At 71.7% G+C, this 57,671-nt stretch carries 49 protein-coding genes, 1 tRNA gene, 2 pseudogenes and 1 riboswitch (1 of these 53 only partly in view); of the genes and pseudogenes, 31 read left to right on the forward strand and 21 right to left on the reverse strand.

Annotated elements, in window-relative coordinates; all coding sequences use genetic code 11:
• Positions 1 to 71: 71 nt before the first annotated feature.
• From AS188_RS11700 to AS188_RS11810, 23 genes and pseudogenes are all read left to right on the forward strand, one after another.
• Entirely contained in the window at positions 72 to 1,625 is a 1,554-nt protein-coding gene (locus AS188_RS11700; protein WP_058859004.1) for an MFS transporter, read from the forward strand.
• Between the two features lie 59 nt (positions 1,626 to 1,684).
• Positions 1,685 to 1,900 carry a heavy-metal-associated domain-containing protein gene (locus AS188_RS11705; protein WP_058859005.1) on the forward strand — a complete coding sequence of 72 codons (216 nt, stop codon included), beginning with the start codon at positions 1,685 to 1,687 and terminating at the stop codon, positions 1,898 to 1,900.
• Position 1,901: 1 nt separating this feature from the next.
• Positions 1,902 to 2,879 carry a hypothetical protein gene (locus AS188_RS11710; RefSeq protein WP_058859006.1) on the forward strand — a complete coding sequence of 326 codons (978 nt, stop codon included), beginning with the start codon at positions 1,902 to 1,904 and terminating at the stop codon, positions 2,877 to 2,879.
• A 55-nt stretch (positions 2,880 to 2,934) separates the two neighbouring features.
• Positions 2,935 to 5,202 carry a heavy metal translocating P-type ATPase gene (locus tag AS188_RS11715; protein ID WP_058859007.1) on the forward strand — a complete coding sequence of 756 codons (2,268 nt, stop codon included), beginning with the start codon at positions 2,935 to 2,937 and terminating at the stop codon, positions 5,200 to 5,202.
• A 39-nt stretch (positions 5,203 to 5,241) separates the two neighbouring features.
• Entirely contained in the window at positions 5,242 to 5,520 is a 279-nt protein-coding gene (locus tag AS188_RS11720; RefSeq protein WP_058859008.1) for a YHS domain-containing protein, read from the forward strand.
• 115 nt (positions 5,521 to 5,635) lie between these two features.
• Entirely contained in the window at positions 5,636 to 6,229 is a 594-nt protein-coding gene (locus tag AS188_RS11725) for a YdhK family protein (RefSeq protein ID WP_058859009.1), read from the forward strand.
• A gap of 42 nt (positions 6,230 to 6,271) precedes the next feature.
• Positions 6,272 to 8,497: a heavy metal translocating P-type ATPase gene (locus AS188_RS11730; RefSeq protein WP_067162156.1), complete on the forward strand. Its 2,226-nt coding sequence runs from the start codon at positions 6,272 to 6,274 to the stop codon at positions 8,495 to 8,497.
• 58 nt (positions 8,498 to 8,555) lie between these two features.
• Positions 8,556 to 8,879: a metal-sensitive transcriptional regulator gene (locus AS188_RS11735; RefSeq protein ID WP_058859011.1), complete on the forward strand. Its 324-nt coding sequence runs from the start codon at positions 8,556 to 8,558 to the stop codon at positions 8,877 to 8,879.
• Positions 8,880 to 9,133: 254 nt separating this feature from the next.
• Positions 9,134 to 10,030: a helix-turn-helix domain-containing protein gene (locus tag AS188_RS11740; protein WP_058859902.1), complete on the forward strand. Its 897-nt coding sequence runs from the start codon at positions 9,134 to 9,136 to the stop codon at positions 10,028 to 10,030.
• Positions 10,031 to 10,265: 235 nt separating this feature from the next.
• Positions 10,266 to 11,387 (forward strand): ArdC-like ssDNA-binding domain-containing protein, encoded by a 1,122-nt coding sequence (locus AS188_RS17245; protein WP_058859012.1) that lies wholly within the window; start codon positions 10,266 to 10,268, stop codon positions 11,385 to 11,387.
• The gene (locus tag AS188_RS11750; RefSeq protein WP_058859013.1) at positions 11,387 to 12,340 is read left to right on the forward strand and encodes a bifunctional DNA primase/polymerase; all 954 of its coding nucleotides are present in this window, start codon (positions 11,387 to 11,389) and stop codon (positions 12,338 to 12,340) included. Before AS188_RS17245 ends, AS188_RS11750 begins: the two co-directional genes overlap by 1 nt.
• 59 nt (positions 12,341 to 12,399) lie before the next feature.
• Positions 12,400 to 13,155 (forward strand): annotated as a pseudogene (locus AS188_RS11755) (DUF2637 domain-containing protein).
• Positions 13,152 to 13,604, forward strand: coding sequence for a hypothetical protein (locus tag AS188_RS11760; protein ID WP_058859014.1), 453 nt, complete (start codon positions 13,152 to 13,154; stop codon positions 13,602 to 13,604). The pseudogene AS188_RS11755 and the gene AS188_RS11760 overlap by 4 nt, the downstream one beginning before the upstream one ends.
• Positions 13,605 to 13,699: 95 nt before the next feature.
• The gene (locus tag AS188_RS11765) at positions 13,700 to 14,638 is read left to right on the forward strand and encodes a hypothetical protein (RefSeq protein ID WP_058859015.1); all 939 of its coding nucleotides are present in this window, start codon (positions 13,700 to 13,702) and stop codon (positions 14,636 to 14,638) included.
• Complete coding sequence (locus tag AS188_RS11770) at positions 14,635 to 15,648, forward strand: ParB N-terminal domain-containing protein (protein WP_058859016.1); 1,014 nt, start codon at positions 14,635 to 14,637, stop codon at positions 15,646 to 15,648. The genes AS188_RS11765 and AS188_RS11770 overlap by 4 nt, the downstream gene beginning before the upstream one ends.
• A 50-nt stretch (positions 15,649 to 15,698) precedes the next feature.
• A complete protein-coding gene (locus AS188_RS11775; RefSeq protein ID WP_058859903.1) occupies positions 15,699 to 16,382 on the forward strand; it encodes a hypothetical protein in 684 nt (227 codons plus the stop codon).
• Between the two features lie 14 nt (positions 16,383 to 16,396).
• On the forward strand, positions 16,397 to 18,049 hold the full coding sequence (locus AS188_RS11780) for a M23 family metallopeptidase (protein WP_058859017.1): 1,653 nt from the start codon (positions 16,397 to 16,399) through the stop codon (positions 18,047 to 18,049).
• 6 nt (positions 18,050 to 18,055) lie between these two features.
• The gene (locus AS188_RS11785; RefSeq protein ID WP_058859018.1) at positions 18,056 to 18,322 is read left to right on the forward strand and encodes a DUF6112 family protein; all 267 of its coding nucleotides are present in this window, start codon (positions 18,056 to 18,058) and stop codon (positions 18,320 to 18,322) included.
• Between the two features lie 110 nt (positions 18,323 to 18,432).
• Positions 18,433 to 18,765 carry a DUF6112 family protein gene (locus AS188_RS11790; protein ID WP_058859019.1) on the forward strand — a complete coding sequence of 111 codons (333 nt, stop codon included), beginning with the start codon at positions 18,433 to 18,435 and terminating at the stop codon, positions 18,763 to 18,765.
• 41 nt (positions 18,766 to 18,806) lie between these two features.
• The gene (locus tag AS188_RS17250) at positions 18,807 to 20,228 is read left to right on the forward strand and encodes a hypothetical protein (protein WP_058859020.1); all 1,422 of its coding nucleotides are present in this window, start codon (positions 18,807 to 18,809) and stop codon (positions 20,226 to 20,228) included.
• A 6-nt stretch (positions 20,229 to 20,234) separates the two neighbouring features.
• A complete protein-coding gene (locus tag AS188_RS11800) occupies positions 20,235 to 21,707 on the forward strand; it encodes an SCO6880 family protein (RefSeq protein ID WP_058859021.1) in 1,473 nt (490 codons plus the stop codon).
• Positions 21,708 to 21,826: 119 nt separating this feature from the next.
• The gene (locus tag AS188_RS17860) at positions 21,827 to 23,062 is read left to right on the forward strand and encodes a hypothetical protein (RefSeq protein ID WP_373865613.1); all 1,236 of its coding nucleotides are present in this window, start codon (positions 21,827 to 21,829) and stop codon (positions 23,060 to 23,062) included.
• Positions 23,059 to 24,570 carry a TraC family protein gene (locus tag AS188_RS11810; protein ID WP_058859022.1) on the forward strand — a complete coding sequence of 504 codons (1,512 nt, stop codon included), beginning with the start codon at positions 23,059 to 23,061 and terminating at the stop codon, positions 24,568 to 24,570. The genes AS188_RS17860 and AS188_RS11810 overlap by 4 nt, the downstream gene beginning before the upstream one ends.
• An 81-nt stretch (positions 24,571 to 24,651) precedes the next feature.
• Here the strand turns inward: AS188_RS11810 and AS188_RS11815 are convergent, their stop codons facing one another.
• Together AS188_RS11815 and AS188_RS11820 are read right to left on the reverse strand one after the other, a co-directional pair.
• Complete coding sequence (locus AS188_RS11815) at positions 24,652 to 25,905, reverse strand: MFS transporter (protein WP_058859023.1); 1,254 nt, start codon at positions 25,903 to 25,905, stop codon at positions 24,652 to 24,654.
• A 45-nt stretch (positions 25,906 to 25,950) separates the two neighbouring features.
• A complete protein-coding gene (locus AS188_RS11820) occupies positions 25,951 to 26,313 on the reverse strand; it encodes an ArsR/SmtB family transcription factor (RefSeq protein WP_197464291.1) in 363 nt (120 codons plus the stop codon).
• A 110-nt stretch (positions 26,314 to 26,423) separates the two neighbouring features.
• On the opposite strand from AS188_RS11820, the gene AS188_RS11825 reads away from it, so the two are divergent.
• The 6 genes and pseudogenes from AS188_RS11825 to AS188_RS16600 form a co-directional block, all read left to right on the forward strand.
• Complete coding sequence (locus AS188_RS11825; protein ID WP_231902676.1) at positions 26,424 to 26,996, forward strand: hypothetical protein; 573 nt, start codon at positions 26,424 to 26,426, stop codon at positions 26,994 to 26,996.
• Complete coding sequence (locus AS188_RS11830; RefSeq protein ID WP_058859024.1) at positions 26,993 to 28,780, forward strand: type IV secretory system conjugative DNA transfer family protein; 1,788 nt, start codon at positions 26,993 to 26,995, stop codon at positions 28,778 to 28,780. The genes AS188_RS11825 and AS188_RS11830 overlap by 4 nt, the downstream gene beginning before the upstream one ends.
• An 87-nt stretch (positions 28,781 to 28,867) precedes the next feature.
• A complete protein-coding gene (locus AS188_RS11835) occupies positions 28,868 to 29,314 on the forward strand; it encodes a single-stranded DNA-binding protein (RefSeq protein WP_058859025.1) in 447 nt (148 codons plus the stop codon).
• Positions 29,315 to 29,333: 19 nt separating this feature from the next.
• Positions 29,334 to 29,969: a hypothetical protein gene (locus AS188_RS11840; protein ID WP_058859026.1), complete on the forward strand. Its 636-nt coding sequence runs from the start codon at positions 29,334 to 29,336 to the stop codon at positions 29,967 to 29,969.
• Positions 29,969 to 30,211, forward strand: coding sequence for a hypothetical protein (locus AS188_RS11845; protein WP_058859027.1), 243 nt, complete (start codon positions 29,969 to 29,971; stop codon positions 30,209 to 30,211). Before AS188_RS11840 ends, AS188_RS11845 begins: the two co-directional genes overlap by 1 nt.
• A 184-nt stretch (positions 30,212 to 30,395) precedes the next feature.
• Positions 30,396 to 31,442, forward strand: a pseudogene (locus tag AS188_RS16600) (recombinase family protein); the annotation flags it as partial.
• 613 nt (positions 31,443 to 32,055) lie between these two features.
• Here the strand turns inward: AS188_RS16600 and AS188_RS11850 are convergent.
• The 14 genes from AS188_RS11850 to AS188_RS11915 all read right to left on the reverse strand — a co-directional run bounded on the left by AS188_RS11850 (position 32,056) and on the right by AS188_RS11915 (position 47,959).
• Positions 32,056 to 32,128 (reverse strand) — tRNA-Ala (locus AS188_RS11850).
• A gap of 84 nt (positions 32,129 to 32,212) precedes the next feature.
• Positions 32,213 to 32,671: a ribosome silencing factor gene (gene rsfS, locus AS188_RS11855; protein ID WP_058859028.1), complete on the reverse strand. Its 459-nt coding sequence runs from the start codon at positions 32,669 to 32,671 to the stop codon at positions 32,213 to 32,215.
• A gap of 95 nt (positions 32,672 to 32,766) precedes the next feature.
• A complete protein-coding gene (locus AS188_RS11860; RefSeq protein WP_058859029.1) occupies positions 32,767 to 34,137 on the reverse strand; it encodes a hypothetical protein in 1,371 nt (456 codons plus the stop codon).
• On the reverse strand, positions 34,134 to 34,775 hold the full coding sequence (gene nadD, locus AS188_RS11865; RefSeq protein WP_230660631.1) for a nicotinate-nucleotide adenylyltransferase: 642 nt from the start codon (positions 34,773 to 34,775) through the stop codon (positions 34,134 to 34,136). The genes AS188_RS11860 and nadD overlap by 4 nt, the downstream gene beginning before the upstream one ends.
• 118 nt (positions 34,776 to 34,893) lie before the next feature.
• On the reverse strand, positions 34,894 to 35,145 hold the full coding sequence (locus AS188_RS11870; RefSeq protein WP_058859031.1) for a hypothetical protein: 252 nt from the start codon (positions 35,143 to 35,145) through the stop codon (positions 34,894 to 34,896).
• A gap of 122 nt (positions 35,146 to 35,267) precedes the next feature.
• Positions 35,268 to 36,629, reverse strand: coding sequence for a glutamate-5-semialdehyde dehydrogenase (locus tag AS188_RS11875; RefSeq protein WP_083529427.1), 1,362 nt, complete (start codon positions 36,627 to 36,629; stop codon positions 35,268 to 35,270).
• On the reverse strand, positions 36,626 to 37,885 hold the full coding sequence (gene proB, locus AS188_RS11880; protein ID WP_083529428.1) for a glutamate 5-kinase: 1,260 nt from the start codon (positions 37,883 to 37,885) through the stop codon (positions 36,626 to 36,628). Before proB ends, AS188_RS11875 begins: the two co-directional genes overlap by 4 nt.
• 268 nt (positions 37,886 to 38,153) lie before the next feature.
• Complete coding sequence (gene obgE, locus AS188_RS11885; protein WP_058859032.1) at positions 38,154 to 39,725, reverse strand: GTPase ObgE; 1,572 nt, start codon at positions 39,723 to 39,725, stop codon at positions 38,154 to 38,156.
• Between the two features lie 144 nt (positions 39,726 to 39,869).
• The gene (rpmA, locus tag AS188_RS11890) at positions 39,870 to 40,127 is read right to left on the reverse strand and encodes a 50S ribosomal protein L27 (RefSeq protein ID WP_058859033.1); all 258 of its coding nucleotides are present in this window, start codon (positions 40,125 to 40,127) and stop codon (positions 39,870 to 39,872) included.
• 61 nt (positions 40,128 to 40,188) lie between these two features.
• Positions 40,189 to 40,500 (reverse strand): 50S ribosomal protein L21, encoded by a 312-nt coding sequence (gene rplU, locus AS188_RS11895; protein WP_058859034.1) that lies wholly within the window; start codon positions 40,498 to 40,500, stop codon positions 40,189 to 40,191.
• A gap of 224 nt (positions 40,501 to 40,724) precedes the next feature.
• On the reverse strand, positions 40,725 to 42,302 hold the full coding sequence (locus tag AS188_RS11900; protein ID WP_083529429.1) for a bifunctional hydroxymethylpyrimidine kinase/phosphomethylpyrimidine kinase: 1,578 nt from the start codon (positions 42,300 to 42,302) through the stop codon (positions 40,725 to 40,727).
• The gene (gene thiE, locus AS188_RS11905; RefSeq protein WP_083529430.1) at positions 42,299 to 43,039 is read right to left on the reverse strand and encodes a thiamine phosphate synthase; all 741 of its coding nucleotides are present in this window, start codon (positions 43,037 to 43,039) and stop codon (positions 42,299 to 42,301) included. Before thiE ends, AS188_RS11900 begins: the two co-directional genes overlap by 4 nt.
• Complete coding sequence (thiM, locus tag AS188_RS11910) at positions 43,036 to 43,905, reverse strand: hydroxyethylthiazole kinase (RefSeq protein ID WP_058859035.1); 870 nt, start codon at positions 43,903 to 43,905, stop codon at positions 43,036 to 43,038. The genes thiE and thiM overlap by 4 nt, the downstream gene beginning before the upstream one ends.
• A riboswitch (TPP riboswitch) is annotated at positions 43,896 to 43,990 on the reverse strand. (Overlaps the previous gene by 10 nt.)
• A gap of 237 nt (positions 43,991 to 44,227) precedes the next feature.
• Positions 44,228 to 47,959, reverse strand: a complete 3,732-nt coding sequence (locus AS188_RS11915) for a ribonuclease E/G (protein ID WP_058859036.1) — start codon at positions 47,957 to 47,959, stop codon at positions 44,228 to 44,230.
• A gap of 452 nt (positions 47,960 to 48,411) precedes the next feature.
• Between AS188_RS11915 and AS188_RS11920 the strand changes: the two genes are divergently transcribed.
• Positions 48,412 to 49,044, forward strand: a complete 633-nt coding sequence (locus AS188_RS11920; RefSeq protein WP_058859037.1) for a vitamin K epoxide reductase family protein — start codon at positions 48,412 to 48,414, stop codon at positions 49,042 to 49,044.
• A 74-nt stretch (positions 49,045 to 49,118) separates the two neighbouring features.
• Here the strand turns inward: AS188_RS11920 and ndk are convergent, their stop codons facing one another.
• The 5 genes from ndk to AS188_RS11945 form a co-directional block, all read right to left on the reverse strand.
• A complete protein-coding gene (gene ndk / locus AS188_RS11925; RefSeq protein WP_058859038.1) occupies positions 49,119 to 49,535 on the reverse strand; it encodes a nucleoside-diphosphate kinase in 417 nt (138 codons plus the stop codon).
• 41 nt (positions 49,536 to 49,576) lie between these two features.
• On the reverse strand, positions 49,577 to 50,020 hold the full coding sequence (locus AS188_RS11930; protein WP_058859039.1) for a DUF4233 domain-containing protein: 444 nt from the start codon (positions 50,018 to 50,020) through the stop codon (positions 49,577 to 49,579).
• A gap of 52 nt (positions 50,021 to 50,072) precedes the next feature.
• Positions 50,073 to 51,443 carry a bifunctional folylpolyglutamate synthase/dihydrofolate synthase gene (locus tag AS188_RS11935; RefSeq protein ID WP_058859040.1) on the reverse strand — a complete coding sequence of 457 codons (1,371 nt, stop codon included), beginning with the start codon at positions 51,441 to 51,443 and terminating at the stop codon, positions 50,073 to 50,075.
• The gene (ileS, locus tag AS188_RS11940; protein ID WP_058859041.1) at positions 51,440 to 54,790 is read right to left on the reverse strand and encodes an isoleucine--tRNA ligase; all 3,351 of its coding nucleotides are present in this window, start codon (positions 54,788 to 54,790) and stop codon (positions 51,440 to 51,442) included. Before ileS ends, AS188_RS11935 begins: the two co-directional genes overlap by 4 nt.
• Before the next feature lie 296 nt (positions 54,791 to 55,086).
• Positions 55,087 to 55,860: an SDR family oxidoreductase gene (locus AS188_RS11945; protein ID WP_058859042.1), complete on the reverse strand. Its 774-nt coding sequence runs from the start codon at positions 55,858 to 55,860 to the stop codon at positions 55,087 to 55,089.
• 153 nt (positions 55,861 to 56,013) lie between these two features.
• Between AS188_RS11945 and valS the strand changes: the two genes are divergently transcribed.
• Positions 56,014 to 57,671 carry the 5' portion of a valine--tRNA ligase gene (gene valS / locus AS188_RS11950; RefSeq protein ID WP_058859043.1) on the forward strand. Its footprint extends 979 nt past the window's final position, so the window shows 1,658 of its 2,637 coding nt (coding positions 1-1,658); it begins with the start codon at positions 56,014 to 56,016; the stop codon falls past the right edge of the window.

Below are 57,671 nucleotides of genomic sequence, written 5' to 3' on the forward strand. Positions count from 1 at the left end.
GGAGGGCGAGGCGGGGCCGACAGAGAGGAGATGACTACCATGTCCACGACACACATCCCTGGGGGTGCGCGATGAGCGACACCGCCGCGCCGCGTGCCGGCGCCAAGCAGTGGTGGGGGCTTGCCGTTCTGGTGATCCCCTCGACGCTGCTGTTCATGATGCTCACGATCCTGTTTCTCGCCGCCCCGAATCTGGCCGCGGACCTGAATCCGTCGAGCACGCAGCTGCTGTGGATTCTCGACATCTACGGCTTCGTGATGGCCGGGTTCCTCGTCGCGATGGGCGTGCTCGGCGATCGGATCGGCAAGCGCCTGCTCATGGTGATCGGCGCGATCCTGTTCGCCGCTGTCTCGATCGCCGCGGCGCTGACGACGATCCCGGAACTGATGATCGTCTGGCGGGCCGTCCTCGGGCTGGCTGCGGCGATGATGGTGCCGGCGACGATCGGGCTGATCTTCGTGCTTTTCGCCGATGCGAAGCAGCGCGGTGTCGCGATCGGCGTGTGGGCCGGCGGCATCTCCGCTGGTGTGGCGCTGGGCCCGCTGCTGTCCGGCTTGCTGCTGGAGGCCTTCGGCTGGCAGGCGACGTTCCTGGTCGCGGTGCCGATCATGGCGCTCGTCGCTATCGCCGCCCCCATCCTCGTGCCCGAGCATCGTGACCCGTCGGCGCGGATCGACCTGTTCAGCGCACTGCTGCTGGTCGCGGGTCTGTTGGCGATCATCTATGGCATCAAGCGGTTCGCCGCGCAGGAGCCGGCGGGACCCTCGATCGGGCTGCTGGTCGCGGGCGCGCTGATCGGCCTGTGGTTCGTGATCCGGCAGCTGCGCGCCAAGCAGCCGCTGCTGGATGTTCGACTGTTCGCCAACCGCACCGTGTCCGGGGCACTGGCAGTGTTCCTGCTCTCGGCCGCAGCGCTCGGCGGGGTGTACTCGCTGTTCACCCAGTACCTCCAGCAGGTCCAGGAGCTCTCGCCGTTGCAGGCGGGCCTGTCGATCCTGCCGGCCGCGGCGGTGCTGATCGTCGTCTCGACGCTCTCCCCGGTGCTCGCGCGCAGGTTCCGGCCCGGCAACGTGATCGCGGTCGGCCTGCTCACTCAGGTGGTCGGCTACATCTTGTTCACTCAACTGGATGCCGGCACGGGTCTGGCGCTGGTGATCGCGAGCTTCGTCATCACCTACCCCGGCGTGGCCCCATCGATGGCTCTGACCACCGATCTCGTCGTCGGCTCCGTGCCGCCGGAGAAGACCGGCGGGGCCTCCGGCCTCGCCACCACCGCTAACGACCTGGGGATCTCCCTCGGTGTCGCAGTGATCGGCAGTGTCGGAATCGCCGCTTACCGCGGCAACATCGAGTCCAGACTCCCCGAGGGGCTGCCACCCGAGGCGGCAGCCGCCGCCTCGGACAGCATCGACGGGGCGCTCGCCTCGGCTGCGGAACTGCCGGGAGCGCTCGGCGAGCAGGTCATCGCTGCCGCGCAAGCCGCATTCACGGGCGGACTCAACACTGCGGCCATCGTCTCGGCGGTCATCGCGGGTGTGGCGGCGATCATCGCCGCTACGCGACTGCGTCACATCCGCCCCACCGGGCAGTCGCAGGACAGTCCGGAGGAAGCATCCACTCATTGACCTATACCCCCTATGGGTATAGTCTCGAATAACTCGTACACAGATGAAGGAGTTCTGAGATGAGCGCAACCACCACCGAGTACCAGGTGACCGGGATGAGCTGCGGACACTGCGAGACCGCCATCCGGTCCGAGGTCTCCGAAATCGCCGGGGTGACCGGCATCGAGGTCAGTGCCCAGACCGGGCGCCTGGCCGTGACCAGTGAGCAGCCCCTCGACGACGCTGCGGTGATCGCGGCGGTCGACGAGGCCGGCTACGCCGCGGTCAGGAGCTGAGATGAAGGCGCCTGCGCGGCTCGGCCTGTACGGCGCGGGGCTGGTGGCCGTGTTCGCCGTGGCGTTCGCCACGGCGAGCGCGGTCGTCCCCGAGAGCGCCGTGCAGGCCTGGACAGAAGACAGCGGTGACCACGCCGCCCACAACAGCGAGGAGGGAGAGGACATGAACGGGCAGGGCGGACACGCCGGCCACGCCGCGGACGCGTCGTCGCTCGGGCTGGGCGTGGCACAGGACGGCTACCAACTGACCGACCTGGGCGCCCCGACCGAGACCGGCGCCGACGGTGAGTTGTCGCTGACGATCACCGGGCCTGACGGCCAGGCGGTGACCGACTTCGAGCTGGAACATGAGAAGGAGCTGCACCTGATCGTCGTGCGCGCCGACGGGCAGCAGTTCCGCCATGTGCACCCCGAGATGGACGCCGACGGCACGTGGTCCATCCCTTGGCGGTGGGACGCGGCCGGAACCTACCGGGTGTTCGCGGACTTCGTGCCCGGCCAGACCGGAGAGGGCATCACGCTCTCGACCACCGTGCAGGTGTCCGGCGGCTACGAGACCGTGGCGGCGGAGCCGACCGCGGAGACCACCGTAGACGGGTTCGACGTCGCGGTGACCGGTGACCTTGTCGCGGGCGAGTCCTCGACGCTGACCATGACCATTACCCGCGACGGGCAGCCGGTCACCGTACTGGAACCGTATCTGGGCGCGTTCGGGCATCTGGTCGCGCTGCGCGATGGGGACCTGGCCTACCTGCACGTCCACCCCCACGGCGAGGCGCCCGACGCGGGGCAGACCTCGGGCCCGGAGATCGTGTTCGAGGCCACTGCACCCACGCCCGGCCGCTACCTGCTGTTCCTGGACTTCCAGGTTGACGGGCAGGTGCACACCGCGTCGCTGGTCATCGACACCACCACTGGCGACGGCGGCGCCGACGCCGGAAGCGGCGGCGGGCACGAGGAGGAAGGAGAAGGCCATTAGCACTGATCAGTCCACCGGGACCAACCTGGCTGGGGTCGAACTGCAGATCGGCGGCATGACCTGTGCGTCGTGCGCGAACCGGATCGAGAAGAAGCTGAACAAGCTCGACGGCATCACCGCGAGCGTGAACTACGCGACCGAGAAGGCCAGCGTCACCGCCCCGGAGGGCTACGACCCGCAGCTGCTGATCGCGGAAGTGGAGAAGACGGGCTACACCGCCGAGCTCCCCGCTCCCAAGGACGCCGCCGCCCCCGGCGGCGAGGATGACGGCGAGTCTCGCGAGGACGCCGAGCTGCGCACCCTGCGTCAGCGGCTCATCGGTTCGGCCGTGCTCGCAGTCCCGGTGATCGCGATGGCGATGATCCCGGCGCTGCAGTTCGACTACTGGGGCTTCGCCTCCCTGGCTCTGGCCGCACCCGTGGTGGTCTGGGCCGGGTGGCCCTTCCACAAGGCCGCCTGGATGAATCTCAAGCACGGTGCCGCCACGATGGACACGCTCATCTCCGTAGGTACGAGTGCGGCGATGATCTGGTCGATCGTCGCGCTGTTCTTCGGCACCGCTGGTGATCGCGGCGTGGTGCACCCGTTCGAGCTCACCATTTCCCGCTCCGATGGCCTCGGGCACATCTACCTGGAGGTCGCCGCCGGGGTGATCACGTTCATCCTGCTGGGCCGCTACTTCGAGAAGCGCTCCAAGCGCCGCGCCGGTGCCGCCCTGCGTGCCCTGCTCGAACTCGGCGCGAAGGAGGTCTCCGTCCTGCGGAACGGCAAAGAAGAGCGGATCTCCATTGAGGAGCTGAGCGTCGGGGACGAGTTCGTGGTCCGGCCCGGCGAGAAGATCGCCACCGATGGCGTCATCGTCTCCGGCAGTTCCGCGATCGACGCGTCGATGCTCACCGGCGAGTCCGTGCCGGTCGAGGTCGGCGAGGGTGACACGGTGACCGGAGCGACCGTGAACGCCGGCGGACGTCTCGTCGTCAAGGCGACCCGGGTCGGTTCGGATACCCAGCTGGCGCAGATGGCCAGGCTTGTTGAGGACGCCCAGTCGGGCAAGGCTGAGATCCAACGCCTCGCCGACCGGGTCTCCGGGGTGTTCGTGCCGATCGCGATCGCCATCGCCGTCGCCACGCTCGGTGCGTGGATCGGCGCAGGATTCCCGCTCTCGGCCGGGTTCACCGCGGCGGTCGCGGTGCTGATCATCGCCTGCCCCTGCGCCCTAGGCCTGGCCACCCCGACGGCGCTGCTGGTCGGCACCGGACGCGGAGCCCAGATGGGCGTGCTCATCAAAGGCCCCGAGGTGCTGGAGTCCACCAAGCGCGTCGACACGATCGTGCTGGACAAGACCGGCACCGTCACCACCGGCAAGATGACCCTCACCGACGTGATCCCCGCCCCAGGCGTGAGCCGTGATGAGCTGCTGCGGATCGCCGGCGGGCTTGAGGACTACTCTGAGCACCCCATCGCCCAGGCCATCGCCGCAGGCGCCACCGCACAGGTCGGTGAACTGCCCACCCCGGAGTCCTTCGACAACATCGAGGGCAAGGGCGTCCAAGGCGTCGTCGACGGTCACGCCGTGGTCGCCGGCCGAGAGGCGCTGCTGGCTGATTGGTCGATGCACCTCGACGAGGAGCTCAAAGCCGCCAAGCAGGCCGCAGAGTCCGAGGGCAAGACAGCGATCGCCGTCGGCTGGGACGGGCAAGCGCGCGGTGTGCTGGTGGTCTCGGACCAGATCAAGCCCACCAGTGCGGAGGCGATCAGCCAGTTCAAGGACCTGGGTCTGACTCCGGTGCTGCTGACCGGGGACAACCAGACCGTGGCCGAGCAGGTCGCCGCCGAGGTCGGCATCACCGAGGTTATCGCCGAAGTGCTGCCGAAGGACAAGGTCGACGTCGTCGCCCGCCTCCAGGGCGAAGGCAAGGTCGTGGCCATGGTCGGCGACGGTGTCAACGACGCCCCCGCCCTGGCCCAGGCCGACCTCGGCCTGGCGATGGGCACCGGCACCGACGTGGCCATCGAAGCCGCTGATATCACCCTGGTCCGCGGTGACCTGCGGGCGGCCGCGGATGCGATCCGGCTCGCGAGGCGCACGCTGCGCACGATCAAGCAGAACCTGTTCTGGGCCTTCGGCTACAACAGCGCCGCCATCCCGATTGCGGCCTTCGGGCTGTTGAATCCGATGCTCGCCGGAGCGGCCATGGCCTTCTCGTCCGTCTCGGTGGTCTCCAACAGCCTGAGGCTGCGCAGGTTCAAGGCCAAGGCCGACAACCAGAACACCCCAGCAGACAGTGCCCCTGTCCCGGCACGCGAGCCGGCGCAGGTCTGAGAAGAACCCGTCATCAAATCAGAAAGGACACCATTCACGATGACTGCACACGATCACCACAACCACGGAAACGATCACGACCACGGCAGCGCCTCTGGCGGCTGCAGCGGCCACGCTCCCAACACCGAGGACCTCGCTAAGGCGAACAGCGACGATGTCACCGAGTGCCTGGTCATGGCCGGCACCCCGGTCATCAAGTCAGACGCTGAGGCCGCCGGGCTCTACCGCGACTACGAGGGTAAGCGGTACTGGTTCTGCTGCGCGGCCTGCGGCCCACTCTTCGACGCCGACCCCGACCGCTACGCGAACGCGGCCTGAGTCGGCTCCGTAACCCGCAGCCGGCTTCGTGCCCCCGAGAACCACTCAGGTGGGCACGAAGCCCGGCGTTCGGCCACGGAGGCTGGCGGGAAGCGATCATGAGGAGGGAAACATCATGAACGGACGCACGACCCGGCGCCGGAACCGACGCCTGGGTGCCGCCGTCGGGGCCGGACTGCTGAGTGCCGCGATCCTGCTCACCGGCTGCGCCGCCGACAACACCGATGAGGACCCGCCGGGAAACAGCCCGGAGGAGCACGGCGAACATGGCGGGATGGAGCACCCGGCCGACGGCGGGCCTGTGCCCGAGGGCATGACCGAGGCCACCGACCCCACCTACCCGGTCGGCACCGAGGTCACCCTGACCGCCGACCACATGGACGGCATGGACGGGGCGACGGCGACGATCGTGGGCGCCTACGACACCTACACCTACTCCGTGGACTACACCCCCACCACCGGCGGCGACCCCATCACCGACCACAAGTGGGTCGTCCAGGAAGAACTCGAAGGCGCCGGCGACGAACGCCTGCCCGACGGCACCGAGGTCACCCTCGCGGCCGCACACATGGACGGCATGGACGGAGCTGCGGCCACCATCGCCTCCTCCACCGAGGAGACCGTCTACGTCGTCGACTACGAAGCCGACGGCATGACCATGACCAACCACAAGTGGGTCGTCGAAAGCGAAATCGAACCCACCAGCTAACCCGCCACAGGACGGACGCGGACCAGGAGCAGTGAGACCGGCATGAACGACAAGCACAGCGAACATCATCACGATCACGGTGGCGGCAACGCGACGCGAGAGCACCACTCCGCGCCCGAGCATGGTCGCGCGCATCACGACCACCAGCACAAGAGCCACTCTGCTCACGGCCACGATGCTGGGCACCACGGTCACGCCGACCATCAGGATCACAGTGGACACGACGTGCACGCGGGTGATTCCGCTCACGAAGGGCACGGGGGTCATGGCGGGCATGGCGATCATGTCGGGCAGTTCCGGCGGCTGTTCTGGATCATGCTCGTCCTCGCCGTCCCTGTGGTCGGCTTCAACGAGATGTTCGCCCACCTGATCGGCTACCATCTGCCCGACGCCGAGTGGGTGTGGTGGGTCTCCCCGATCCTCGGCACGGTCATCTACTTCTGGGGCGGATGGCCGTTCCTGACCGGCGCGATCAGCGAGGTCCGCTCCCGTAAACCCGGCATGATGCTGCTGATCGGGCTGGCGATCACGGTGGCGTTCCTCGCCTCCTGGGGCGCGAGCCTGCACCTGCTGGACCATGAGCTGAACTTCTGGTGGGAGCTGGCGCTGCTGGTGGTCATCATGCTGCTCGGTCACTGGATCGAGATGCGCTCCCTGGCCCAGACCACTTCGGCCCTGGACTCCCTCGCCGCGCTCCTGCCCGACGAAGCCGAGAAGCTCGACGGCGACCAGGTCGTGAAGATCGCACCCGCCGACCTGACCGTCGGCGACGTGGTCATCGTCCGACCCGGCTCCGCGGTCCCCGCCGACGGCCGGATCGTCGACGGGTCGGCGTCGATGGACGAGTCGATGGTCACCGGCGAGTCCAAGACCGTCCGCCGCGAGGTGGGCGATGTCGTGGTCGCCGGGACTGTCGCGACCGACTCCGGGCTGCGGGTGGAGGTGACCGCGACCGGTGAGGACACCGCGCTGGCCGGGATTCAGAAGCTCGTCGCCGATGCTCAGGCGTCGTCGTCTCGCGCGCAGCGGATCGCCGATGTCGCCGCGGCCTGGTTGTTCTGGTTCGCCCTCGGCGCCGCCGCCGTCACCGCGATCGTATGGACACTCGTCGGGATGCCCGATGCCGCGGTGGTGCGCACCATCACGGTGCTGGTGATCGCCTGCCCGCACGCGCTCGGCCTGGCGATCCCGCTGGTGGTCTCCATCGCCACCGAACGCGCCGCCCGCGGCGGCGTGCTGATCAAAGACCGCCTCGCCTTGGAGTCCATGCGCACGGTCGACACGGTGCTGTTCGACAAGACCGGCACGCTCACCAAGGGCGAACCCACCGTCACCGGCATCCACCCGGTCGGCGACCGGACTGACGACGAGGTGCTGGCGTTGGCCGCCGCCGCGGAAGCCGACAGCGAGCACCCCCTGGCCCGGGCCATCACCGGCGCCGCGAAGGACCGCAACCTCGACGTCCCCCAGGCACGTGACTTCTCCTCCTCGCCGGCCGTGGGGGTCAAAGCCATCATCGGAGAGACCACCGTGGAAGTCGGCGGTCCCTACCTACTCGAACAGCACGGACTCACCGAGCTGCCGATAGCCGAGACCTGGCGGGATGAGGGGGCGATCATCCTGCACGTCCTTGCCGACGGGCAGGTCATCGGTGCCCTGCGGCTGGCTGATGAGATCCGCCCCGAGTCCAAGGACGCCGTCGATGCTCTCCATGCTGCCGGGGCGCAGGTCGTGATGATCACCGGCGATGCCCAGGCCGTGGCCGCCACCGTCGCAGGAGAGCTCGGCATCGATCGCGTCTTCGCAGGGGTGCGACCCGAGGACAAGGCCGCCAAGGTCAAAGAGCTGCAGGACGAGGGCAGGAAGGTCGCGATGGTCGGCGACGGCGTTAACGACGCTCCCGCGCTCGCCCAGGCCGATGTGGGCATCGCGATCGGCGCCGGCACCGATGTCGCTATCGGCTCGGCCGGGGTCATTCTGGCCTCCTCCGACCCGCGCTCGGTGCTCTCGGTCATCGATCTCTCTCGCGCGAGCTACCGCAAGATGAAGCAGAACCTGTGGTGGGCCGCCGGCTACAACCTCATCTCTGTGCCCTTGGCCGCGGGCGTGCTGGCGCCCATCGGGTTCGTCCTGCCAATGAGCATCGGCGCGATTCTGATGTCCGCCTCCACCGTCGTCGTGGCCCTCAATGCTCAGCTGTTGCGACGCCTCGATCTCACGCCGGCCGCCAGCACCGCCAAGTTCCTCGACCGCTCACCGACACCATGACCAGTCAGGCCATGGGCGCCGGGCACCGCCATGAGCAGACACGGGAAGGAGCAGCACGATGACGACCACCACCACGCCTCCGATGCGGCAGGGCCCTGCCGGGCACGGCTACATCAACGACAAGGACCGCTATCTGGCCCGCCTCAAGCGCATCGAGGGACAGGCTCGAGGCATCCACCGAATGATCGACGAGGACACCTACTGCATCGACATCCTCACCCAGATCAGCGCGGTCACCGCAGCACTGGAGAATGTCGCGCTCGGGCTGCTCGACGACCACCTCAAGCATTGCGTCACCGCAGCGATCCGCGACGGCGACCTCAGCGCCGAGGCCAAGATCAAAGAGGCCTCCGACGCCATCGCCCGCCTCGTGAAGTCATAGGGGTTCGCCATGCTCGCCCTTCTACGCACGCTCACGCCTTCCATCGTCGTCCGCGATGTCGAAGTGTCTGCCCATCGGTGCTGCCAGGCGATGCGCTGGCTCGTCACGATCCGGTTCGCTCGCGGGGTGGGTGATCGATGAGCGAGCTTCGCAGGAGCCACGCTGACCGATGGAGGGCACGAGGCGAGGAAGGACGCTGCGCGGTCGCGTGCCGCTGACCGTCGCGGAAGCTAGTGCGGCGCGACACGAAGAGGATGCGTGGGCCGATCCTTGCTCGTAGTCAGAGCATCTACGCTCCGGTCCCACCCCTGGCTTATGACTGTGTGAAGTTGATCTTCGTCCGTCACGGGTCGGCAGTCCTGCTCAGCGAGTTCGGCGAGAGACTCGTTGCCGTCGGCGACGTGGTGGTACTCGGCGCGAACACGCTGTGCGGGAGCGAGCCTGAAGGGTCAATCACGGTGACGACGATCTACCTAGACCGTGACTACGTCATCGACCAGGTCTTCTGGCAACACGCGGCCCTGCTGGCTGACCGGCTCGACGCGCAGGACTTCGCCGACGAGCTGTACTCCGAGCCGGCGCAGGTGCTCCGTCTCGGTGAGGACCGCGTGGGGCTGTTGATGCCGTGGCTGGACGAGCTGGTGGCTCTCAGTCTGGACGGCCCATCGCCGGAACGGTTCTACCGGATGCAAGCGTTGCTGTTCGCGGTCCTGGACGTAATCACGCCCTACGTGACGACCACACCGGTGCGCCGGTCGCTGACCCAACGCAGAGCGGCCTACCCCGGTTCGCCACTCCCGCGTCAGCTTGCGCCGCTGCGGGCTGAGGCGCGCGCAGTGGTTGAACTCTTGCGCGGGGCGCCGGCGCAACGGTGGACGCTCGGTGCACTCGCCGACGCGGTGCACCTGTCCCCATCGCAACTCGGAAGGGTGTTCGTCGATGCCTACGGCAAGTCGCCGATGGCGTACCTGATGACCGTGCGCGCCGAACACCTCGCCCGGTTGCTGCGGGAGACCGACCTGCCGATCGAGGCCGCGATGCGCGAGGTCGGTTGGAACAGCCGCGGCCACGCCGCCCGATTGTTCCGCCAGGCGGTCGGAGTCACCCCGGCTCGTTACCGCGAGCTGGTGCGGGAACGCGCTGTGGCCTGATCAGCGGACGATACCGATCGCCGCATCTGAGATACCCACATCCGCATCATCGCCCGCCTCGGCGCCCGGGACCGCTGAGGGGCTGATAGTCCGGTACGGACTCGTCGGGTTCACCACACGCCTGACGGTCACATCGTCCGTTGTCCGTCTCGTCATTGCTGGTGATCCCGGCGCACCTGATGGTCACCGGGGCCCAGTTCGGCCCCGGTGCTCAGGGTATCGGGAGGACACGACGATGGCGACAACACGGGAGCAGACCCAAGCCAGGCGGGAGGCCAAGCTCAACGAGCTGCACGAGCGCCTCAGCGGCGCTGTGGAACGGCTCGTCTCCGGTGAGGATTGGGCGCGGGCGCTCGCGTTCGCGGCACAGTTCAGGACTCGATCGTTCTCCAACACCCTGCTGATCTGGGAGCAGCACCAGGCCGCGTTCGAGGCCGGTCTGGTGCCCGAGCCGTTCCCGTCGTATGTGGCCGGGTATCGGCAGTGGCAGGGCCTGGGCCGGCAGGTGCAGAAGGGCCAGCCGGGGTTTCAGATTCTCGCTCCGGTGACCGGTCGCTTCGCTACCGCTACCCCGGCGGATGCGGAGTCGTGGCGCCGTCTCGGCAAGGGCGAGAAGCCCCGTGCCGGCGAGGTCGTGCGCACGCGGATGGTCGGCGTCCGCCCCGCCTACGTGTGGGACGCCTCCCAGACCGCCGGCGACCCGATCCCCGAACCACCCGCACCGAAGCTGCTGGAAGGCCGGGCCCCGGCCGGGCTGTGGGACGGGCTCACGGCGCAGGTTGAGGCGGCCGGGTTCACGGTGCTGCGGGTGCCGCACGAGGGCATGATCCACGGCGCCAACGGGATGACCGACTACACCGCGAACACCGTCGCGGTCCGGGAGAACATGGACCCGGCCGCGCAGGTCAAGACCCTCGCCCACGAACTCGGCCACGTCCTCCTGCACGGCCCCGACCAGGATGAGGCCCGGCAGCATCGCGGCATCGGAGAGGTCGAAGCCGAGTCCGTCGCGCTGATGATCGGCGCCGCCCACGGGATGGACACGTCCGGTTACACGGTCCCGTACGTCTCGACCTGGGCGGCCCGCGTCGACGGGAAAGAGCCGGTGGAAGTGGTCAGGGCCACCGGGGAGCGGGTCCGCAAGACCGCGCTGACGATCCTGGACCAGCTCGACACCGCGCAGGTCGGTGACGGCACCCCGCCAGGTCTGGACCGGGACGCCGCCCAGCGCGAGGCACCCGCACAAGCGCAAGCGTCGCCGACAGCGGAGCCGGCATCGCCGCGGCAGGCGACTCCATCGCTTGAACCGGCCACCAGACCCGCACCGGTGTCGCCGTTCGAGGGGCGGGGACTGTGATGACCAAGCACGGCGCCGTCTCCTCGGTGCTGCTGCGGATGAACGCGGCGTGGCCGCTCTCGGCCGCCTCGCGTGAGTTCGCATCCGCGGGGGTGCCGGTCTTCCCCTGCGCACCGTGGGGGAAGCGGCCGGCCACCGGACACGGCTTCCATGACGCCACCACGGACTTGGACCAGGTCGAGGAGTGGTGGCGGCAGTCGCCCGGCGCGAACATCGGTGTCCCGACCGGCACCGCCTCGGGCGCGGTCGTGGTGGACGTGGACGTGCACGGCCCGGTAGATGGCCGGACCAGTTTCGACCGCGCCGCTCGCGCCGGGCTGGTGGAGGGGTGGGAGCTGCTGGTGCGCACACCCACCGGCGGGATGCACGCCTACTACCCGGCCACACCCGGCACAGAGCAGCGGTCGTGGCAGGCGGCGCGTGCGGGGATCGACTTCCGCGGTGATGGCGGCTACATCATCGTCCCGCCCTCGGCCCGCTCCATCGACGGCACCACGGTCAGCTACCAGGTCGAGGAGGTCAATACAGGCCCCGCCAGCACGCTGGCCGCGGGACGGCTGCGGGACTTCCTCGACCCCCGCCCCACACCCCGAGCCACGCCCGCGGGTCTGGACCGAGGTGTCGATGTGTCGCGGCTGGCGGCGTGGGTCGCTGCCCGTGGCGAGGGTGAGCGGAACCGTGGCCTGTTCTGGGCAGCGTGCCGGCTCGCGGAGAACGGGCTCCCGGCCTCGGATGCCCTCGATGTGCTCACCGTGGCCGCCGGGGACGCCGGGCTCGCTGAGCGCGAGATCACCGCCACGGTCCGCTCCGCCTACCGGACCGTCCGTCCCGCGCCTGCCGGGCGCGGCACCTCGTCGCCGGGGCGGGGTGCCTCGCCGGTGGCCGCGGACGGCTGGTTCGACCGCAACACCAGCACCCGCCCGCCGATGTCGTCGAGGGTGCGGGGGCTGTGATGACCACCCCAATCATCAGCAGCAGGGTCGTGAGCAGGACCGCCGGGCGCCGGTGGGCGGTGGTGACGGCGGTATCCGGGACGGTGTTCATCGCCGCCGGCGCCTTCTGGCTGTCTTTCACCGCGCTGGCAGACCTCGCGGCCCGAAGCGGTGTCGGTGCCGGGCAGGCGTGGGCGTGGCCGCTGATCGTGGACGGCATCATCGTCGTGGCCACCGTCGCCGTCGTCGCCCTCGCAGGCCAAAGGTCGGCGTAGTATCCGTGGGCGCTGCTGATCGGCGGCGCCGCGGTCTCGGTGACCGCCAACGCCCTCCATGCCGTGGTCGCCGCCGATGCCGATGTGCCTGGGGTGCTGGCCGCCGCCGTGGCGGCGGTGCCGCCGGTGGTGCTGCTGGCGATCACCCACCTGACCGTCATCCTCACCCGACCACTCCCACCAGCCACCGACCCCCTGACTGACACGTGCATGGTCGCCCGTGACCGGGTCGCGCCGGTGGAGCATCAGATGCAGTCGTCCGTGCCCGTCGAAGCGCCTGAACCGAGTCTGCTCCCGGCGACGCCAGCGCCGGTGGAGGACGCCGCTGATGGGGACAGCGCGCCAGATGCCCCACCGCCGGTGGTCGAAACTACCCGGCACACGCGGGCCGGCGGCACGCGCTCGGACCGGCGTGAGCGCGCCGCGAGGTTGCGTGAGCAGGGGTGGTCGAACAAGCGCATCGCCCGCGAACTCGGTGTGCACCCGTCCACGGTCGGCCGCTGGTTCACGCCCGCGCACCTTCCCGACAAGCAGACCGTCGAGGAGGCGAAGACACCATGACCACCCCCACCGACCACTCCCGTCACCGGTACGAGCGCCGGCAGAACCCACCCGAGCCGACCAAGGACCACTCGGTCCGGGAGGAGCCGGAGAAGGCGGGGACGCCGGAGGCGGTGCAGGCCGCAAAGGTCGCCGCGTGCAACCGCGGGATGAACACGAAGAGCGTGGACGATGCGCGGCGGGCGCGGGGTGTGGAGTGGGTGCGCCCCACCGATCTGCTCGCCCGGCAATCCGCGATAGCCGCGGGGCGGGGTATCGACTTCGAGGTCGAACTCGCTCGCCGCACCCGCAACCTCACCGGCCACATCACGCAGACCAGCGGCCGCGGTCTCGGTAAGGCCGCGCAGGCGATCAGTGAGCGGGCGCGGCGGCTGTCGGATGTCTCGGAGTTCGGCCGCGGCAGCCGGCACCAGTCGTGGGTGAGCCGTTCGGGGATCGGGTTGGGGTGACCTGACATGCGCACCCCCATCATCACGTCGCCGTCGCCGTCCCTGACGGTGGTGTGGTGACGCGCGTGCACCTACCTGTCAGGAGGTGCCAGACCATGACCACGACAACACCCACCCACTCGCACATCGCTGACGGCGAGGGTGCTGAGGACTTCACTACCAGCGACGGGTTGCGGACGCTGCTGCACCGGCTCCACGCCGCGGGAGCGGGCTCGTGGAGCCATGATCCGGTGGCCGCGGAGCTGATGGCCCACACCGCGGCCAAGTACGAACCCCTCGCCCGCAAGCACGGCCTGGACCCGTGGGAGGCCGCGTCGGCGGCGTTCAAGGTGATGATCACCCGCGCCGCCCGTGAGGCACGCGACCCGTGGGCGGTGATCACGCACGCGGTGCGGATCACCTGCATTTTCGAAGAACGCGCCCAAGGACTGCTCTGCTCGGTCCACCAAGCGAGGCGCCCGCACGTCTCGGCGTTTCATGACCCGGAGCGGTTCTCCGACCGGGAGAACGCGCTGACCGACTATCACCCGGCTTTCCACATCACCGACACCCACAACCACGACGACGGCGCCGACGCGGAGACGGACGCTGCCGGATCAGGCTCCGATGGTGGTGGGCGCGGGTCGGATCGGGCATGCATGTCCGCGGGGTCGGCGGCCGAGGACGCCATCGCGCTGTTCACGCTGTTGGGCTGGGACCCGGCCACCGCCCGGGCCGGGGTGGAGCATGTCTGCGGGGCGCTGACAAAGACCGGCACCCGCCAGGCCGCCTACGAGGCGCTGCGGCGGGACAAGCACGCCCGCGCGCTGCTGGGCATCCCACGTTCTTCGTGGACCGCGCTGCTGCGCGCCTTGTTGGGCAACCCGCACCCCGCCTACGCCGCCACGACCGCGGGGCGGGGTGTGCTGCTGCGACTGCTGATCGGCGAGACCCTGCCGGTGCTGCTGCGCGATGACGACCTCATCCTGACCATCTCCCTGGCCGCACCCGGCACCCATGAGGACCGCGACGATTCTGGTGGTGATCGGTCGTGACCGCACCGGCCCGGTACATCGAGCTGGAGCGCACCGTCGACTCCATCCGGGTCGGGCGCCGGCACCGGACCGCGTTCGGCAACATCGACGAACTCGCCGCCTCGATCGAGCGGGACGGGCTGTTGCAGCCCATCACCATCACCCCCGACGGGGCGCTGGTGTGCGGGGCCAGGAGGTTGGCGGCGATCAAGAAGCTCGGCTGGCGCAAGGTCAACGTCTGGGTCCGCTCCGGCATATCGGACCGCCTTGGCCACCTGTTGGCCGAGCAGGACGACAACGTGCTCCACAAGCCGCTGACCCAGACCGAGGCCGCCGCCCTCTACCGCGAGCTGAAGACCCTCATGCACGAGGACGCAGCCCGGCGGAAAGCCGCGACGCAGTTCAGCGCCGACAACCAGCCTGGATCGGACGGTCCTGCAAAATTTGCAGGACCGTCGCCCGGCCCCTCGGGTATCGCCCGCGAGCAGGCGGCAGCGATGATCCCCGGTGGTGCCTCGCACACGACGCTGGAGAAGATCGGCTACCTCCAGAAGATCGCCGAAGACCCCGCCCAACCCGCCGAACTCCGAGCACAAGCAAGTGCTGCGCTGGAGCGCATCGACGCCGGCGCCCCGGTGCATCCGATCTTTGAGGCGATCCGCGCCGCCGCCCAGAGCGCGCAGGCAGAACGTGAGACCGACCTGCATCAGCTCGCCGCCGACGCCCTCGCACGCGCCAAGGACGCCAAGAAGACCCGCACGCCCCGTCCCCGGCCGGTCACCGACAATGACGGTGAGCCCGCCCAGTACCCGGTGCGGGCATTCGTGCTCACCTGGGGCGAGCTGGACCAGTGGTGGACCCACTATGACGCCCAGCACCTCGCCGCCGAGCTGAGCGATGAACAGATCGACCTGTTCTTCGCCACGGTCGAGGGCACCAGCCGCTTCGCCGAGGAACTGCGCACCCTGCGCGACCGCGACACCGCCGGCGATGAGCCGGTGCCGGCTCGCGCGCATCTGCGCGCCCTCTGACAACCAGCCTCCCTCTGGCCCGGTGGGTGGCGGGCGTGCACCTGGTGGGTATGAAGACTCCCGACCTCTCCGAACCCCGGACCCGCCGCCGACTTATCGCTGCCCTGATCGCGGCGGTCGTAGTCGTGTTGGCCGGTGTGGGCGTCTACGGCCTGATCACCGGCCCACCCAGCCACGACAACGACGAAGGCGAGACTCCTGGCCCAGTGGTGACCGCACCGTCCGATCCGGCCCCCACCACGACACCGCGGCTGCCGGTCGTGCGGACCTCGGATGATCCGCAGACCTTCGCCCGCAACGTCGCCACCGTGCTGTTCGAGTGGGACACCGCGAGCGGGTTCATGCCCCTGGACTACACCAGCGTGGTCCTCGACGTCGGCGACCCCACCGGCCAAGAGCAAGCGGGGCTCGCCTCGGACATCGCCGCCTACCTCCCATCCCGGGACGCCTGGCTGGAGCTGAGGCAGTACGCCACCGCCCAGCACCTCACCATCGACAACACCTTCATCCCCGACTCGTGGACGACCGCGGTCGAGCAGGCCCAGCCCGGTCAGCTCGCCGAGGGCACGGTCGCGGTCACGATCGAGGGCACCCGCCACCGCAAGGGACTCTGGAACGACGAACCGGTGACCTCCGAACATGCGGTGGCGTTCACGGTGTTCGTGGTCTGCGGCCCGACCTACGAGACCTGTCATCTGCTGCGGCTGTCCCAACTCGACAACCCCCTCCAGTAGGACGGTGACATGTCGTGTTGAAGAAGCTCGTCGTCGCCGCCCTCGCCCTGGCCTTCCTCGCACCCTCGCTGGTGCTGATCGGGATCGGCGTGGTGATGAACCCCGCCCTGAGCGCCACCGGCTCCTGCACCATCCCCGGCGGCTCGACCGTCACGATCGGCGACGTCCCCGACGAACTGACCGTGACGACCGCGAACGGTGAGACGTTCACGCTAAACCGGACCCAGCTCACCCACGCGGCGACGATCATCGAGACCGGCAACAGCATCGACGGCATCACCCGCGACGGCCTGGTCATCGCGCTCATGGCGGCGCTCACCGAGAGCACACTGCGGATGCTCTCTAACACCAGCGCCTACCCGGAATCCGGTGACTATCCGAACGACGGCGACGGCTTCGACCACGACTCCCTGGGCCTGTTTCAGATGCGGCCGCAGTCAGGTTGGGGCACAGTCGCCGAGCTGATGGACCCCGTCTATCAGGCGCAGGCGTTCTTCGGCGGACCCACCGGACCCAACCACCCCTCACCACGGGGACTCTTGGACATTCCCGGATGGGAACAGATGGACAAGGGCGAAGCCGCCCAAGCCGTTGAGGTCAGCGCGTATCCGGACCGGTACCGGAACTACGAGCCCGTCGCCGAATCCATCCTGACCACCCTCACCACTACAACAACGGCCGGCACGGACGCGTCTGGCGGCGATGCTGTGGTCCCGGCTGCGCAGACGACAACGGCGGGCACGTCGCGGGTGGTGTTCCCGATGCCCGAAGGCACCTGGGTGCTCACCAGCGAGTACGGGCCGCGGGTGCATCCGATCACTGGTGAGGACTCCTTCCACACCGGCACCGACTTCGCCGCCCCCGACGGCACACCCCTCCTCGCCGCAGCGGACGGCACGGTGACGGTGGCGGAGTTCTCCGGCGGCTACGGGGGCCTCATCGTCATCGAGCACACCATCAACGGGCAGACGGTCGCGACGGCGTATGCGCACATGTGGGAGCACGGCGTCCACGTCCAGGTCGGCGACCAGGTGACGGCCGGGCAGCACATCGGCGACACCGGCTCCTCGGGCAACTCGACCGGGCCGCATCTGCATTTCGAGGTCCGCCTCGGCGGCACGAACGGTGAGCACACCGACCCCGCTGTCTGGCTGAATGCCCACAACGCCGCCGACCTACCCGAGCCCGAGACCGGCGCACCCGGCGGCGACTGCGACCCCGATTCCGGGACTCCTGGTGGTGAGCCGGACCCCGTCGATGGCGACCCCGACCGCATGGTCGATGACCCGACCTCGGATGGGCAGATCACCGCACGGATGCTGCACCTCTACACCCAGACGATCGCCGCTTTCCCCGACACCTCCTGGGCCTGCTACTCACCCCGCCCCGGCACCGTCTCCGAACACCCGCTCGGGCGAGCCTGTGACGGGACGTTCGGCAACGCCATCGGCGGGGCGGCGACCGGACCAGCACTGGACCTCGGCTGGCAGGTCACGAACTGGATGCGGGAGCACGCTGACACCCTCGGCATCGACTACCTCATCTGGCAGAACCAGATCTGGTCGACTGCCCGAGCAGATGAGGGCTGGCGGCCTTACGAACGTGGCACCGACGTCACCACCCGGCACGACGACCACCTGCACGTTACCGTCCGGGCTGGGAGTTGATCGGGCATGGACGTGTTCCCCGACTTCGACGGCCTCGAAGGGATCGGTGACCTGCGCGAGGTCATCGGTGCCCTGCTGACCTTCGTGCTCATCATCGCCGTGCTGATGCTGATCGTCTGCGCCATCGTGTGGGCGCTGTCGACCGCGAACGGTCACCACGCCGCCGCCACCAGGGCAAGGATCGGCGCCTGGACCGCCCTGGGTGCCGCGGTCCTGGCCGGTAGCGGGGTGGCGTGGCTGAACTGGCTGATCGACCTCGGCCAACAACTCTGAACGCACCCCACCAGCCGACCCCTCATCGGCTCCGCCCGTGTGGGGCGGGCGGTGCACCTGATCGACGAGAACCCCCTGTCTCGCCGACGCCCCGAAGGAGCACCCCCGTCATGACCATCCTGAGCCTGATCACCGAAACCACCACCGCCGCGCTGCCGGTGGTGTTGCCGGCCAACATCGACATCAACCCGAATGATTCCGGCCTGCCGGGCATCGCCCAGCTGCGCACCATCGTCGGCGCCGTCATGACGATCGGCCTCATCCTCTCCGTCCTCGCGCTGATCGTCAGCGCGATCGTGTGGGGCTTCGGCGCCAACTCCTCCAACCCCAACCTGGCCGGCCGGGGGAAGATCGGCGTCCTCGTGAGCTGCGGCGCCGCCGTGATCTGCGGGGCGTCGGTGACGCTCATCAACTTCTTCTGGGACGTCGGCCAGCAGGTCTGACCCCACCCACTCGACTCTGCTTCCTGAAGGAGTGATCCGCGGTGGGTGTGTGCGATATCCCCCTCGTCTCGACCGTCTGCGACACCGCCGGCGAAGCCGCCGCCAGCCTGGTCTCCGCCCCGTTCGACTGGCTCGCCGGAGCGATGGGCGCCGCCGCCGGCTGGCTGTTCGAGGCCGTCTGGTCAGTCTTCGACACCACCACCCTCGTCGACGTCACCAGCGACGAGTACGTGGCGGTCTACAACATTCTCTTCGGCATCGCGATCTTCGTGATGCTGCTGTTCTTCTGCCTCCAACTCATCACCGGACTCATCCGCCGCGACCCCACCGCACTCAGCCGTGCCGCCCTCGGGCTCGCCAAGAGCGTCCTCGGCAGCTTCGTCGTGATCACGTTGACGGCGTTGTTGTTGGAGATCGTCGATCAACTCTGCATTGGCATCATCCAAGCCGCAGGCGAGACCACCGAGTCGATGGGCGACAAGATCACCCTGCTCGCCGCCGGGCTGGTCGGGATCAACATCGCCGCCCCCGGCGTCGGCGCGATCATCACCATCTTCCTCGCCGGGCTCGCGATCAGCGCAGCCGCCATCGTCTGGCTCAGCCTCCTGGTCAGGAAGGCGCTGCTGCTGGTCGCGATCGTCCTCGCACCGCTCGCGTTCTCCGGCGCCTCATGGGATGCCACCAAGGGGTGGATCAGCAAGTGGGCGATGTTCGTCATCGCCCTCATCGTCTCCAAACTCGTCCTGGTCGTCATGTTCCTCGTCGCCATCACCCAAGTCTCCGCGCCCATTGATGGTGACCTGGCATCGGTGGCCGACCCGATCGCCGGGATCGTCCTCATGGCGATGGCCGCCTTCGCCCCCTACATGACCTACAAGTTCCTGAACTTCGTGGGCTTCGACATGTACCACGCCATCGGCTCCGAACAGGACGCCAAGAACGCCCTCAACCGGCCCGTCCCCACCCCCTCGAAGCCGCAAGGCGGCGCGGAGCCGAAGAAGATCCTCGACGACAGCGGCGGAAGCAAGAGTGACAACGGCGGTGGTGGTGGAAAGAAGCCGCCGGAGCCGAAGAACCCGAAGCCGCAGGCATCCAGCGGCACTGCTGGCTCGACGGGGGCCGGTGGTGGGAAGGCGGCCGCGAGCAGCGGCGCCGGGGCAAGCGGTGGAGCAGGCGCCGGCGCTGGTGCCGCGGCGGCTGGTCCCGCAGCCGCGGCCGTGGTCGCGGCGAAGGTCGCCAAGGACGCCGCGACCGCTGGACCCAAGGCCGGCACGGCCCTGGGCAACCAGGGCGAGGCCGCCGCCGACTCCGCCGGCCAGACCGGCAGCACCCCACCGGCCGCGCAGGCGCCACCGCCATCAACGCCGGCACCGAAGACACCCACCGGCGGGTCGTCGGGTGTGGAGGTGCGTCCTCCGAAGCAGCCTCCGCCGCCTGCACCGAAGCCGACCGGGAAGGAGTGAACCCTCGTGCCTACCAAGCAGAACGAGAGTGCTGTGGCCTCGGCGGAGTTGGTGCCGGTGAAGTTCTCCCGTCTCACCCGCCGCGGGGTGTTGTTGGGGTTGTCCCTGTCGCAGCTCATCACCCTCGCCACCGGCGTCCTGTCCATCGTCGGAGCCCTCTACGCCGGGGGTGGCATCCTGCTCGCCTACACCGCACCCATCTGGGTGATCGCCGCCGCGCTGACGTGGGCCCCGATCGCCGGACGTCCGGCGGTGGAGTGGTTGCCGGTGGCGTTCTGGTGGCTCTGGCGTTCGACCGGCGGTCAGTTCCTCTATCGCCGGCGGGTCGTCACACCCCGCCCTGTGGGCACCCTCGCCCTGCCCGGTGACCAGGCGCGGCTGCGCGAGTACACCGACCCCGAGACGCAGGCGGGGATGATCCATGACCCCCATCAGCAGACGTTGACCGTGGTCTGCGAAGTGACCCATCCGGCGTTCGTGCTCCTCGATCCCGGCGAGCAGGAACGGCGCGTGACCTCCTGGGGCCGCGTCCTGGCCACCGTCTGCCGCTCCGGACGTATCGCCACGCTGCAGGTTCTCGAACGGACGCTGCCGGACTCGGGCACCGGGCTGGCCGAATGGTGGAAAGCCCACGGCACCGACGACGACACCTGGGCCGCGACCACCTACGCGGAGCTGATCGACCGCGCCGGACCCGCCGGCGAACGCCACGCCACCACCCTGTCGCTGTCGCTGGACATGAGAACCGCGGCACGGCATATCAGAACGGCTGGTGGTGGTATCCGGGGTGCGGCCGCTGTCCTGCGCCAAGAGATGTCCACTCTGGTCGCCGCGCTCCGGTCCGCTGACCTCACCCCGTCGGGATGGCTGAGCCCGGGTGAGATCGCTGTCATCCTCCGCTCGGCCTATGACCCGGCGATCGCGGCGACTTTGGAACGTCATGGCGAACTCGGCCAGTCCCTCGCCACCGCCGGCCCGGTCGCGGTCAACGAGTCCTGGACTCGGCTGCGGACCGACTCTGCCCATCACGCCGTGCTGTGGGTCTCCGAGTGGCCGCGGTCGCTGGTGTATCCGGGGTTCTTGTCGCCGGTGCTGTTGTCGACCGGGATCCAGCGGTCGTTCTCGCTGATCTGCACGCCGATCCGCTCCGATCAGGCTGCCAGGGATATTCGCAAGAAGAAGGTCGAGCACATCTCCGACGCCGCGCAGCGGGCGAAGATCGGGCAGATCGAAGACGCCGCCCAGACCGCGGAGTACCAGGACGTGCTCCAGCAGGAAGCCGACCTGACCGCCGGCCACGGCATTCTGCGCTACACCGGCCTCATCTCGGTGTCCGCGCCCACGGTCGAGGAACTCGAGGCCGGGGTCGCGGCGATCGAGCAGGCTGCCATCCAAGCCTCCTGTGAGACCCGGCTCCTGGTGGGCCAGCAGGCTGCGGCGTTCACCGCCGCCGCGCTGCCGCTGTGTCGCCGCGTCTGATCGCGCACAGTCGCCGGCCCCCAGCCCAGTGATGGCGGTGGCGTGGTGCGTGCACCTGAGGGGTGAGCCCGAACCACGGGCTCGCCCCTCTCTGTTCGCCCACCGTCTTGGAGGCTGTGATGCCTACGTTCCACGACCCGCTCGCCGATGCGGCCGAAGCCTCCGAGGCGCTGCGCGGCCTGGCCCACGCCTCCCGCGTGTTCGAGGACCCGGCCGATACCTACCGAGTGTTCGGTGACCTCGTCGCGGGGGTGCGGTCGCTGCGCCAAGTCCTCGACCAGCTCGCCACCACCCACCTGGACGCGCGGGATCGGGCGTTCGACGATGACGGCAGCGCCGCCGCGGGTGCGGCGTCCGCGCTGGCAGCGGCCGATGAGCTGCACCAGGCCGGCACGCTGCTGGATCAGGCCTACGGCCGGCTCGACGCCGCGTTCTCGCACTCCGGGCGGATCGCCTGGCACTCCGAACCGGTCGTCGACCGAGACGCCCAGCGGGAACGCCTGGCCGCACGGCTCGACGGCGACCCCACCAGTAGGACCGTGCGGGCCGGTTCGCTCGCGTTGGCGGTGTGGCCCGATGCCCCGGTGGGTGAGCATCAGCGCTACGCCTACCGGATCACCGACACCACCACCGGCCAGGCGGTGGAGGGCCGGGACCTGTTCGCCGGCGCCGGCGCCCCCGTCGACCCCGACCGCGCGCTCCGTGACCTCGCGAGCTTTCTGAGCGCGGCGGGTGAGGCTCGCCAGTACGCGCTCGACCAGCCCGGCAGCAGCCCGGAGCACGAGGGCCTGTTCCCGGTGTGGGTGTCCGAGGCCGCCCGCACCAACACCGACGCCCTGGCCGAGCTGAGCGAGCGCGAGTCCACCGAGCGCGTCGCCGGACCCGCGCAGGTGGGGCGGCGGTGGTTCAACGTGGCCTTCCTCCAGGGCGAGGAGGCCGATGCGGTACTCGATCTGATCGACCGCGACGGCACCGAAGCCGCCATCGCGCATCTGAGCGGGTACGACTATAGCGAGGAGACCACCCAGGCGGCCTTGGAGAACGGGTACGTCTACGACGACCAGCCACCCACCGGCAGCACCGACCGAACCGTCCAAGACGGCGGGTACGCGCTGACCTACAACCACGCGCTCGGGCATGTGGGGCTGTACCGGGAGTTCGACACCCCACCCGACCCCGCACTGCACGAGGCCGAGCAGCCGCCCTCGGCGGTCGTCAACGAGCAGTCACACCACGCGCCCGCACCGGATCGGGATGCGTCGGTTGCCCGGCGCGCTGCCCTCGGCGCGGACCGCGACTGGTACGCCCACCCTGCTGGCACCGCCGGCCAGTCCGGGCGAGGGCTGTCACTGTGAGCGGCGAGGGAGGCGAGCGGGAGCGGCTGCACACCTCGGTTCTCGTCGCCCCCGCCAAAGAGCGCCGCCGGCTGCGCAAGCAGCGCCGGAAGGCCGCGGCGAGGCTCCAAGCCGAACAGCACGCCGCCGAGAAGACCGCCGCCCGCGCGAAGGCCGAGACTGAGCGCGCCGAACGCCGCGCCACCACCTACCTGCCCGCCGCCGGTGAACCCGGCCCTGCCGCGCTACGCACACCGGGCCGGTTCCGCCTCCCGCGCCACCAGGACACCTCAGCGACCCTCGCCGGGGCGTATCCGTTCGTCGCCGAAGGCGGACTCGGCTCCGACGGAGTGTTCGTCGGCCAAGACCTCTACTCCGGCGGCAGCTTCGTCTACGACCCCTGGGTGCTCTACGCCCGCGGCATCATTACCGCACCCAACGTGGTGCTCGCGGGGATCGTCGGCTCCGGAAAGTCCTCCCTCGCCAAGTCCCTCTACACCCGGTCCCTGCCGTTCGGGCGCCGCGTCTACGTCCCCGGCGACCCCAAAGGCGAACACACCGCCGTCGCGAACGCGGTCGGCGGACGCGCGATCGTCCTCGGCCACGGGCTGAACACTCGCCTCAACCCCCTCGACGAAGGCCACCGTCCCGGTGGGCTGACCGATGAGCAGTGGAAGACGACCGTGGCTTCGCGGCGTCGGGACCTGATCGGCGCTCTGGCCGAGACCGTCCTGGCGCGAGGGTTGACGCCGTTGGAGCACACCGCCATCGACCTTGCCCTCACTACCACGGTGCGGGAGAACGACGTGCCGATCCTGCCCACGGTTGTCGACCACATCCTCACCCCGAGCAGCTCAGAGACGGACGCCGACGGCCGGCTGGCCGAGGACGGTCGTCTCGTCGGCCACGCCCTGCGCCGCCTGGTCGCCGGTGACCTTGAAGGCCTCTTCGACGGTCCCTCGACGGTGGCGTTCGACCCGTCACTGCCGATGATCAGCCTCGACCTGTCGCGGGTCACCGAGAACAGCACGCTCATCTCGGTGCTGATGACGTGCTCGTCGGCGTGGATGGAGTCGGCCCTGCTCGACCCCAACGGCGGGCAGCGATGGGTCATCTACGACGAGGCATGGCGACTCATGTCCCACCCCGCCCTGTTGAAGCGGATGGATGCGCACTGGCGGCTGGCCAGGCATTACGGGATCGCGAACATGCTGATCTTCCACAAGCTCTCCGACCTGGACAACGTCGGCGACGTCGGCTCAGCCATGCGCTCCCTCGCCAACTCCCTGTTGGCGAACGCAGAAACCAGGATCGTGTACCGGCAGGAATCCGACCAGCTCGGCCCCACCGCAACCGCGCTCGGACTCACCGGCACCGAACAGAAACTCCTCCCGTCGCTGGGCGTGGGTCAGGGGCTGTGGCGGATCAAGGCCAGGAGCTTCGTGACTCAGCACCAGTTGCACCCGGCCGAGCTGGAACTCTTCCGGACCGACCAGCGCTACACCGCCTCACAGGTTCAGAAATCCTGAAGCCTGATTCGTGGGAACCTGCGGATGGGGGGCCGCTTTTCAGGGTTGTGAGGGTGCGTGCTCGTGGAACATGCGCCCTCATCATTGGGCCGCAGGCTGCCGACGGCCGCTGTGGTTAGACGGCGTCGACGGGCGCGGAACTCTACGCCAGGTGAGAGCGGTGAAGAGCGCACCGAGGATACCGATTGCGACGAGCACAAGCGCGATGGCGTCGAGACCGATCGTGGCACCGAGAACACCGGCGAGAGGGTAGGTGATGAGGAAACAGGCGTGGGAGAGGGAGAACTGGGCGGCGAAGACGGCGGGTCGGGTCTGCTCAGTGCTGCCTCGACGCAGGAGCCTGGCCGATGGGGTGAGGATCGTGGAGGTCGCAGATCCCAGCAGCGCCCAGATGGCCAGCAGCGCGATCCACTGGGATGGGCCCTCCATCCAGGCGATACTCCCGGCCGTGGCGAGGAGCAAAGTGGGGAGCGCGATCCCTCCGGTGAGCATGACCGGTCTGTCTGGCAGTGTCTCCAACAGTTTCGGCATGAGGAGAGCGACGACCATCGAGCCGCCTCCGTAGGCAGCGAGTAAGAGAGCGGCGTCTGATTGAGGTCGCCCTAGCTCGCCGAGAACGAGCACGGTGGAGTTGACGATGACCATAGCGGTGGTGGTCGCGACGACGAGGTTCAGGCCCATCAGCCCGCGCAGCTCTCTATCGACCCAGAAGGCCTGTGCGCCGCGGGTAAGGCGGTTGAGGAACGGTGTCGGTGGCGGCGTCTCGATTCGCGGAAAACGAGAAGCGATGACGAGCGCTGCGGAGATGAGGAATCCGATCACAGTGCCGACAAAGAGGTTGTGGTAGCTGATCACGGTCAGCAAGGCGGCGGCGAGCGTCGGGCTCAGCAGCGATTCGAGGTCGTAGGCCAGCCGTGACAGTGACAATGCCCGGGTGTAGTCGTTCTCGTCAGGCAAGACCGAGGGGATGACGGCTTGGAATGTGGGGGTGAAGGTCGCCGAGGCGGACTGGAGCAGGAAGATCAGAAGGTAGATCTGCCACTCCTCGGTCACAAACGGCAACGAGACGGCGACTCCAGCGCGGATCAGATCGGCGCCGATGAGTACCGGCTTGCGGGGCAGACGTGCGAGTAGGGCGGTGGTCACCGGAGCGACGGCGACGTAGGCGACCATCTTGATGCTCATCGCGACGCCCATGACGATCCCGGCATTTCCGCCAGCGATGTCGAAGGCGAGCAGGCCGAGTGCGACCGTGAGCAGTCCGGTACCCAGCAGTGCGATGGCCTGCGCGGTGAACAGCTTCGCGTAGGTCGGATTCCTAAGGACGGTGAGCATGAGGTCGGGCCGATCAGATCGAGAACAAAAGGGGGGCGGCAGGCGCTACTGAGGTGTGTGGTGGTGCGGTGGTGTCTGCCCGTTGGCGATTGCGTGCTCTGCCTGCTTGATCGCCTCGACGACGACAGCGAGGGCGTGTTCGTCAGTGAGCTTGTAGAGCACGCTTGTGCCCTCCTGCCTCGTTGTGACCATCCGCGCCATCCGCAGCCGGGCGAGATGCTGGGAGACCCCGGGAGGTTTCTTGTCGACGATCTCTGCCAGTGCCTTGACCGGCAGTTCTTCGGCGCGCCGCAGTGCGAGCACGATCCTGATCCGAGTCGGATCGGACAGGATGCCCAGCACCTCCGCAGCCAGGTCGACGTATTCCGATGCCGGGTCCATCCCGCATAACTGCTTATCTGCGTTCATACGCATATACTAACACTCCTGTGAAGGCCGAGCACCGGTGAAGTGTGTTGCGCCCTGACCGCAGACGGTTCCCGGTCCTCTCTGCGGGCGTACTGGTGCACCTGGCCGGTATGGGTTCCAACGCCGATCTTCCTTCTCGCCGTAGCCGCCGCAACACGCCGCCCGATGGGCCGCCGGTGGTGTTGCCGCACGTGATCATCACCGCCGCCGAGACCGGTGCCCTGGATGTCACCATCGATGGTGCCGCCTTCCCGCCACCGGCTGAGGGGCAGGCGTGGACGCGGGGCACCTTCGGCGCCCTGCTGGACGCCATCACCGAGGACCGCACGGTCGCGGTGCGGATCGAGGTCCGCGAGAGCGACGGGACCGTGTTCACCGACCTCATCCACGTCCGCAAACCCACACCGCCACGACCCGCAGAGACCGAGCCGAGTCAACCGCGCAGCAAGCACACCAAGGCGAAGCCGGCACCGGAGCTGGTGGAGGTCACTGGTGAGGGGTTTGTGCCCGGTGAGGACATCGCCGTCGCCCTGATTGTCGCGCACACGGACGCCGCCGGCACCGGTCACGCCCGCGCCCTGCTCGATGCCAGTCGCCTCGCTGGGCTGCTCGACGATGGCGTCGGAGAGGTCGTGCTGCTGGGCCGGGTCTCGGGCACGGTCCGGGTGCGGCGGCTGCCATGACCGGCCCGGCGCCGGGCCGGCAGACCGGGAGCCTGGGCGACGAGCTGACCAACGCCGCCATCATCGCCCTGATCGGCGCGTTCGGTGTCGCACTCGTCCTGCGCGCCGCCGGCAGTGTGGCGGCGTTCCTGACCGGCACACCCCAACCCGCCGCCGGACCTGCATCCGGGCTCGGGGTGCTGTTCAACCCCACCGACCCCGCCACCGCGCTCGATGCCGAAGGGCTGAGCCCGGTCGCCTACTGGATCGTCACCGCGATCTTGCTCGGTGGCCTCGTGACGGCTGGTGGGTGGGTGTGGGTGAGGCTGCGTCGCCACTCGCGCAGGGTCGAGACCGACCCGCGACGCCTGGCCGGCACGGCCACGGCACATGAGGTCACCCAGACCGCCTCTTCGAAGGCATTGCTACGCCGAGCCACGACACTGCGCCCGTCACTCGATGAGCCGACGCCCTCCGATGTGGGATACCTGCTGGGCCGTTCACGAGGGAAGCAGGTGTGGGCCTCGGTGGAGGACTCGATCCTGCTCATCGGTCCACCCCGCTCCGGCAAAGGCCTGCATGTGGTCATCAACGCCATCCTCGACGCACCCGGAGCCGTCGTCACCACCTCCACGCGTCCGGACAACCTCACCGCGACCCTCCGCGCCCGCCAACGCGAGGGACGGCCGGTGGCGGTGTTCGACCCCCAGCACCTGGCCGAAGGCATCCCTGCCGGGATGCGCTGGTCACCGATTCGCGGCTGCCACGACCCACTCACGGCGATGATCCGCGCCACCGGCCTCGCCTCCGCCACCGGCCTGTCTGCGGGCGGGGTGGAGTCCGGCGGGTTCTGGGAAGGCAAGACCCGCACCGCCCTCCAAGCCTTGCTGCACGCCGCCGCCCTCGACGGACGGCCACCCTCAGAGTTGTTCCGCTGGACCCTCGACCCCACGGCCGCCGCCGAAGCCGTCGCCATCCTCACCAACAGCACCCAGGCGGCGACGGGGTGGGCGGACTCGCTTGGGGCGATGATCGATTCGGACCCCAAGACCCGCGACTCCATCTGGCAGGGCGTGGCGCTGGCCCTCGGTGCCCTGGCTGACCCGCGGGTGCTCGACGCGGTGTCGCCGGGGCCGGGTGAGGACTTCGACCCCGAGACCTTCATCCAAGCCCGCGGCACCCTCTATCTGCTGGCCACCGGGGCGGGGGCCGGCGCATCCGCCGCTCTGGTGGCGGCGTTCGTGGAAGACCTCATCGAAACCGCGCGCCGGATCGCGGCCCGCTCACCCGGCGCCCGTCTCGACCCACCACTGCTGCTGGCACTCGATGAGATCGGCAACCTCGCCCCATTGCCGAGCCTCCCGACGCTGATGGCCGAGGGCGGTGGCACCGGCATCACGACGCTGCCCGTGTTGCAGTCGCTCGCTCAGGCGCGGGAGAAGTGGTCCGACAATGCCGCCGGGGCGATCTGGGACGCCTCCATTGTCAAGGTGATTCTCGGTGGTGCCTCCAACTCCCGCGACCTCCAAGACCTCTCCACCCTCATCGGCGAACGTGACGAGTACACCGACTCGGTGACCCTGGGTGACCACGGCAGCCGATCCAACCAACGCTCGGTCCGCCGAGTCCCGATCCTGCCGCCAGACCGGATCAGGACGCTCCCGTTCGGCACCGGCGTCACGCTCCTACGCAGTGCCCCGCCGATCGTCACCGACCTACGACCCTGGCCCTCTCGTCCTGACGCGGCCGAGTTGACGGCCGACCGGGCAGAGGTCGAGGCACTGCTGCGTGGACCCGGCTCGTAACCGGGGCGGGCGTGGTGCGGCCTGTGCACCTGCCTGACATCAGCGGCTCCGATCGGCGGGGTCGCGTGAGTGTCAGAGGAGAGTCAAATGGCTATCCGCACCCAGGAATCGTTCTCGGGGTTCATCGCCTCAGACCCCCAGCTCAGCCAGACCTCGAAGGGTGATCCTCGGTTCTACGCCCGGGTCGGCAAGGAGCACTTCCGTCGCGAGGACGATGGGTCTTTCACCCAGACCGAGACGACCTATCACCACATGGTGATGTTCGGCCGGTCGGCCGAGCACGCGCATGACCGGTTCGCCAAGGGCGACAACTTCATCGCCGAGGGCTACACCCGCGAGGTCAACTACGAACGCGACGGCCAGGCGGTCGAGAGCGAGGAGTTCGTGGCCAAGAAGATCGGTCACGACACCGCCCGCACCCGCTACGAGGTCGACCGCACCCCACGCCGCGCAGCAGCGGAGCGGGACGCGGCCGCGTTCGAGCCACCGTCCCGGCCCGCCCAGGCACCGCAATCCACGGCCATCGGCCTGTGAACGCCGGGAGCCGAGCATCATGACTGACACCCCCGAGGCCGATCCACCCGGCGCCGACCCAACCAACGGTGAGGGGCCGGAGTTGGATGAGCCGGATGTGTTCGACGGTCCGCCGCGCGTCAGCGACGCCGATGTGCCCGAGACGCCGCACCCGGTGAACTGGAACCTGCTGTCCGCGCATGACCTGGAAACCGAATGGCTCGCGCTGAACCGGTGGGTGGACTGGTTGCGCCACACCTACGGACTTCCCGCCAGCGTGCTGCCGCCGTTCTGGCACCACCACCCCGAACTGGTCTGGGAACTCTCCGCGCTGCACCTGCACTGGCTGGGCGCCTACGACCCCGAGCAGAACGCCTCCGCGGCGATCGGCTGGCACCGCGACTTCGCCGACACCCGCGCCCGCCTCCGGGACTGGGTGGCCGCCTCGGGCACCCGGATCGATCGTGACCGGCCCACCCGGCAGACCACCTGGCCCGGCGAAGAACCCGGACCGCCGGTGGAGGATGTGGTGATCGCCGACCGCGACGCCGAGTTCGTGGAGTTCGTCCAAGCCCAGGTCCGCAGACGCCAGGAGGCCGAGGACGAGTTCTTCGCCAGCCTCGACGACGACCTCGACCTCGATGTTTACCCGACCACCGGGCAGGTGCGGGACTGATGGGCGGCTACGTGAAGAAGACCGACCGGCGCCGCTACGAAGACCGCTCCTTCTCCGTCCGGGCCGTGCACCGGGACCAAGCCGACCTGCACAAGCTCGCCGAGGTGCTGATCCGGCTGACCTTGCAGGAGACCGGCCGCAGCCGCGCCGACCGCCGCGCCGCCGAACCACCGGAGACCTACCGCGACCCAGCCGCAGCCCTCCGCTCAGCGGCGAGTGTCGCAGGCCCGTTGGTAGAATGACACCAGCAAGCCTCGCGTACGCGGGGTGTTGTGGTCCCAAACCTCACCCGCACGGGTGGGCAACACGCACCGTGACCCGGTCGGGTCTCGTCCTACAGCCACACCGATGGCTGCTCTCACGATCAACATCTCCTCCCAGGCGTCTGGGGCGCGAGGGTCGAATCGCGTGAGAGGCAAGGACCCGATGACCACCACTACGACTGCTACCGATCCAGCCGCCAGCCTGATCGACCCGCCCATCAGCACCGCTGTCGCGATCTCCTACCTGCGGGTCTCCACCCGTGAACAGGCTTCCAAGGGCGGCACCGACGAAGGCTTCTCCATCCCCGCGCAACGCGACGCGGTGCGCCGCAAAGCCGACCAGCTCGGCGCGGCGATCGTGGAGGAGTTCGTCGACGCCGGAGCCTCGGCCAAGTCCGCCGACCGGCCCGACCTGATGCGGATGATCCAGTACGTCAAGACCAACAAGGTCGCCTACTGCATCGTCCACAAGGTCGACCGGCTCGCCCGCAACCGCGCCGACGACGTGACCATCCACCTCGCCCTCCAACAGGCCGGGGTCATGCTCGTCTCGGCCACGGAGAACATCGACGAGACCCCGAGCGGGATGCTGCTGCACGGCATCATGTCCACCATCGCGGAGTTCTACTCCCGCAACCTCGCCACCGAGGTCACCAAGGGCATGACCCAGAAGGCCATCAGCGGTGGCACCCTCGGCAAGGCCCCCATCGGCTACCTCAACGTCCGCACCCGCGACGACCAAGGCCGCGAGGTCCGCACCGTCGAACTCGACCCCGAGCGAGCGCCCCTGATCGAGTGGGCGTTCAAGGCCTACGCCTCGGGGAACTGGACCGTCAGCCAGCTCCACGACGAACTCACTTCCCGCGGACTGGTCAGCCTGCCCACCCCGAAGCGGCCATCGAAGCCGCTGGCGGTCTCCTCGGTACATCGCCTGCTGACCAACCCCTACTACAAGGGCGATGTCGTCTACCGCGGCACCCGCTACAAGGGCACCCACCGTGCCCTCGTCCCACCCGAGGTCTGGTACCAGGTCCAGTCCGTGCTCACCGCTCACAAGACCGCCGCCGAAGCCACCCAGGTCCACGACCACTACCTCAAAGGCACCATCCACTGCGGACAATGCGGGTCCCGGCTGATCGTCTCCAACGCCAAGAACCGACACGGCAACGTCTACTGCTACTTCGTGTGCTCCGGCCGGCACTCCAAACGCACCGACTGCACCCGCGGAGCGATCCTGATCGAAGACGTCGAGAAGCTGATCGAGGACTACTACACCCGCGTACAGATCAGCCCCGCCCAGCGCGACGCCCTCTCCGGGATGCTCCACCACGAGTTCGACCGACTCATGGCCGCCGAGACCGACGAACTCGAACGCCTCACCACTCACCGAGACCGGCTCGAACACGAACAAGACCGGCTCATGCAAGCCCACTACGCCGACGCCATCCCGCTGCCCGTCCTCAAACGAGAACAAGACCGCATCCTCGGCGAACTCGACCGCCTCAACCGGCGTATCGACGCCCACCACGGCGACTACGCCGACGCCCGCGCCCACCTCGACGACGCCCTCGGACTCCTGGCTAACTGCGCCGACATCTACCAACGGTGCGACGACGCCAACCGGCGCCTGTGCAACCAAGCCTTCTTCACCAAGGTCTACATCGACGAAGACAACGAACTCCGCGTCGAGAACAACCGGCCCTTCGAGATGCTCCTTGACCCCGAGGTCAACGCCAACGCACTCAACTGGACCCAGAACGGCGACAAGGCCCGAACCCCAGCCAACGATTCCATTGGCAAGGGTTCGAGCCTTGTGCGCGGGGTGGAGCTGAGGGGACTCGAACCCCTGACCCTTTGCATGCCATGCAAATGCGCTACCAGCTGCGCCACAGCCCCAGGCCGTTGCCTTCCGGAACACTATCACAGGCTCGGGATCTCCTCCCTCGCCGCTCCCGTGCTCCCCGGGGCAACGCATTCATCTTAGGCAGGCGTTCCGGGTCCGTGCAAATCGGCCGGACCCGTCGCACCGGGGGCTCCCGCACCCGTCCCGTCCGGGCCCGCGGCGGTTCCGCCGCGGGACGCCGGCCCGAGGTCGACGACGGGGCTGTCGCGCCACAGCCGCTCGAGCGCGTAGAAGGCCCGGTCCTCGTCGTGCTGGACGTGGATGACGACGTCCCCGTAGTCGAGCAGCACCCACCGTCCCTCGGAGCGGCCCTCGCGGCGCAGGGGCCGCAGGTCGAGCTGCTCGATGAGCTTCTCCTCGATCTCGTCCACGACGGCGTTGACGAGCCGCTCGTTGGAGGCCGAGGCCACGAGGAAGGCGTCGGTGATCCCGAGCGCGTCGCTGACGTCGAGGGCCACGATGTCGTGGGCCTGCTTCGCGTCGGCCGCCGAGGCGGCGACGCGCAGGATGGACAGGGACAGGTCGTTGACAGTCAAAGGGGTTCCTTTCCCGGCGGACCGGAGGTGCGGACCCGCGGCGCGGGTCGGTGGGGAGGGTGCGCGGCGCGGGCGGGCCGCGCGGACGGGCGGTGTCAGAGCACGAGGAGCACGAGGACGACGACGAGGGCCGCGACGAGCGCCAGCAGCAGTGCCACGAGCAGGCCCGTGCCGCCGCGGCGGCGGTACTCCCGGACCTCGAGCAGCTCGAGGCCGCCCGCGGTCGAGGCGGGCACGGGCGCCGCGGGCGGCTCCGGCTCCTCCTCGGGCCCGCCGAGCGGATCCGGTCCGGGGGACGCCCCGGGACCGGCTCCCGCGGGGCCGGCGAGCGGCTGGGAGCCGGGGCCCGGCCCGGGGAACCCCTCCGGGCCGGCGGGCTGCTCGGGGCCGGCTGCGGGAGCGTGCGTCCCGGGCGCGGCGGGACCCCCCGTCGGCGGGGCGTCCGCGGAGGGAGCAGACGACGGTGCGGCGACGGCTCCGCCGTCCGTCCCGGCGTCCGCCGGGCGGGTCGGCGCGGGCCGGTCCCCCGCCACCGGGCTGCCGGCGGCGGGGACGTCCTCGGCCGGTCCGGTCGGCAGGATCTCCACGTGCGTCAGCGCGGCGAGCTCCTCGGGGGCGAGCCGGGAGGTGAACAGCCCGGGGTCCACGCGCACGGGGTCGTGGGCCCCGGGATCGGCCGGGCCGCCCGGGGCGCCGGGGAAGACCACGGTGATCCGGTCCCGCTCCTCCCCCGGCTCCTCCGCCGTCGGGGCCGCCGGGCCGGTGGGAGGGGCCTCCGGCCCGTCGACGCCCTCGAGCAGCGGGCCGCGGCCCGATCCACCGGCCGGAGCCCCGGGCGCGTCGACGCCCTCGAGCAGGGGTCCGGTCCCGCCCGCACCGCCCTGGGCGGGGCCCTCGTCGGTGCCGCGGTCGTCCGGGTCCGTGCCCTGGACGGGGGTGTTCGCCGCGGCCGCCGCGGCGGCGAGGGCCGTGAAGCGCTGCTGCTTCTCCAGCATGCGGCGCTGCTCGGGGTCCGCGCCGTGCTCGTCGAGCTCGCGGGCACGCTCGGCCAGCTCGCGCTGGAGGCGTGCGAGCCGGCGCGGGCCCAGGGGCTTGGCCGGGCGCACCGGCACGGCGTCCTCGCCCAGGTCGATGACGGGGGCCGGACCGGCCACGGGGGTGGTGTCCTCCGGGGCCGGGGCGGCGGGCACGTCGCGCGCGGCGGTCGTCGTCCCGGCCGCGACGTCCGGCTCCGGCGCCGCCGGCGATCCGGCGCCGGGCGCGTCCGGGGCGGGGGCCGCAGGAACGCCGGGGTCCTCGGCGGGCACCGCCGCGGCGGCGCCGCCGGGCCCGGGCCCCGTTGATGCGGGGACCGTGCCTCCCGGCGCGGGGACGGGGGTGTCCCCGGCCGTGCCGGGCTCCGGGGGGCCGGCGGCGTCCGGGCCGCGGCGGGCGTCGTCGTCGGGCGCTCCCCGTGCGGGCCTCACGCCGTGCTCCCGCGGGCCGGGAGGGGTGCGCCCACCGGGCGCGCCCCGGAGCCGTCCGTGCTCGCGGACCCGTCCTCGTCGTCGAGGTAGAGCCCGTACTTGCCGATGTACTGCACCACGCCGTCGGGCACGAGGTACCAGACGGGCTGGTGACGGGCCACGCGGGTGCGGCAGTCGGTCGAGGAGATCGCCATTGCCGGGACCTCGAGCAGCGTCACCCCGCTCGAGCCCACCGGTGCCGCCAGCTCGTGGCCGGGGCGGGTGACCCCCACGAAGTGGGCGAGCTCCCACAGCTCCTCGGCACCCTTCCACGTGATGATCTCCGCCATCGCGTCCGCGCCCGTGATGAAGAACAGGTCCGCCTCGGGCCGCAGCCGGCGCAGGTCCCGCAGGGTGTCGATCGTGAAGGTCGGGCCCTCGCGCTCGATGTCCACGCGGCTGACGGTGAAGCGGGGGTTCGACGCGGTCGCGATGACCGTCATGAGGTAGCGGTGCTCCGCGGGGCTGACCCGCTTGTGGGACTTCTGCCACGGGTGACCGGTGGGGACGAAGACGACCTCGTCGAGGTCGAACTCCCCCGCGACCTCGGAGGCCGCCACCAGGTGACCGTGGTGGATGGGGTCGAAGGTCCCGCCCATGACCCCCAGCCGGGTCCGGCCGGGGGTGCGGGGCGGGATCGAGGTCCCCGTCGCGGGCAGCTCGCGGCTGGGTGCGGCGTCCTGGGAGGCGGTCGTCACGGGGCGGGCGTCTCCGGGCTCAGGCGTGGCGCTTGGCGTGGTACTCGTCGAGCATGGCCTGCTCCTCGGCGGGCAGCGCCGCGGGGTCCGCGTGCTGGCCGGCCTCGGGGCTCAGCGACCGGTTGCTGTAGGAGAGGGTCACCACGAACAGCGTCAGGAGGAGCGCGAAGGTGCCGAGCCCCCAGACCTCCGGGGGGATGCCGGCCTCGGCGGCTCCGTGGCCGGCCTCCTCGGTGGCGGCCAGGACGGTGGTGGCGATCTGCTGCAGCATGGGTTTCCCTTCTGGTGCCGCCGGGACGGCAGGTGGTCGGTGGGCGGGCCGCGCCCACCGCGGTCGGCGGGCCCGGACGGTTCACATCGTACTGAATCCGCCGCGGGCCCGCGCCGACCGGGTCAGGGGCGGACGTGCCCGTCGCCCTGGACGATCCACTTGGTGGTCGTCAGCTCCTCGAGGCCCATCGGGCCGCGGGCGTGCATCTTCTGCGTGGAGATCCCGACCTCCGCGCCCAGGCCGAGCTGCTGGCCGTCGGTGAAGCGGGTCGAGGCGTTGACCATGACCGCCGCGGCGTCGATCTCGGCCACGAAGCGCTCGGCGTGGGCGAGGTCGTTGGTCACGATCGCCTCGGTGTGCCGGGTGGACCACCGGTCGATGTGGGCGAGGGCCTCGTCGAGGTCGTCGACGACCTTCACGGCGAGGTCCATGGACAGGTACTCCGTGCCCCAGTCCTCCTCCGTGGCGCGCACGTGGCGGTCGCTGCCCGGGGGCAGCAGCTGCTCGGCGCGCTCGTCGACGTGCAGGGTGACCCCGGCGCGGTCCAGGGCGGAGAGCACGGCCGCGCCGTGCTCGAATCCGCTGTGCAGCAGCAGGGTCTCGGTCGTGTTGCAGGTGCTGGTGCGGTGCGTCTTGGCGTTGACGACCACGTCCACGGCCATCTGCTTCGGGGCGGTGGCGTCGACGAACAGGTGCACGTTGCCCTCGCCCGTCTCGATCACGGGGACCTTGGCGTTCTGGACGACGGACTGGATCAGCCCGTGCCCGCCGCGCGGGATGAGGACGTCCACCTTGCCGCGGGCGCCCATGAGGGCGTTGGCGCCCTCGCGGCCGTACTCGTCGACGCTCTGCACGAGGTCCACGGGCAGCTTCACGTCGGCGAGGGCGTCGCGGATGACGCCCACGAGCGCGCGGTTGCTCTCCTCGGCGGCCGAGCCGCCGCGCAGGAGCACCGCGTTGCCGGACTTCAGGGCGATCCCGGCGATGTCGACGGTCACGTTCGGGCGGGCCTCGTAGATGGCCCCGACCACGCCCAGGGGCACCCGCACCTGGCGCATGCGCAGCCCGTTGGGCAGGGTGCGCCCGCGCACGACCCCGCCCACGGGGTCGGGCAGTGCGGCGAGCTCGCGCAGGCTGTCGGCGAGGGCGCTCACCCGGCCGGCGTCGAGCTTGAGGCGGTCGAGCAGGGCCTCGGAGACGCCGTTGACGCGGCCGCGCTCGAGGTCCTTGGCGTTGGCGGCCAGCACGATCTCCTGCTTGCGCTCGATCCGGTCCGCCATGGCGTGCAGGGCACGGTCCTTCCAGGCCCGCGTGGCGCGGGCGAGGACCTTGGCGGAGGTCCGGGAGTCGTCGGCCATGGCCGAGACCCCGGCGACGGGGTCCTCCCCGAAGGTCGCGACGACCCCGGTGTCCGAGACGATCGCCTTGCCGCTGCGCTCGTCCCGCTCGTTGGTGGCTTCGGTCTGCTGTGCGGCGGAAGTCATTTCTTCAGCTTAGTCCGTGCGCCGCGCGGGCGCAGGACCACGAGGTTGTTCACGTGGACGAGCTCGCGGCTGTAGTCCTCGCCCAGCTCCTCGGCCAGCACGGAGGTCTTCTTCCCGAGCATGGGCGGGATCTCCTCCGAGGAGTAGTTGCACAGCCCGTGGGCGATGTCCCGGCCCTTCTGGTCGCGCATCACCACGGGGTCGCCCGCCTCGAAGCTGCCGGTGACGTCGGTGACGCCGGCGGCCAGCAGGGAGTTGCGGTGGCGGATGGCCTTCACGGCGCCGTCGTCGAGGGTCAGGGAGCCCTGGATGTCGGCGAGGTGGGCCAGCCACAGCAGCCGGACGTTGCGCCGCCCGCCGGTGGTGGCGAACCACGTGCCGACGTCCTCCCCGGCCAGGGCCGCGTCGATCTTCTGCGCGGAGGTCACCAGGGCGGGGATGCCGGAGGCCGCGGCGATGCGGGCGGCCTGCACCTTGGTGACCATGCCGCCGGAGCCCACCCCGGCCCGGCCCACGGAGCCGATCTGCACGCCCTCGAGGTCCTTGAGCGGGTCCTCGACCACGGGGATCCGCTCGCCGCCCTTGCGCGGGTCCTTCGTGTAGAGGGCGTCGACGTCGGAGAGCAGCAGCAGGACGTCGGCCTTGATGAGGTGGGCGATCAGCGCCGCGATGCGGTCGTTGTCGCCGAACTTGATCTCGGCGCTGGAGACCGCGTCGTTCTCGTTGACGATGGGCAGCACCCCGAAGTCGAGCAGCTGCTCGATCTGGCGGTGGGTGTTCTGGTAGTGCGTGCGGCGCATCAGGTCCTCGGCGGTGACCAGCACCTGCCCCACGGTCACGCCGTAGCGGGCGAAGGACTCGATGTAGCGGCCCATCAGCAGCCCCTGGCCCACGGCGGCCGCCGCCTGCTTGCCCGCCAGGTTCTTCGGCCGCCGGGACAGGCCCAGGGGCGCCAGGCCCGCGGTGATCGCGCCGGAGGAGACGAAGACCAGCTCGATCCCCCGCGACTTCGCCCCGCCGAGGGCGTCGACGATCGTGCGGACCGCCTGCTCGTCGATGGAGCTCTCGATCGAGGTCAACGACGACGAGCCGACCTTCACGACCACCCGGTGGGCCCGTGGGATGTCCTCCCGGCGGTGCACGGGGCTGCGGCGGTTCTTCCCCCGGTTCTCGGCGCTGAGCTGGATCGCGGACTTCTCCGCGACCTCCTCCAGCTGCTCGACGTCGATCGCGTGCTCCTGCGTGTTCTCGCTCATCCTCTGGGTCGTCCTTCGGTCTCGGGGCGCCGTTCGGTGCTCGGGCTGGTCGGTGGATCGGGTGGGTTCGGGCGGAGGGTGCGGGCCGCGGGCCGTGCCGCTGATCCGGAAGTGTACGGGGCGTGCGCCCGCCGCGGGGCCCGGCGCGACGGGCCCCCGGCCCGCCGCGGGACGGGCGGCGGCGGACAGAGGTCGCACCGGCGTGCGGGGGCCGCCCGCGGCGCCGCACCGCGCGACGGGTCCTCCGGCCGGAGGGCCCGGGCCGGGGTCAGGCGCCGGGCTCCTCGTCCGGGGCCTGCGGGGCGGCGCCGCGGCGGGCCTGCACGGACTCCGTCCAGACCCCGGCGAGGCGCTCCTCCTCGAGCTCGGCGCGCGCGGCCGCCTTGGCGTCCCTGCGCTCCTGGTGCTCGCGGCGCTTCTGCTCGCGGGTGGGCCGGTCGAACTCGGCCAGGCGCAGGTCGGTGCCGCGCGGCCCGCCGAGCAGCTCCGCGCCGCCGACCATGGTGGGCTCCCAGTCGAAGACCACGCCGTTGTCCTCGGGGCCGATCAGCACGGCGTCGCCCGGGCGGGCGCCCTGGCGGAACAGCTCGTCCTCGACGCCGAGCTTGGCCAGCCGGTCGGCGAGGTAGCCCACGGCCTCCTCGTTGTTGAAGTCGGTCTGCTGGATCCAGCGCTCGGGCTTGTCCCCGCGCACGTGCCACAGCGGCTCGAGGTTGCGCTCCTCGCGGGTGATGGTGAAACCGGGCCCGCGCACCCCCTTGGGCCGCAGGACCACGCGGGGGGCCTCCTGGACGGCCGGCCGGGCGGCGCGCGCCTCGGCGACGACCTCGGCCATGGCGAAGGTCAGCGCGCGCAGGCCCTCGTGGGAGGCGGTGGAGATCTCGAAGACCCGGTAGCCGCGGGACTCGAGCTCGGGGCGGACGAACTCGGCCAGCTCGCGGGCCTCGGGCACGTCCACCTTGTTCAGCGCGACGAGCCGCGGGCGCTCGGTGAGCGGGACGGCTCCCCCGCCGTCGAGGGCGTCGTCCACGGCGTAGGCGGCCAGCTCCGCCTCGATCGTCTCGAGGTCGGTGACCGGGTCGCGGCCGGGCTCGAGGGTCGCGCAGTCGAGCACGTGCACGAGGGCCGCGCAGCGCTCGACGTGGCGGAGGAACTCCAGCCCGAGGCCCCGCCCCTCCGAGGCGCCGGGGATCAGCCCGGGGACGTCGGCGACCGTGTAGCGCACGTCCCCGGCCTGGACGACGCCGAGGTTGGGCACGAGGGTGGTGAAGGGGTAGTCGGCGATCTTGGGGCGGGCGGCGCTGACGGCCGCCACGAGGCTGGACTTGCCCGCGGAGGGGTAGCCGACGAGGGCGACGTCCGCGATGGACTTCAGCTCGAGCACGATGTCCCGGGAGGACCCGGGGATGCCCAGGAGGGCGAAGCCGGGGGCCTTGCGCTTGACGGAGGCCAGCGCGGCGTTGCCCAGCCCGCCCTGCCCCCCGGCCGCGGCCACGAACTCGGCGCCCTCGCCGACCAGGTCGGCCAGGACGTTGCCCTCGGAGTCCTTCACGACCGTGCCGTCGGGCACCGAGAGCACGAGGTCCTCGCCGCGGTGGCCGTGGCGCAGGTCGCCCTTGCCGGGGCCGCCGTTCTGCGCGGCGCGGTGCGGGGCGTGGTGGTAGTTGAGCAGGGTGGTGGTCTGCCCGTCGACGCGCAGCACCACGTCCCCGCCGTCGCCCCCGTTGCCCCCGTCGGGGCCGCCGAGCGGCTTGAACTTCTCGCGGCGCACGGACACGCAGCCGTGCCCGCCGTTGCCGCCGGAGACGTGCAGGACGACGCGGTCGACGAAACTGGCCACGGGAACTCCTCGGTGTCGTGGGCCCGCGGGAGGGGCCGCTTAAAACTGTAGAGGGCGGGCGCTGGAAGCACCCACCCTCTACGGCATCAGGCATGGGTGGTGCGGACGGTGCCCGCACCGGGGCCGGCGGGGCCGGCCCGGGGACTACTCGGCGGCAGCCTGGATGTTGACGACCTTCCGGCCCCGGCGGGTGCCGAACTCGACCTGGCCGGCGGCCAGGGCGAACAGGGTGTCGTCCCCGCCGCGGCCGACGTTCTGGCCGGGGTGGAAGTGGGTGCCGCGCTGGCGGACGAGGATCTCGCCGGCGTTGACGGTCTGGCCGCCGAAGCGCTTCACGCCGAGGTACTGCGCGTTGGAGTCGCGGCCGTTGCGGGTGGAGCTCGCGCCCTTCTTGTGTGCCATGGGGTGTGCCTACCTTCGTGTCAGGACTGGCGTCTGCTGTCGGATGAGGGGACCGGGACGGTCAGGCGTCGATGCCGGTCACCTTGACGGTGGTCAGCTCGGCGCGGAAGCCCTGGCGCTTCTTGTAGCCGGTCTTGTTCTTGAACTTCTGGATGGAGATCTTGGGACCGCGCAGGTCCTCGACGATCTCGGCCGTGACCTTGACGTTGGCCAGGGTCCCGGCGTCGGAGGTCACCTTGTCCCCGTCGACCAGCAGCAGGGCAGGAAGCTGGATGGTGCTGCCTGCACCGCCGGCGACGCGGTCAAGGGTAACGAGGTCTCCGACGGAGACCTTTTCCTGGCGGCCGCCAGCGCGGACAATCGCGTACACCACTTGGGAACTCACTTCTCTCGACGTCTTTGATGGAACAGTTCGGGTCGAGCGCACACCTGACAGGACCAACGACGTTGAGACGAGCCGCCGGTGACCGGGCCGTGGGACCGAGCCGTGGTCAGCGCAGGGTCGCCGCAATTTCAGGAACTGCACCCGCATGTGCCGCCGGGCGGGGCGTCCGGAGTCGAACGCGCGCGCACCAGGCATGGCACCGAGGGTCAAGACTACTCGATCGCGCCAACCCGCGGCAAACGACCCGCCGCCCCGGCCCCGGCACGCCCCTGTCCGCCCGGCCCGGCGGCGGTGCCGGCGAGCGGCGGTTCGAGGGGTGCCGCGAAGAAGTCCCGCTCGAGCGCGCACGCCTCCAGGAACGCCTCCCGCATCCGCTCGCGCAGCGCCGGGGAGGCCTCCCGGGCCGCCTCGTCGAGCAGCCGGCGGGCCGTGCGGGTGGCCTCCTGGAAGCCCTCGTCGGCGTAGGTGGCCAGCCAGTCCGCGTACGGGTGCTCGGCGTGCCCGGCGGCCTCGGCCAGCCCCTGGAGGTGGCGTCCGACCTCCGCGTAGACCCAGTAGCACGGCAGCACCGCGGCCAGGCCCACCGGGTACGGCTCGGCGGCCGTGGCCGCCAGCAGGAACGCGGTGTACCGGCGGGTGGTCGGCCCGGCGGCGGCGGGGCGCTCCCGCCCGGCCTGGCGCAGCCGGGCCCGGTGCAGCTGCGCCTCCGTCTCGGTGCAGCTCAGCGAGCCCGCGGCGAAGAACCGCCGGGAGGCCTCGTCCGGGGCGCGCGCCGCCAGCTGGGCCAGCGCCCGGCCGTAGTGCTCCAGGTACTGCAGGTCCTGGTCGAGGTAGGCCAGGAACGGCTCCGGCGCGAGCCGGCCGTCGCCGAGCCGGCGCACGAACTCCAGCTCCTCGATCTGCCGGCGCACCCCGGCGGAGTCGGCCCACAGCTCCTCGCTGAACCGCTCCGGTGCCGTGCCCCAGGACGCGAGGGCGTCCTGGACGTGGTGGAAGTGGTGGACCGGTCCGCTGCCGCCGCCCACCTCGAGCCCGTCGGCCTCCGCCAGCGCGCCGCGCAGCCACTCGCGGGCGATCCGCAGGCTCGTCGGCCAGTCCCCGTGCCGCACCTGGAGGGTGGCCAGGGCCGAGGAGAGGGAGCAGCCGGTGCCGTGGGAGTTGGCCGTGGGCACGCGGGCGCCGTCGAGGGCCACGAGGGGCTCCGGCGAGCCGGGCCCCACGAGGGCGTCCGGGGTCCGGTCCCCGGCGAGGTGCCCGCCCTTGACGAGTACGAGCACGTCGTGGGTCCGGGCCACGCGGTGGCCCTGCGCGAGCGCGGCGGTCCACGACGGGGCCGGGTCCTCCCCCGCCAGCACGGCCAGCTCCTGCAGGTTGGGGGTGACGAGGTCGGCGAGCCCGAGCACGGCGCGCAGGGCGTCCTCGGCGTCGGGCTCGAGCAGGCGCCCGCCGCTGGTGGCGACCATGACCGGGTCGAGCACCACGACCGGCAGACGGTGCTGCGCCAGCCACCGGGCGACGGCCTCGATCACGGGCACCGAGCCGAGCATGCCGATCTTCACGGCGTCGACCACGACGTCGTCGCTGACCGCCTCCAGCTGGGCGGTGAGGACCTCGGCGGGCGGGACGTGCACCGAGCGCACGCCGAGGGTGTTCTGCACGACGACGGCGGTCACGGCGCTCATCCCGTAGCCGCCCATCGCGGCGATCGACTTCAGGTCCGCGTGCTGGCCCGCCCCGCCGGTGGGGTCGGTGCCGGCCACGGCCAGGACGCGGGGCACGCGCGCGCTCACCGGGCCCCCTCCCCCGCGGCGGGGCCGGCGGCGGCCGGTTCCGGCGGCCCGTCCGGCCCGGCGCCCGGCGCGCGGCCGGACGCGGTGAAGGCCCGCACGTAGCGGGCGGCCGCGGCGGCGGGGTCCGGGGCGGCGCAGATCCCCGAGACCACCGCGAGCCCGGCGGCCCCGGCGGTGCGCAGCGGGGCGGCGTCCTCGACGCGCACCCCGCCGATGGCCAGGCACGGCAGGCCCGTGCGGGCGGCGGCGCGGGCGAAGCCTTCGACCCCGAGCGGCGCGGGGTGGTCGGGCTTGGTGCGCGTGGCGTGCACGGCGCCCACGCCGAGGTAGTCCACGGTGCCCGGGGGCAGCGCCGAGGCGGCGGCCAGCTCCCCGGCCGAGGCCGCGCTCAGGCCCAGGACCGCGTCCGGGCCCACGACGCGGCGGGCGAGTTCGACGGGCAGGTCGGCCTGCCCCACGTGCACCCCCGCCACGGGGGCCCCCGCGGCCCGGGCCGCGAGGTAGACGTCGGCGCGGTCGTCGACGAGCACGGGCACCGCACGGCCCACGCGCTCGGCCACGGCCACGAGCAGGGCCGTGAGCTCGCGGGCGGAGGCGTGCTTGTCCCGGACCTGGACCATGCCGGCGCCACCGGCCACGGCGGCCGCGACGACGTCGGGGACCTGGCGCGGGGCGCTGAGGGCGGTGTCGGTCACGAGGTGCAGGACGAGGGCCGCGGGGTCGAGGCGGGCGCTCACCGGTCGTCCTCCTCGCGCACGAGCCGGGCCCGGGCGGCGACCTGCTCCGGGGTGATCCCGTGCAGCCGGTCCAGCAGGGCCACGGCGAAGGAGCCCGGCCCCCCGGCGGCGCCCGCGGCGTCCTCGGCGGCCAGGGTGTAGACGGTGGTGGCCGCGACGGCCGCGGCCGCCGGATCCTCCGCCACGGCGGTGAACGCGGCCGTCAGGGCCCCGAGGGCGCAGCCGCCGCCGGTGATGCGGGTCAGCAGCGCGCTCCCGTGGGGGACGCGCACGACCGTCCCGCCGGCGGAGCGCACCAGGTCCACGGGTCCGGACACGGCGACCGCGCACCCGGCCCGTGCGGCCAGCTCGGCGGCGGCACCGCGCGCCGCGTCGACGTCGTCGGTGGCGTCCGTGCCGCGGCCGCCGGCGCCGCCGGCGAGGCCGATCACCTCGGACGCGTTGCCGCGCACCACCGCCGGGCGGAAGGCGAGCAGGTCGCGGGCGAGGGCGGTGCGCACGGGCAGCGCGCCGACGGCCACCGGGTCCAGCACCCAGGGCCGGCCCGCGCGGGAGCGGGCGCCGACGGCCTCGTAGGCCGCCCCGCGCTGCTCGGCGGAGGGCGTGCCGGTGTTCACGAGCAGCCCGTCGGCGAGCTCGGCGAACACCCCGCCCTCTCCCTGGATGTCGGTCATCGCCGGGGACGCGCCCACGGCGAGCAGGACGTTGGCGGTGACGTTGGCGACCACCGTGTTGGTGATGCACTGCACGAGCGGGGCGGCCGTGCGCAGCCGCTCGAGGGCCGCGGCGGCGGCCTCGGCGAGGGCGGGGTCCGGGGGCGCGGCGCTCCCGGGCCGCGGCGGGGAGGTGGAGACGGCATCGCGCATTGCGACATCCCTTCGCTAGTACTGACTAGATCAGGTTCGACGGGTGTGATCTCAGCCGCTGCTCGCGGCACCCCGTGTCACGTGGTCCTGCCAGTCTAGCCATCCGTGCGGCGCGGGGCCCGGCGGGTCCGGACCGGTGCGGCGTGCCCGGCGCGGGGCCCGGCGGTTCGGCGGTCGGGGCGGGGACGGCCCCGGTCGGTAGGCTGCCCCGGCCGCCCGGACGGGGTCCGTGCGCGGTCCCCGCGCCGGGACCGGGACGGGGAAGGACCCCGGCCGCGCGGGCCGGGGTCCTTCCGGGTGCTGCAGGGTCGGGCGCCGGGGCTCAGCCCTCGCCGGCGGGACGGCCGCTGGTGAGGTCCTCGGCCTTGACGCCGACGCCCACGATGGTCGGGGCACCGGAGCCCTGCGGGCGCTCCTGCCCGGCGGGCCGGGCGGGCAGCTTCGCGACGTGGCGGGCGCCCTCGGCGGCCGCGGCCTCCTCGGCGGTGACCGTCGCCTCGCCCGCCCGTCCGGCCGGGGCGCTGGCCCGGCGGGAACGACGACGGGGCCGTGCGGGCTCCTCCGGGCGGGCCGGCTCCTCCTGCCGCGGCTGCTCCGCCTGGCGGGGCTGCTCCGCCCGGCGGGCGGGCTTCTCCCGCGGGGCGCGCTCCTGCCGCGGGGCGCGCTCCTGCCGCGGGGCCGGCTCGGGCTCGGGGGCACGGCGCGCCGGGGTCTCGGCCTGCGCGTCCGCCGGGGCACCGAAGGCGTCGGCCAGGGAGTCCAGCGTCAGCCGGGCGCCCTCCGCAGGGCGCCCGGGCTGCTCGCCGGCCGCGGCGTGGCCCTGCGGGAGCTCGATGACCTCGCCCTTGATCGTCAGGCGCGACGCGGCGCCGTCCTGCTGCTCGGGCGCGGCCCCGCGGTCCTGACCGCGGTCCTCGCCACGGTCCCCGGCGCGCTCGCCGCCACGGTCCTCGCCGCGGGGCTCCTCGCGGTCCCCGGGCTCCGGCCGCTGCGCGGACTCGCCGCCCTGGCCCCGGTTGCGGCTGCGCTTGCCGCGCCGCTTCTTGCGGGAGCGTCCGGACCCCTCCGAGCGGCCCTCGCCCTCCTCGCCCCGGGCCCCCTCCGCCGCGGGAGCCGTTCCGGCCGCCGCGTCCTCGGCGGCGGTCTCGGCCGGCACCTCGTGGTGGGTGGCGGCGGCGATGGTCGCGAACGCGGTGCGGGCCGCCTCGGCCTTCGCCTTCTCCGCGGGATCCGCCTCGGCCGGGCGGGCCTCGGCCCGCGGCGGCTGCTCGGCGCCGCCGCGGCGGCTGCGCTTGCGCTCGGTGCGGTTCGGGCGCTGCTCGCGGGACTCGGAGCCGGACCCGCCGGCGCGGCCCTCGAGCGGGTGGTCGTGGACGACGACCCCGCGGCCGGCGCAGTGCTCGCACGGCTCCGAGAAGACCTCGAGCAGGCCCGTGCCCATGCGCTTGCGGGTCATCTGCACGAGGCCCAGCGAGGTGACCTCGGCGACCTGGTGCTTGGTGCGGTCGCGCCCCAGGCACTCGACGAGGCGCCGGAGCACGAGGTCGCGGTTGGACTCGAGGACCATGTCGATGAAGTCGATGACGATGATCCCGCCGATGTCGCGCAGGCGCAGCTGCCGCACGATCTCCTCGGCTGCCTCGAGGTTGTTCTTGGTGACGGTCTCCTCGAGGTTGCCGCCGGAGCCGGTGAACTTGCCCGTGTTGACGTCGACGACGGTCATCGCCTCGGTGCGGTCGATCACGAGCGAGCCGCCCGAGGGGAGGTAGACCTTGCGGTCCAGCGCCTTCTGGATCTGCTCCTCCACCCGGTAGTGCACGAACAGGTCCTCGTCCTCGTCCCAGCGCTTGAGCCGGTCCAGGAGGTCCGGGGCCACGTAGGTCACGTAGGCCTCGATGTTGTCCCAGGCCTCCTCGCCCTGGACGACCATCGTCGTGAAGTCCTCGTTGAACACGTCCCGGACGGTCTTGATGGTCAGGTCCGGCTCCGCGTAGAGCATCTCGGGGGCGAGGGTCTTGGAGGAGCCCGCCCGCTCCTGGATCTGCTCCCACTGCGCCCGCAGCCGGTTGATGTCGTGGGTGAGCTCCTCCTCGGAGGCGCCCTCGGCCGCGGTGCGCACGATCACCCCGGCGCCGTCCGGCAGCCGGTCCTTGAGGATCTTCTTCAGCCGGTTGCGCTCGACGTCGGGCAGCTTGCGGGAGATGCCGGTCATCGACCCGCCGGGCACGTAGACGAGGTAGCGCCCGGGCAGGGAGATCTGGCTCGTGAGCCGCGCGCCCTTGTGCCCGACCGGGTCCTTGGTGACCTGCACGAGCACCGAGTCCCCGGACTTCAGGGCGTTCTCGATCCGGCGCGGGCCGCCCTCGAGGCGCGACGCGTCCCAGTTGACCTCGCCGGCGTAGAGCACGGCGTTGCGGCCCCGTCCGATGTCGATGAACGCGGCCTCCATGGAGGGCAGCACGTTCTGGACCTTGCCGACGTAGACGTTGCCGATCAGGGAGTCCTGCTGCGTGTGGGAGACGAAGTGCTCGGCGAGCACCCCGTCCTCGAGCACGCCGATCTGGATCCGGTTGTCCTTCTGGCGCACGAGCATCTGCCGCTCGACCGACTCGCGCCGGGCGAGGAACTCGGCTTCGGTGATCACCTGGCGCCGGCGGCCCGTCTGGCGGGACTCGCGGCGGCGCTGCTTCTTGGCCTCGAGGCGGGTGGAGCCCTTCACGGCCACGACCTGGTCGGGCCCGGCCGGTTCCGCGCCGCGCGGGGCGCGCACGCGGGTGACGGTGTTGGGCGGGTCGTCGTCGCTGCCGCCCACGAGCTCCATGTCGACGTCCCCGCGGCGGCGCCGGCGCCGCCGCCGGCTCGTGACGGGTCCGTCGGGCTGCTCCCCGCCCTCGTCCTCGGCCTCGGCGGTCTCGGCGTCCACGCCGTCGCCCTGGTCCTCGAACGAGGCCTCCTCCTCGCGGTGGCGGCGGGCCTCCCGGCGGCGGGCCGCCCGGGCCTCCGCCGCCTGCCGGATCTGGTCCAGGTCCGGGGCGTGGAACATGATCGAGGTGGCCGTGACGGCCGAGCTCAGGGCGGTCAGGGGATCCTCGTCCTGCTCGGGCTCCGGCGCCCCGGGCTCCTGCTCCGGGACCGGCCGCTGCGCGGCGGTCCCGTCGGCGTCCGCGGGCTGCGCGGCGTGCCGGTCGGTGTCCGGCCGCTGCGCAGCCGTCCCGTCGGCGTCCCGGTGCGGGGCATCCGTCGTCCCGGGCTCCTGCTCGGCGTCCGGTTCCGCGTCCTGCGGTCCGGTGCCGCTCCGCTCCGGGGCGTCCGGCTGACGGTCACCGGGGGTGCTGCGCGGACCCTCGTCGGCTGCCTGGCCTGCGGGCTCGAGGTCCTCCGCCGCCTCCTCGGCCCCGGGCGTGCCCGGCGCCGGGTGCTCGGGCGCGGCCTCCTCCTGCGCGGCGGCCAGCGGTTCGGGCTCGCCCGGCAGGGCCGTGCCGGGGGCGACGTCGAGGACGTCGGTCTCGGTCCGCGCCGCGCCGGTCCCCTGCGGTGCCGGGGCGTCCGGCTCCTGTGCGTCCGGCTCCTGCGCGGCCGGGGCCGCGGCGGCCTGCGCCGCTGCGGCCTCGGCGCCGGCCGCTACGGGCTCCGCGCCGGTCGCGGCGGTCTCCGTGGCGGGCCCCGCTCCGGCGGCCTCCACGGCCGCACCCCCGTGACCGGCGGTGCCGGTGTCCGGAGCTGCGGCGGCGCCGTTCGCCGGGTCCTCGTGCGCCGCGGGCCCGGCTACGGGGGCCTCCTGCGCGGGGCTTCCCGCCGCGGGGTTCTCGGCCGCTCCGATCGCGGGGGCGTCCTGCCCGACGGGCTCGGCCGCGGGGGCCTCCTGCCCGGGGCTTCCCGCCGCGGGGGTCTCGGCCGCTCCGGTCGCGGGGGCCTCCTCCTCACCGGGACCGGTGGCCGGGGCCTCCTGTGCGCCGGCGGGCGGCTGCTGGCCGCGGGCCTCGTTGTGTGCGTGCTGCTGACCGGGTTCCAGGGCGTCCTGGGCCCCGGCCGGGTTCACCTGTTCGGCATCCATGTGCGAAATGTGCTCCTGCCGCGGTCCGCCGTCCGTACCCGGTGCCCGCAGCGGCTTGGTCGGCTTCGCCGGTGCGGTGCACGCGGCGGCCGGAAGTCCTGTGCGTACCCGCCGCGTCCCGCACGCCACGCGAACGGGCGGGGACGGCGACGAGCCAGTCCGCGGCTCCGAGCCGCTGCTCGCGAGGGCAGCGGTCTTGGGGCCGGCGGGGACGCGCTCAATCCGATGAGAGCCGCGGGTCCTGCGCCGGCGGTCGGAGGCCGACTGGGCCGCGTCCCGCGTACGGGCGGGTGCGACCGTGGCCATTGTCGCACAGTCGTCCTGCGCCCGGCCGGATTGTGGCGTCCGACCGGCGCCGACGCCCGGTCCCGGGCGGTGGCCGGCGGTCCCTCCGGGTGCCGGGAGCCCGGGGAGCCGGCCCGTCGCGGGGGCCCATCGCCTAGGATCGGGGCGTGACCTCGACGACGTCCTCCCTCGACGACTTCCCCGGCACCGCCCCCGCCCCGGCGGTGCGCCCGGACCGGCGCTGGGCGGGGGTGGCCCTGGCCGCCGCGGTGCTCGGCTTCTACGGCGCAGCCACGCTCGTCTACGAGCGGCTCCAGCTGTTCCTCGACGCCGGTCACCGCACCAGCTGCGACATCAACTCCTGGCTGTCCTGCGGGACGGTCATGCGCACCCCGCAGGCGGAGGCCTTCGGCTTCCCGAACCCCTTCATCGGCATCGTCGCCTACGCCGTCGTGGCGGTGATCGCCGCCGCGGTGCTCGCGGGCGCCCGGTTCGCCGCCTGGTACTGGTGGTGCGTGCAGATCGGCGTGACCCTCGGCTGGGCCTTCGTGCTGTGGCTGTGGTGGCAGACCACGTTCGAGATCAACGCCCTGTGCCTGTACTGCATGCTCGTGTGGGTCGTGCAGACGGTGCTGTTCGCCCACACCACCGCCCGCAACCTCGAGGCGGGCGTGCTCCCCGCCCCCGCGGCCCTGCGCCGGGCCGGCGGCGCGTGGGCCTGGTTCGCGAGCGCGGTGCTGCTCGTGCTGGTCTTCGGGACGGTCTTCGTCCGCTTCGCCGGGGTGATCCTGCCCGCCTGACCCTGCGGCCCCGACGACGAACGGCCCGCGGCTCCCGGTCGGGGAGCGGCGGGCCGTTCGTCGTCGGCGGGGGCTCAGCCGAACCAGATGCCGATCTCGCGCTCGGCCGACTCCGGGGAGTCCGAGCCGTGGACGATGTTCTGCTGCACCGTCCCGCCCCAGTCGCGGCCGAGGTCGCCGCGGATCGTGCCCGGGGCGGCGGTGGTCGGCTCGGTGGTGCCGGCCAGCGAGCGGAAGCCCTCGATCACCCGGTCGCCCTCGACGACGGCGGCGACCACGGGCCCGCTGCGCATGAACTCCACGAGGGGGGCGAAGAACGGCTTGCCGCGGTGCTCCTCGTAGTGGCGCTCGAGCAGCTCCTGCTCGGGGTGGACGAGCCTGAGCTCCGCCAGCCGGTAGCCCTTGGCCTCGATGCGCGCGAGCACCTGGCCGGTGAGGCCGCGGGTCACGCCGTCGGGCTTGACGAGGACGAGGGTGCGTTCCGTGGTCATGGAGGTCCTTCCGAGAGGGGTGCGGTCGTGTCCCGGTCAGCCTATCCGGCGGGGTGCTCGCGCTCCCACCGGGCCTGCGCGGCGTCCCGGGCGGCGTTCTCCCGGTCCAGGCGCGCCCCGGTGCGCACGGCGTACCACCAGGCGAGCAGGGACATCGCACCGATCACGAACATCGTGGGCAGCACGAAGCCCGTGGCCAGCAGCACGACCTGCAGGCCCCAGCCCACGGCGTAGCCCCACGGCCGGCGCAGCAGCGCCGGGGCGAGCAGCAGCACGAGGGCGAGGGCGCACCCGGCCACGAGCACCCCTGTGCGGGCCCCGGAGGACAGCTCCCGGCCGAGGAGCCCGTAGACGGTCAGCGCCGCGAAGAAGGCGATGAAGCCCTCCATCACGAGCACCGAGGAGGCGAAGGTCGTGCGGATCGACCGCCGCGGTCGCTTCTGCCCGGGGCGCCACTCGCGCTGGGCCTTGGTCATGCGTGCCACTGGGGACGGTTCCTTCCGTGCGGGCCGGGCAGCGCCCGGGGATGGGTCCGGGTCACAGGCCCAGCAGGGTCCGGGCCTCGCCGACCACGGTGATCGAGCCGGTGACCAGCACGGCGCCGTCGAACTCGGGCCGGTCGGCGGCGTCCTGGACGGCCTCGGCGAGGGCGTCGTCGAGGGTCGGCACGGCGTGCACCACGTCCTCGGGGAAGCCCAGGTCCACGGCGAGCTCCGCGAGCTCCTCCGGGTCGACCGCGCGCGGCGAGGACGAGCGGGTGAACCAGAACTCGGTGGCGTGCTCCTCGTACTCGTCGAGCAGCCCGCGCAGCATCTCCTCGACGTCCTTCTCCGCGAGGATGCCGACGACGAGGTTGAGCTTGCCGAAGGTGAAGGACTCCTGGAGGGCGGCGGCGGCCGCGCGCAGCCCGTGGGGGTTGTGCGCGGCGTCGAGCAGCACCGGGGGCGCCGTGCGGGCCACCTCCAGCCGGCCCGGGGACTCGGCGGCGCCCAGTCCGGTGCGCACCAGCTCGAGGTCGAGCTCGCGGTCCCCGCCGCCGAGGAAGGCCTCGACGGCGGCCACGGCGAGCGCCGCGTTCTCGGCCTGGTGGGCGCCGAACAGCGGCAGGAGGACCTCGGGGTAGCGTCCGGCGAGCCCCTGGATCGTCAGGACCTGCCCGCCCACGGCCGTGGCGCGGGACTCCACGCCGAACTCGATCCCGCCGAAGCGGAAGGGGACGCCGAGCTCCCGGGCCCGCTCGAGCAGCACCTGCGCGGCCTCGGGCTGCTGCGCGGCGGAGACGAGGAAGCCGCCGGGCTTGACGATCCCCGCCTTCTCGGCGGCGATCTCCTCGACCGTGTCGCCGAGCATGTCGGTGTGGTCGAGGTCCACGGGGGTCACCACGGACACAGCGGCGTCGGCCACGTTGGTCGCGTCCCAGCTGCCGCCGATCCCGACCTCGAGGACGACGACATCCACGGGGGCGTCGGCGAAGACGGCGAAGGCGAGCACGGTGAGCGTCTCGAAGTAGGTCAGCCGCGGCTGCCCGCGCCCGGTGAGCTCGGCGTCGACGAGGGCGAGGTACGGGGCGATCTCCCCGTGCACGCGCACGAAGGTCTCGTCGTCCACGGGGGCCCCGTCCACGCTGATGCGCTCGGTGACCCGGGCCAGGTGGGGGCTCGTGTACCGGCCCACGCGCAGGTCGTGGGCCAGCAGCAGCGCCTCGATCATCCGGGCGGTCGAGGTCTTGCCGTTGGTGCCCGTCACGTGCACCACGGGCGCGGCCCGGTGGGGCTCGCCGAGGACCTCCACGGCCCGGCGCACCGCGTCCAGGCGCGGGGCCATCCGGTGCTCGGGGGCCCGGGCCAGCAGCTCGGCGTAGACCTCCTCGACGGTGCCGGCCGAGGTCTCCTCGAACGCGGCGCTCACGCCTGCACCGCCCCGGCGGACGCGCCGACGACCTCGACCGCGACGGCCGGTTCGCCGGTGCGCAGCTCGAGCTCGGCGCTGAGGGTCTCCCCCGCCACGAGCCGGCGGTTGGCCTCGACGGCCGCGACGGTCGCAGCGTCCGCGGTGAGCACGGTGCGGATCCGGTCGGAGACGGCCAGGCCGGCGTCCTTGCGCGCCTGCTGGATGGTGCGCACGACGTCGCGGGCGGTGCCCTCGGCCTCGAGCTCGGGGGTGAGCGCGGTGTCCAGGACGAGGAACCCGCCGCCGGGCAGGACGGTCACGGCGCGGGCGCCGGCGGAGCCCTCGGCGACGACGGTCTCGAGCTCGTACTCGCCCTCCTGCAGGGCGGTGCCGCCGGCGACGACGGTGCCGTCGTCGTCGACGCGCCAGTCCCCGGACTTGGCGGCGCGGATCACGGTCTGCACGCCCTTGCCCAGGCGCGGGCCGGCGGCGCGGGCGTTGACCTTCAGCTGCTGGGAGATCCCGAACTGCTCGGCGGAGGCCTCGGCGGCGTCGAGCAGCTCGACGGTCTTCAGGTTCAGCTCGTCGGCCACGATGCGCTCGAAGGTGCCGGCCAGGCGGGCGCCCTCGGGGACGACGACGGTCATGCCGGCGAGGGGCTGGCGCACGCGCAGTCCGTGGGCCTTGCGCAGGGAGGAGCCGGCGGAGCAGATCGTGCGGGTCGTCTCCATGAGGGCGACGAGCTCCGTCTCCTCGGGGAACAGGGAGTCCTCCGGCCAGTCGGTCAGGTGCACGGAGCGCCCGCCGGTGAGCCCGCGCCAGATCTCCTCGGTGACCAGCGGCAGCAGCGGGGCGGCGACCCGGCAGACGGTCTCCAGGCAGGTGTGCAGGACGTCGAAGGCGGCCGTGTCCTCCGCGAAGAACCGGTCGCGGGAGCGGCGGACGTACCAGTTGGTGAGCACGTCCATGTAGGAGCGCAGCCGCTCGGCCGCGGCCCAGATGTCGTAGGCGTCGAAGGCCTCGCGGGTCTCGCGCACGAGCCGGCCGGTCACGGCCAGCACGTAGCGGTCCATCACGTGCTCGGCCTCGTGGCGCGGGCGCGCCTCGTAGCCGGCCCCGCCGTCGGCGGCGTTCGTGTAGAGGCCGAAGAAGTGGTAGACGTTCCACAGCGGCAGCAGCATCTGGCGCACGCCGTCGCGGATGCCCTGCTCGGTGACCACGAGGTTGCCGCCGCGCAGGATCGGGCTGGACATCAGGAACCAGCGCATCGCGTCGGCCCCGTCCCGGTCGAGGACCTCGGTGACGTCGGGGTAGTTGCGCAGCGACTTCGACATCTTCTGCCCGTCCGAGCCCAGCACGATGCCGTGGCTGATGACGTTGCGGAAGGCCGGGCGGTCGAACAGGGCGGTGGCGAGGATGTGCAGCGTGTAGAACCAGCCGCGGGTCTGGCCGATGTACTCGACGATGAAGTCGCCGGGGTTGTGGGTCTCGAACCACTCCCGGTTCTCCATCGGGTAGTGCACCTGCGCGTAGGGCATCGACCCGGAGTCGAACCAGACGTCGAGGACCTCCGGGACCCGGCGCATCGTGGAGCGGCCCGTCGGGTCGTCCGGGTTGGGGCGGGTCAGCTCGTCGATCCAGGGCCGGTGCAGGTCGACCTCGCCCTGCGCGTTGCGCGGCAGCCGGCCGAAGTCGGCCTCGAGCTCGGCCAGGGAGCCGTAGACGTCCCGGCGCGGGTGCTCCGGGTCGTCGGACTCCCACACGGGGATGGGGGTGCCCCAGTAGCGGTTGCGGGAGATCGACCAGTCGCGGGCGTTCTCCAGCCACTTGCCGAACTGGCCGTCCTTGACGTTGTCGGGGATCCAGTTGATCTGCTGGTTCAGCTCGACCATCCGGTCCCGGATCCGGGTGACCTCCACGAACCAGGAGGACACGGCCCGGTAGATCAGCGGGTTGCGGCAGCGCCAGCAGTGCGGGTAGGCGTGCTCGTAGCTGGCCTCGCGCACCAGCCGGCCCTGGGCCCGCAGGTCCCGGACGACGGTGCGGGCCACGTCCTTGTCGAAGACGTTCTTCCCGGCGATCCCTGCCAGGGGCGCCCCGGCGGCCAGCCGCTCGTCGGCGAACAGACCGTAGAACACCCCGGACTCGTCGAGGGAGAGCACCACGGGGATGTCGTAGCCGGCGCACACGGTCTGGTCGTCCTCGCCGTAGGCCGGTGCCTGGTGGACGAGGCCGGTGCCGTCGGTGGTGGTGACGTAGTCGGCGACCACGATCTGCCAGGAGGTGCCGGTGCCGAAGCGCTCGGCGTCGGCGAAGTAGTCCCACAGCCGGCGGTAGCGCAGGCCCTCGAGGTCCGCACCGGTGAAGCGGGCGGTGACGGCCGCCGCGGCCGCGGCGGCCGGGTCCTCCTCCGCGCCCCAGCCGAGGTCCTTGGCGTAGCCGCCCAGCAGCTCCTCGGCGACGAGGAACCGGCGCCCGGCCAGCTCGCCGGCCCCGGGCACGACCGCGTAGCGGATCTCCGGGCCCACGGCGAGCGCCTGGTTGGTCGGCAGCGTCCACGGCGTGGTCGTCCAGGCCAGGGCCTCGACGCCGGCGAGCTCGGCGGCGAGCTCCGGGCGCTTCGCCCACGAGCCGTCGCCGAGGATCGGGAAGGTCACCGTGACGGTGTGGTCCTGACGGTCCTGGTAGACGTCGTCGTCCATGCGCAGCTCGTGGTTGGACAGCGGCGTCTCGTCCTTCCAGCAGTAGGGCAGGACGCGGTAGCCGGAGTAGACCAGGCCCTTGTCGTCGAGGGACTTGAAGGCCGCGAGCACGGACTCCATGTAGTCGACGTTGAGGGTCTTGTAGTCGTTGTCGAAGTCCACCCACCGGGCCTGGCGGGTGACGTAGTCCTGCCACTCGGCGGCGTACTTCATGACCGAGGCGCGGCAGGCGTCGTTGAACGCGGCCACGCCCATCCGCTCGATCTCCTGCTTGTCGGTCATCCCGAGCTGCTTCATCGCCTCGAGCTCGGCGGGCAGCCCGTGGGTGTCCCAGCCGAAGCGGCGCTCGACGCGGCGCCCGCGCTGGGTCTGGTACCGGGCCACCAGGTCCTTGACGTAACCGGTGAGCAGGTGGCCGTAGTGCGGCAGGCCGTTGGCGAAGGGCGGGCCGTCGTAGAAGACGAACTCGTTGGCGCCGTCCTCCCCCGCCTCGCGCGCGTCGACGCTGGCCTGGAAGGTGCGGTCCTCGGCCCAGTAGGCCAGGACGCGCTCCTCCACGGCGGGGAAGCGCGGGGCCGCGGGCACGCCGGCGGCGGCGGGGTCGGTGCTCGCCCTGGGGTAGACGGCCTTCGGGGAGACGGGCGGGTTCGGCACGGTGTCCATCCTCGTTCTGACGTCGGTGCTGCTCGTGCGGGTCAGGGTGCAAGGACGCTGCCGGCCGGTGCCCCGGGGCGCAACGCGGTACCACCTCGCTTGCGGCTCCCGCTCCCGGAGGGTGCGGGGGCCGCCGCTCGTTGCCGGCTGTGACGGGCCGACCCGTCCGGTTCTACTGGGGACGCGGGGGTCCTGTTCTTCCGGAAGGCTCCCCGGTGATGGCCGGATCGACGCCTGAACTGCTCCCAGCTTAACCCACGGGCGGGCCGGGGCGGGCAGGGCCCTCCCCGGCCCGGCCCGGGCGGTCAGGCGGTGCGGATCAGCTTGTGGGGGGCCGCCTGCGCGACCGGCTTGATCGTCACGGTGTCGAGGTCCACGTGGTGGGGCAGGTTCACGGCGAAGGCGCACACCCGGGCGACGTCCTCGGCGGTGAGCGGCTTCTCGACCCCGGCGTAGACCTTCGCCGCGGCCTCCTCGTCCCCGCCCAGGCGGCGGAGGGAGAACTCGGGGGTGTGCACGAGCCCGGGGGCGATCTCGACGACGCGCACGTTGTGCTCGGCCTCCTCCAGGCGCAGGGCCTCCGTCATGGCGCGCTCGGCGTACTTCGCGGCGTTGTACCCGCCCCCGCCCTCGTAGGCGCGGTGGGCGGCCAGGGAGGTGAGGTTCAGGACCGTGCCCTCCCCGTTCTCGCGCAGGGCCGGCAGGAAGGCCCGGGTCATCCGCATCGTGCCGAGCACGTTGACGTCGTACATCCACTGCCAGTCCTCGGTGCGCGCCTCGGCCACGGTGTCCGTGCCGCGGGCGCCGCCGGAGATGTTCAGCAGGGCGTCGACCCGGCCCTGCTCCTCGAGCACCTGGTCGCGCAGCGCGGCGACCTCGTCCTCGGAGCGGACGTCGCACGGCGCGGCGATCGCCCCGGTCTCCCGGGCCAGGGCCTCGAGCCGCCCGGCGCGGCGGGCGACCGCGTAGACGGTCCAGCCGTCGCGGCGCAGCGCCCGCGCCGTGGCCTCGCCGATGCCCGTGGACGCGCCGGTGACGACCGCGACCCTTCCGGTGTGGGTGGTGTTCATCTCGCTCATGGGTCCCACGCTAGCGGGCGGGCCGCTGCGGGCCCAGGACCGCCCGCGCGCCGGGCGCCGCCGTCGCCGCGCCCGGGGCCGCGGGCCCGTCCGGTGCGCCGCCGCGCCGCGGTCCCGGCGGCGCGGCCGGGGGCTCGTGAGAGACTGGTCCGCATGGCTGACAACACGCAGGGCACAGACACGCCCGGGACCACGACCGTGACCGTCCCCGACAAGCCCGTCCTGGAGGGCCTCGAGGAGAAGTTCTCGGCCCGCTGGCGGGAGGAGGGCACGTTCCGCTTCGACCGCGACACCGAGCGCGCCCAGGTCTACTCGATCGACACCCCGCCCCCGACCGCGTCGGGCTCGCTGCACGTCGGGCACATGTTCTCCTACACCCAGACCGACGTCGTCGCCCGCTACCGGCGGATGACCGGCAAGAACGTCTTCTACCCCATGGGCTGGGACGACAACGGCCTGCCGACCGAGCGGCGGGTGCAGAACTACTTCGGCGTGCGCTGCGACCCCACGCTGGCCTACGACCCGGACTACCAGCCCCCGGCGAAGCCCGCGAAGAACGAGCGGGACTTCGAGCAGGTCTCCCGGCGCAACTTCATCGAGCTGTGCGAGCGCCTCGCCGTCGACGACGAGAAGGTCTTCGAGGACCTCTTCACCCGCCTGGGCCTGTCCGTGGACTGGGACCTGACCTACCGCACCATCGACGACCACTCCCGGCGGATCGCGCAGAAGGCGTTCCTGGACGACCTCGCCGCGGGCAACGCCTACCTCGCCGACGCCCCCACCCTGTGGGACGTCACCTTCCGCACCGCCGTGGCCCAGGCCGAGCTCGAGGACCGGGAGCGCCCCGGGGCCTACCACCGCGTGGCCTTCGCCCGCCCGGACGGGCAGCCGGTGCACATCGAGACCACCCGCCCCGAGCTGCTGCCCGCCTGCGTGGCCCTCGTGGCCCACCCCGACGACGAGCGCTACCGGGGCCTGTTCGGGACCACGGTGACCTCCCCGCTGTTCGGCGTCGAGGTGCCGGTCGTGGCCCACCGCCTGGCCAAGCCGGACAAGGGCTCGGGCATCGCCATGATCTGCACCTTCGGCGACCTCACCGACGTCGTCTGGTGGCGCGAGCTCGACCTGCCGACCCGCCCCGTGGTCGGGCGCGACGGCCGCATCCTCGCAGAGACCCCCGAGTGGATCCGCGGCGAGGGCCCCGCCGCCGCCTACGCCGAGCTCGCCGGCAAGACCGTGTTCTCCGCCAAGGAGCGGACCGTGGAGCTGCTGCGCGAGGCCGGCGCCCTCGAGGGCGAGCCGAAGCAGATCGTGCACCCGGTGAACTTCTACGAGAAGGGCGACAAGCCCCTCGAGGTCGTCACCTCCCGGCAGTGGTACATCCGAAACGGCGGGCGCGACGCCGCCCGCCGCGAGCGCCTGCTCGCCCGCGGCGCCGAGCTGGCGTGGCACCCGGCGTTCATGAAGGCCCGCTACGACGACTGGGTCGAGGGCCTCAACGGCGACTGGCTGATCTCCCGGCAGCGCTTCTTCGGCGTGCCGATCCCCGTCTGGTACCCGCTGGACGCCCAGGGCGAGCCCGTCTACGACGAGCCGATCCTGCCCTCGGCCGACCGGCTGCCCGTGGACCCGGCCGCCGAGCCGGCCCCGGGCCGCGAGGAGTCCGAGCGCGGCCGTCCCGGCGGCTTCACCGGCGACCCGGACGTGCTCGACACCTGGGCCACGTCCTCCCTCAGCCCCCAGATCGTCACCGGCTGGGCCACCGACCCGGACCTGCACGCGAAGACCTACCCCATGGACCTGCGCCCGCA

It is taken from the genome of Kocuria flava (genome assembly GCF_001482365.1).
Lineage (GTDB): Bacteria > Actinomycetota > Actinomycetes > Actinomycetales > Micrococcaceae > Kocuria > Kocuria flava.

Coding starts and splice junctions, on each gene's coding strand:
- AS188_RS11845 (WP_058859027.1), top strand. CDS start 29,969: ATGGGCGGCTACGTGAAGAAGACCGACCGGCGCCGCTACGAAGACCGC.
- AS188_RS11775 (WP_058859903.1), top strand. CDS start 15,699: ATGAAGACTCCCGACCTCTCCGAACCCCGGACCCGCCGCCGACTTATC.
- AS188_RS11735 (WP_058859011.1), top strand. CDS start 8,556: ATGACGACCACCACCACGCCTCCGATGCGGCAGGGCCCTGCCGGGCAC.
- AS188_RS11825 (WP_231902676.1), top strand. CDS start 26,424: ATGGGTTCCAACGCCGATCTTCCTTCTCGCCGTAGCCGCCGCAACACG.
- AS188_RS11765 (WP_058859015.1), top strand. CDS start 13,700: ATGACCACGACAACACCCACCCACTCGCACATCGCTGACGGCGAGGGT.
- AS188_RS11710 (WP_058859006.1), top strand. CDS start 1,902: ATGAAGGCGCCTGCGCGGCTCGGCCTGTACGGCGCGGGGCTGGTGGCC.
- AS188_RS11875 (WP_083529427.1), bottom strand. CDS start 36,629: ATGACTTCCGCCGCACAGCAGACCGAAGCCACCAACGAGCGGGACGAG.
- AS188_RS11870 (WP_058859031.1), bottom strand. CDS start 35,145: ATGCTGCAGCAGATCGCCACCACCGTCCTGGCCGCCACCGAGGAGGCC.
- AS188_RS11835 (WP_058859025.1), top strand. CDS start 28,868: ATGGCTATCCGCACCCAGGAATCGTTCTCGGGGTTCATCGCCTCAGAC.
- AS188_RS11720 (WP_058859008.1), top strand. CDS start 5,242: ATGACTGCACACGATCACCACAACCACGGAAACGATCACGACCACGGC.
- AS188_RS11785 (WP_058859018.1), top strand. CDS start 18,056: ATGGACGTGTTCCCCGACTTCGACGGCCTCGAAGGGATCGGTGACCTG.
- ndk (WP_058859038.1), bottom strand. CDS start 49,535: ATGACCACGGAACGCACCCTCGTCCTCGTCAAGCCCGACGGCGTGACC.
- AS188_RS11760 (WP_058859014.1), top strand. CDS start 13,152: ATGACCACCCCCACCGACCACTCCCGTCACCGGTACGAGCGCCGGCAG.
- nadD (WP_230660631.1), bottom strand. CDS start 34,775: ATGGGCGGGACCTTCGACCCCATCCACCACGGTCACCTGGTGGCGGCC.
- AS188_RS11705 (WP_058859005.1), top strand. CDS start 1,685: ATGAGCGCAACCACCACCGAGTACCAGGTGACCGGGATGAGCTGCGGA.
- AS188_RS11830 (WP_058859024.1), top strand. CDS start 26,993: ATGACCGGCCCGGCGCCGGGCCGGCAGACCGGGAGCCTGGGCGACGAG.
- AS188_RS11915 (WP_058859036.1), bottom strand. CDS start 47,959: ATGGATGCCGAACAGGTGAACCCGGCCGGGGCCCAGGACGCCCTGGAA.
- AS188_RS17245 (WP_058859012.1), top strand. CDS start 10,266: ATGGCGACAACACGGGAGCAGACCCAAGCCAGGCGGGAGGCCAAGCTC.
- rpmA (WP_058859033.1), bottom strand. CDS start 40,127: ATGGCACACAAGAAGGGCGCGAGCTCCACCCGCAACGGCCGCGACTCC.
- proB (WP_083529428.1), bottom strand. CDS start 37,885: ATGAGCGAGAACACGCAGGAGCACGCGATCGACGTCGAGCAGCTGGAG.
- AS188_RS11715 (WP_058859007.1), top strand. CDS start 2,935: ATGACCTGTGCGTCGTGCGCGAACCGGATCGAGAAGAAGCTGAACAAG.
- AS188_RS11840 (WP_058859026.1), top strand. CDS start 29,334: ATGACTGACACCCCCGAGGCCGATCCACCCGGCGCCGACCCAACCAAC.
- AS188_RS11815 (WP_058859023.1), bottom strand. CDS start 25,905: ATGCTCACCGTCCTTAGGAATCCGACCTACGCGAAGCTGTTCACCGCG.
- AS188_RS17860 (WP_373865613.1), top strand. CDS start 21,827: ATGCCTACGTTCCACGACCCGCTCGCCGATGCGGCCGAAGCCTCCGAG.
- AS188_RS11820 (WP_197464291.1), bottom strand. CDS start 26,313: ATGAACGCAGATAAGCAGTTATGCGGGATGGACCCGGCATCGGAATAC.
- AS188_RS11725 (WP_058859009.1), top strand. CDS start 5,636: ATGAACGGACGCACGACCCGGCGCCGGAACCGACGCCTGGGTGCCGCC.
- thiM (WP_058859035.1), bottom strand. CDS start 43,905: ATGCGCGATGCCGTCTCCACCTCCCCGCCGCGGCCCGGGAGCGCCGCG.
- AS188_RS11730 (WP_067162156.1), top strand. CDS start 6,272: ATGAACGACAAGCACAGCGAACATCATCACGATCACGGTGGCGGCAAC.
- AS188_RS11700 (WP_058859004.1), top strand. CDS start 72: ATGAGCGACACCGCCGCGCCGCGTGCCGGCGCCAAGCAGTGGTGGGGG.
- ileS (WP_058859041.1), bottom strand. CDS start 54,790: ATGGACACCGTGCCGAACCCGCCCGTCTCCCCGAAGGCCGTCTACCCC.
- AS188_RS11790 (WP_058859019.1), top strand. CDS start 18,433: ATGACCATCCTGAGCCTGATCACCGAAACCACCACCGCCGCGCTGCCG.
- AS188_RS11740 (WP_058859902.1), top strand. CDS start 9,134: ATGCGTGGGCCGATCCTTGCTCGTAGTCAGAGCATCTACGCTCCGGTC.
- AS188_RS11750 (WP_058859013.1), top strand. CDS start 11,387: ATGACCAAGCACGGCGCCGTCTCCTCGGTGCTGCTGCGGATGAACGCG.
- AS188_RS11945 (WP_058859042.1), bottom strand. CDS start 55,860: ATGAGCGAGATGAACACCACCCACACCGGAAGGGTCGCGGTCGTCACC.